This is a genomic window from Streptomyces sp. NPDC055103 (genome assembly GCF_053607625.1).
In genome coordinates, this window is sequence record NZ_JBSGTX010000030.1 from 1 (window position 1) to 55,067 (window position 55,067).

The following is a 55,067-nucleotide window of genomic DNA, read 5'->3' on the forward strand; positions in this document are numbered from 1 at the left end:
CCGTCCGCCATGCCGGCCGTGACTACCACCGGCCCCTACAGGCCCTCGGCCTCACCTGACGAACCCGGACAGATCTCGATCACGCAATGACCCTGTAGCCGTACGGTTCCACTCCGCCGATCCACACCCCCTTCGCCTTGCGCGCGGCCGACCCGGAGAGCGCGCGGGCGCGGATGGTGTCCAACTCGCCTTCGGCGAAGGCCGCGATGATCTGAGCGAACATCTTCCCCATGGCAGTGGACATGTCGATGCCCTCGGTCACGGACACGATGGTCTTGCCGTGCTTCTGGCACCACTCGAAGACCTCGGCGAAGTGCCCGGCCTTCCTGCTGAGGCGGTCCAGCTTCCACACCGCCAGCACGTCCCACTCGTCTGCACGCTCGTTGAACCAGGGGCCGAGACCGGGACGCTTGAAGGGGTGCATCGCTCCGGACACGTCCAGGTCTTCCGCCCAGCCCACCATCCGCCCGCCGACGGCGGGGCCAACCGTCCAGTGCTCCACGGCGTGACGCTGCTTCTCGGGGCTGGTCGTGTCGTCCTTCAGGATCGACAGTCGGACGGCGCCCAGGACCCTCGGGTTAGAGATCATGCGCCGGATCGTACGAGGGTCCATTTGAGATGAACAAGTCGATCGACTTCTTCCAGAACCCGGCGCCCGAGCCGACCTTCACGCACATCCCGGTGCGGGGCCCCGGCCTCGGCTGATCGGTCCCCTCCCCGGCGCCCCCGGCTCCGTACACGGTCACTTCGGTGCTCGTACGGACCGGGGGCGTTGTCGATCTCCGCTCAGAAACTCGCTACCGGCCGGTAGACCTCTCGTTACCTACCGGCCAGTATTGGCCGCGAGCATGTCAACCACTGAGCCGGTAGACCACTCGGGAGCCCCCCATGCCCTCCACCCCCCTCCGTCGCCGTGCCGCCGTCGGCACCACGGCCACGCTCGCCCTGACGGCCTTCCTCGTCGTCGGTCCCGCGCCCGCCGCCTCCGCGGCCGACCCTGACACCCACCTGATGTCGACGGCGGCCCTCGCGGACGTGGACTACGCGACCTGGCGCAAGGACGTGGCCGCCGTCGTCGCCGAGGCCCGCCCGTACATCGAGGAGCGCGCGAAGGACGCCGGCGACGAGAAGCAGGCCATCGTCCTCGACATCGACAACTCATCCCTGGAGACCGACTTCCACCCCTTCTGGGAGCTGCCGACCCCGGCCATCGCGGACGTCCGGGACCTGGTCCAGGACGCCCACGCCAAGGGAGTGGCGGTCTTCTTCGTCACCGCCCGGCCGGGGATCATCCACTCCCTGACCGACTGGAACCTGAAGCGCGTCGGATACCCGGTCGACGGCCTGTACGTGCGCTCGCTCCCCGACCTGTTCGCCGAGGTCAGCGCGTACAAGACGGAGAAGCGCGCGGAGATCGAGGCCAAGGGCTACACGATCGTCGCGAACATCGGCAACAACACCACCGACCTCGTCGGCGGCCACGCCGAGCGCACCTTCAAGCTGCCGGACTACGACGGCAAGCTGTCCTAACGCGTGAGGTGGAATTCCAGCCGCTCGTAGTCCCCGTCCGGGGTCGAGCGGATGTAGCCACGCACGTCCTTGAAGTCGCCGGTCCCGCCGGTGACGGCGATGTCGAACGCGGCGGGCTGTTCGTCCGCCGGGTCGAACGAGAGGAGCGTCTGGCCGGCGATCTGCCCGCCGGGGCCGCCGGTCAGGGCGAAGGTACCGACGCACTGGAGGTCTCCGGGGCTGCCGGTGCGCGCCACGGTGCAGCTCACGCCGTCCCGGCCGACCTTGTCGCCGCCCTTGGACCGGTACAGGTCGTCGGCGAAGGCGAAGGAGTCACCGACCTCGGGTGCCGGAGGACTCTCGTCGGCCTGCTCGCCGGGGACCTCTTTGGCGTAGAGGGTGAATTCGAGGTCGACGGCCTGGGTGCCGGCGGCGGAGACCGGGGCGGCGGCGCCGAAGGTGACCAGCGCGACCACGGCGGCACCGAGCGCACCGGTCCTCCTGAAGCTTCGGGACATGACCTGCCTCCTCGCGGGTGGTGGATCTCCCCCTGGGCTCGCTTCATTGTCCGTTGCCCGCCCGGGGCCCGCTCGTTCGCGGAGCTACTCTGGCGCGCATGGAACACCCGATACGGATCATGGTCCCGGTCGCCGCTCTCCTGGTCAGCGGCCTGTTGATGGCCGGTTGCGCCGCCCCTGAGGCGCTGCCCGAGGTCACCCAGGGCGCCCGGCCGACCACGGTACCGACCACTGCCGCGACGGCGCCCGCGACGGCCGCTTCGCACGTGACCCTCGGCGGGCCGGGGACGGCCTGCGCGCTGCCCGTCTCCTTCGCGCTGGCCGAGCGGTGGGAGCCGGAGGCGGTCGAGAATCCGGAGGACCCGGAGTTCGCGGCGCTCACGCGCCAGGGACCGGCGACCGTCCGCTGCGCGGTGGACGCCAAGCCGGCGGGGAACATCGGGTTCCTGCGGGTGTGGACGGTCGGGAAGGGGCCCGCCGCCCGGGTCTCCCTCGAGGCGTTCGTGAAGGCGGAGAAGGGCAGCTCGGCCGCCGTCTACCGCGAGACGAAGGCGGGCGCGCTGCCCGCCACCGAGGTGACGTACACCGTCCACAGCGAGCTGATGGAGGAGTCCAAGGAAGAGCGGGCCTTCGCCGTCGCGACCCCGAAGGGAGCGGTGATCGTCCACCTCGGGGGGCTGGACACGGAGGAGCACCGCGCGATGCTCCCGGCGTACGAGCTGGCCAGGACGACGCTGCGGCTCGGCTGAGTCGGACTCCGAACGAGGGCCAGCAGCCCTCACGGGCGCACGGCCGACGAGCCGGCCCGGAGCCTCATGGCTCAGGACCGGCTCGAATCCGGGCAGCCTCCCGGGCGTCCCGCAGCGGGGGCACGTCCCGGGGGGGCGTCCCCGGACTCCCGTGGCTACGCGAACTTCTGGTTCGCTGAGCCGTCGCAGTTCTGGAGTCGGATCGGCTCCTTCGCCGCGCCGTGCGTCAGGCACAGGCCGGTCGCGCCGGCCGGGCGGATCGTGGCGCCGTCACGGACGAAGTTCTGGTTGGCGCCGCCGTGGCAGTTCCAGATGACGAGCGCCCTGCCCGCCTGGAAGCTGGACGAGGGCACGTCCAGGCAGCGGTCCTGGGTGAGCTGGGTGTGGACGCTCTGGCGGGCGGAGTCGTACCACCAGCCCTGGTTGCGGCCGCCGTGACAGTCCCAGCCGACCACGCCGGTGTTGTTGGACGAGGAGGCGGCCCCGACGTCGACGCACTGACCGGTGGCCTGGTTCCTCAGCGGCGTGTACGCGTCGTCCCAGGCGACCGGGAAGAGCGTCGGCCGGCCCGAGGAGTCGACGTCCGCGCAGCCGGCCTCGCGGACACCCGCGGCGTAGAGCTGCGTGAGGCAGGAGGCGAAGGCGGCGTGGCCGCGGGCGTTCGGGTGGAACGACTGGCGGACCGAGTTCTCGTCCGGGGTGCCGGGCTTGGAGAGGTCGATGTAGAGCCCGCGGGCCCAGCTGTCCTCCATGCAGACCTCGTGGCCGTGGAAGAGCCGCGAGTTGTCGAGGTAGAAGGCTCCGGTCGAGGCGGCGACCTTGCGCATGCCGCGTTCGAAGGCGGGGACGGCGGTGTTGCGGCCCCAGACGGTGTCGGAGTCGTAGCCGAGTCCGCCGCAGCTCAGCTTGCCGGGGAAGGACGGGTTGTCGTGGAAGTCGGGGCCGATGGGGCTGGGGTAGCCCATGACGACGAGCTTGTAGTCGCCGTCGGCGTAACCGGCGTCGCGCATGACGGTCTTGAGGTCCCGCACGGTCTGCTCGACCTTGGGGACGAGGGCGTCGACGCGGGCCTGCCAGCCGGGGGCGTACTTGGGCTCGCAGGCGCCCTGGAGCAGCAGGTAGCGCTGGACGCAGTCGGTCATGACGGGGCCGAACTGCAGGTCGTCGTTGGCTCCGGCGACGAGCAGGACCATCTTGATGCGGGTGTTGCGGGCCTTCACGGCGAGGTTGTCGCTCTGGACGAGCTCGTCGGCGTACTGCTTCGAGCCGCCGATCCGGATGTTGCCGGTGTACGCGCCGGAGCAGGACACGTTGAAGGTGAGGTCCGCGGGGATGCCGGTGCGGTGGATGGCGGCGTCCGGCGAGCGGTGGCACCAGTTGGTCGGGCCGTTGGTGGGGGGTTCGTACGTGCCGACGCCCTCGCCGGAGATCTCGCTGTCGCCGAGGGAGATCAGGCCGGTCTTGCGCTGCGCGAGCGGACGCTCGGCCGGGTCGCCGTAGATCCTGGTCGCCTCGGCCGCGCGGATCGCCTCCAGCTCGGGCGGGAGCGGTACGGAAGCGGTGACCGCTGTCGTGAGGGTGCCGGCGGTCGCTCCGGCGGGGGCCGCCGCGGTCATCGTGCCGAGCGCGGCGGCTGCCGCGGCGACGGCCGCGATGGGCCAGCGGAGTCTGTACCTGGTGCGCGTCATTGCGCCTCCTGGAAGTGGGGTTACCCACGGTTTTTACTGGTCGGTACGCGGGTTGGGAATACATCGAACAAGACAAGTGCTCAGGTTTTTCGGGGGGTTCGGGGATCGCCCACCGCCGGGCACACCCAGGAGGTTGAGGAAGATGACGACGAACGGCGCAGCCGACGAGTACCGGATCGAGCACGACTCCATGGGCGAGGTGCGGGTCCCCGCGCACGCCAAATGGCGTGCGCAGACCCAGCGGGCCGTGGAGAACTTCCCCGTCTCGGGCCAGCGCCTGGAGCGCGCCCACATCGAGGCCCTCGCCCGGATCAAGGCCGCGGCGGCCACGGTCAACGCCGGGCTCGGGGTGATCGACGCGGACCGGGCCGCCGCGATCGTCTCGGCGGCGGAGGAGGTCGCCGAAGGGCGCTGGGACGAGCACTTCCCGGTGGACGTCTTCCAGACCGGCTCCGGCACCTCGTCCAACATGAACACCAACGAGGTGATCGCCACCCTCGCGACCGAGCGGCTCCCCGAGGGCCTGGACGTCCACCCCAACGACCACGTGAACGCCTCGCAGTCCTCCAACGACGTCTTCCCGTCCTCCATCCACGTCGCGGCGACCGGCGCCGTCATCCGTGACCTGATCCCCGCCCTCGACCATCTGGCCGCCGCCCTGGAGCGAAAATCGGCCGAATTCGCGACGGTGGTGAAGTCCGGCCGTACGCATCTGATGGACGCCACCCCGGTCACCCTCGGCCAGGAGTTCGGCGGCTACGCGGCCCAGGTCAGGTACGGCGTGGAGCGGCTCAGCGGCGCACTCCCCCGGCTCGCCGAACTCCCCCTCGGCGGTACGGCGGTGGGCACCGGCATCAACACCCCGGCCGGCTTCTCCGCGGCCGTCATCGCGGAGGTCGCGCGGGCGACGGGCCTGCCGCTGACGGAGGCCCGCGACCACTTCGAGGCGCAGGGCGCCCGGGACGCCCTCGTGGAGACGTCCGGGCAGCTCAGGACCATCGCCGTCTCCCTCACCAAGATCTCCAACGATCTGCGCTGGATGGCCAGCGGCCCGCGCACGGGGCTCGCGGAGATCAACCTCCCCGACCTCCAGCCGGGCTCGTCGATCATGCCGGGCAAGGTCAACCCGGTGGTCCCTGAGGCGGTCCTGATGGTCGCCGCGCAGGTGACCGGAAACGACACCACGGTCGCGGTGGCGGGCGCCGCCGGGAACTTCGAGCTCAACGTGATGCTGCCGGTGATGGCCAAGAACCTCCTGGAGTCGGTACGGCTCCTCGCCAACGCGTCCCGGCTGCTCGCCGACCGCACGGTCGACGGGATCACCGCCAACGTCGAGCGCGCCCGCGAGTACGCCGAGTCCTCGCCGTCCGTGGTCACCCCGCTGAACAAGTACATCGGCTACGAGGAGGCCGCCAAGGTCGCCAAGAAGTCCCTCGCCGAGCGGAGGACCATCCGCGAGGTGGTGCTCGCCTCCGGGTACGTCGAGCGGGGCGACCTCACGGTCGAGCAGCTGGACGAGGCACTGGACGTCCTGCGGATGACACGCCCTTAGGGCCTGTCCGACCCTGATCCGCCGGACAGGCCCTGGCCGACCGCGCGGACCCACGCGGTCGGCCGACCCGTCGGCGGCTCTCCACCGTGACCGACGGGTCGGCGGCTGACTCATCCGTGACCTGTACCGCAGCGCTCGTGGGAGCGCGGCGAGGCACCCCCTAAGATCTGCGCATGACAGAGTCGGGCGGACCTCAGCACTGGGCGCCGGGGGAGCAGATCCTCTGGCGCTACCGCGGCAACGGCACCGGCGCCGTGCACATCTGCCGGCCGGTGACCGTCGTCCAGGACACCCCCGAGCTGCTCGCGGTCTGGATGGCGCCCGGCACCGAATGCGTACGGCCCGTACTCACCGACGGCACGCCCGTGCACGAGGAGCCGCTCGCCACCCGGTACACCGCCCCGCGCACCACGGAGCGGTCCCGCTGGTTCGGCAGCGGGGTCCTCAAGCTGGCCCGGCCCGGGGACCCGTGGTCGGTGTGGCTGTTCTGGGAGCGCGGCTGGCGCTTCCGCAGCTGGTACGTGAACCTGGAGGAGCCGCGGACCCGTTGGGCCGGCGGCGTCGACTCCGAGGACCATTTCCTCGACATCTCCGTCTATCCCGACCGCAGTTGGCTGTGGCGGGACGAGGACGAGTTCGCGCAGGCCCAGCGGTCCGGTCTGATGGACCCGGAGCAGGCCGTGCGGGTGCGGGCCGCGGGCCGGCGGGCGGTGGATCTGATCCGGTCCTGGGGGACGCCGTTCGCGGACGGCTGGGAGGACTGGCGGCCCGATCCGGGGTGGCCCGTGCCGCAGCTCCCCGGCGACTGGGACCGCACTCCGGCCCATACGGCCCCGTGAGACCCTTGATGCGCCCCCGGGGTTCAAACGTAGGATCGTCCTCCGCACGGCAGATGCGGATCGAACACCACGTCAGACCGAGCGGACACCACGTCAACGACTGAGCACAGCACAGGACCTGACCACAAGTCATCCACGAGGGGGAGAGCAGTGCCGGACGTGCGCCCGGGTGTTCCGACCCCTGCCGTTGCCGCCGCTCGCGGAACGTCCACATCCGCTGCATACGAGGGGTTTATCCCTGCCGAAGGCGCGGCATCGGCGAGAAGAGCGAGTGCATCGCACCACCGGCCCGGACGGACGGAACCCCACGCGTGACGGAGCATCCCACCTCCCACGAAGGCCGGCAGCCCCTGGCTGCCCGGCCGCAGGAACGCGCGCGCCCTCGCCAGGAGGCGGCGGCCACCGGCCTGCCCTCCGACGTGCCCGCCCAGCCGGGCGGACCGGCGGACCGGCCGGCCCCCGCTACGGACGCGCCGGCACGGACCGGCGCGCCCGGCGAGACAGCCGGACCGAACGGCGGACCGGCAGGCGCCCCGGGCGGCGGACAGGCCGTCGGACAGACCGCCGCGCAGGCAGGCGGACCGGGCGGCGGGGGCGGTGCCCCCGGGGCCGTGGCCGTCGCCGTGACCGCGCAGAGCCCCGGCCCGGGCCGTGGCCCCGACGGCGCCGCGCGGCGCGAGGGCGAGCGGCTGCGGTTCGTCGGCGCCGCGACCCGCCGGATCGCGCGCGGGCTCGACCTCGACGAGATCGTGCTCGGCCTGTGCCGGGCGACCGTGCCCACCTTCTCCGACGAGATCCTGGTCTACCTCCGCGATCCGCTGCCGGTCGGCGACGAGCGCCCGGTGTCGCCGTTCGTCCTGCGGCTGCGCCGTACCGACCGGCTCCGGTTAGGCGAACTGGAGGGCGAGGAGCTCGTCCTCGTACCCGATCCGGATCCGACCCCCGCGGCCGAACTCTGCGAGGTGCGGTCCGGCGGGGCGCTCGCGGAGGTGCTGCGCGGGGTGCGTCCGGTCTTCGGCGACTCCGCGGCCGCCAAGACCGCGCTGGCCGAACTCCTCGGCCCCGAGCACCCGCTGCCCGGCGGGCTGCGGGCGATACTCGCCCCGCTGCGGGGCCGGCGCCGGGTCATCGGTGCCGCCGTCTTCCTGCGCCGCCCCGAGCGGGCCGGTTTCGAGCCGAACGACCTGCTCGTCGCGGCGCAGTTGGCGACGCACACCGCGCTCGGCATCGACAAGGCCGTCCTGTACGGCCGTGAGGCGTACATCGCGGACGAGCTCCAGCGGACGATGCTGCCGGACTCCCTCCCGCAGCCGACCGGTGTCCGGCTCGCCTCGCGCTACCTCCCGGCCGCCGAGACGGCCCGGGTCGGCGGCGACTGGTACGACGCGATCCCGCTGCCCGGCAGCAGGGTCGCCCTGGTCGTCGGCGACGTCATGGGCCACTCCATGACCTCGGCGGCGATCATGGGCCAGCTGCGTACCACCGCGCAGACCCTGGCCGGGCTCGACCTGCCGCCGCAGGAGGTCCTGCACCACCTGGACGAGCAGGCGCAGCGGCTCGGCGAGAACCGGATGGCCACCTGTATGTACGCGGTGTACGACCCGGTCTCGCACCGGATCACCGTGGCCAATGCCGGCCATCCGCCGCCGATACTGCTCCACCTCGGTGGGCGCGCCGAGGTACTGCGGGTGCCGCCCGGCGCCCCGATCGGGGTCGGTGGCGTCGACTTCGAGGCGGTCGAGCTGGACGCCCCGGCGGGCGCGACGCTGCTGCTGTACACGGACGGTCTGGTGGAGTCCCGGCTGCGGGACGTCTGGACCGGGATCGAGCAGCTGCGGGAGCGCCTCGCGGCGACCGCGCAGTTGACCGGCCCGGACCATTCGCCGCCGCTCGAGGCGCTCTGCGACGACGTCCTCGACATGCTGGGTCCGGGCGACCGGGACGACGACATCGCGCTGCTCGCGGCACGGTTCGAGGGGATCGCGCCGAGCGACGTGGCGTACTGGTTCCTGGAGCCGGAGGACGCGGCTCCGGGGCGGGCCCGGCGGCTCGCCCGGCGGGCGCTGGCCCGCTGGGACCTGGAGGAGCTGACGGACTCGGTCGAGCTGCTGATCAGCGAGGTCGTGACGAACGCCGTGCGGTACGCGGAGCGGCCGGTGACGCTGCGGCTGCTCAAGACGGACGTCCTGCGCTGCGAGGTCGGCGACGACTCGCCGCAGCTGCCCCGGCAGCGGCGGGCGCGGGACACGGACGAGGGCGGTCGCGGCCTGTTCCTGGTGAACCGGCTGGCCCGCCGGTGGGGGGCGACCCGTCTCTCGGGCGGCAAGGTGGTCTGGTTCGAACTGGCCACACCGGGCTGAGCGCGACAGCGCCGGCACGACCGCGCATGACGGTATGACGATGGCCGGGCCCCATGGGGCCCGGCCATCGTCATACCGGCGTCATACCGTCGGCATACCGGCGGTCATGCCGGCGGCACCGTCACTGACCGGGGCGCCCGGTGTCGGTCCCGTCGGTCTGGCCCGGGTCCGGGTCCGGCGGCTGGGCGGTCGTCGGGTCCGTCGTCGGCGGCTTGACCGTGGGCGGCGGGGTAGGCTCGTCGGTCGGCTCCGCCGGGTCCGTCGTCGACGTCGCCGGCGGCGTGGTGACGGGGTCGCGCGTCGGCTCCGTCGGCGTGGTGGCCGGCGAGGTCGGCGGGCGCGTCGGGTCCGGGGACCCGGTGGTCGGCTCGTCGGTCGGCTCGTCCGTCGCCTCGGTGGTCCCGGTGGGGTCCGGGTCCGGCTCGTACGAGGCCGTGCCGTCGGTCTCCAGGTCGAAGCGGGCGTCGGAGTCGCCGCCGAGCGCGCTGTTGGTGTAGTCGCCCCAGATCTGGGCGGGGGTGCGGCCACCGTTGGCGCGGCCCTCGTTGATCGTGTTGGTCAGCGTGACCTGGTTGCCCTTGGGGTCCTCGCCGAAGAGGCCGACCGCGGTGACGAGTTCGGGGGTGTAGCCCACGAACCAGGCGGAACGATTGTTCTCGGAGGTGCCGGTCTTGCCGGCGGCGTCGTAGTCACCGGCCGCACGGAAGCCGGAGCCGCTCTGCACGACGCCCTGCATGGCCTTGGTGGTGGTGTCGGCGGCCTCGCGGCTGATGACCTGGCTGCCGATCGCGTCCGCGGGCTCGACCTTGCGGTCCTTGTGCGAGGCGGCCTTCACCAGGGTCGGGGTGACCTTCTTGCCGTGGTTGTCGAGCGTGGCGTACACGCCGGCCATGTCCAGGGTCGAGGCGCCCATGGTGCCGAGGGACATGGCGGGGGTCTCGCCGAAGTCCGGGCCGTCCTTCATGCCGAGGGCGAGGGCGGTCTTCTTGGTCGCGGCCTCGCCGACGTCGACGATCATCTGGGCGTAGACCGAGTTGATGGACTTGTTGGTGGCCGTCTGGACGGTCACGGGACCGTGGCTGTAGTCGTCCTCGTTCTCCGGCGCGAAGGGGATGTCGCTGCCGACGACCTTCCGCTTGCTGGTGCCGTCGTAGACGGTGCCGAGGCCGATGTCCCAGCCGCCCTGGGTCTCCGCCTTGGTGTCGATGGCGGTGGCGAGGACGATCGGCTTGAAGGTCGAGGCGGGCTGGTAGTCGCGGCGGGTCGCGTTGGACGTCCAGTGCTCGGTGGCGCCGACGCCGCCGTACATCGCGACGACCGCGCCGGTCTTGGGGTCGACGGAGGTGGCGCCGGCCTGGACGGTGGCGTCCTTCGCGTCGCCCTTGCGGTCGAGCTTGGCCTCCAACTGCCGGTCGACGGCCTTGACGAGGTCCTTCTGCTTCTTCTCGTCGATGCTGAGGGTGATCGTCCAGCCGCCGGCCTTGATGTCCTCCTCGCTGACGCCCTGGCGCATCAGCTCCTGGTTGGCGGCCTCGACGATGTATCCGGTCTGGCCCTCCATGCCGGGGGCGGGCTTGGGCTTCTGCGGCACGGGGAACTTCAGGCCGGCGCGCTCGGCGGACGAGAGCCAGCCCTCGCCGACCATGTTGTCGAGGACGTAGTTCCAGCGCTCCTCGACGAGCTTGCGGCCGGTGGCGCTGGCGGAGTTCCAGTCGTACTGGTTGGGCGCCTGGAGCAGCGAGGCGAGGTAGGCGCCCTGGGCGGTGGTGAGCTGGGTGGCGTCGACGCCGTAGTACGAGCGGGCGGCGGCCTGGATGCCGTAGGCGCTGCGCCCGTAGTAGCTCGTGTTCATATACCCGGCGAGGATGTCGCTCTTGCTGGTCTCGCGGTCGACCTTGATCGCGATGACCATTTCCTTGAGCTTGCGCGTCGCGGTCTGGTCCTGGCTCAGGTAGTAGTTCTTGACGTACTGCTGGGTGATGGTCGAACCACCCTGCTTGCCCTGGCCGGTGAGGGTCGACCAGGCGGCGCGCGTGGTGCCCTTGATGTCGACGCCGTTGTCCCGGTAGAAGCTCTTGTTCTCGGCGGCGACGAAGGCCTTCTGGACCGGCTCGGGGATCTTCTCCAGGCCGACGATCTCGCGGTTGATCTCGCCGGTGCGGGCGAGGATCTTGCCGTTGGCGTACTTGTAGATGTTGCTCTGCATGGTCGCCTCGGCGTTGGCCGTCGGCACCGGGACCATGAGGTAGACGACGTACAGGGCACCCATGGCCAGCAGGCAGAACACGAAGAAGGTGCCCAGGAGCTTCTTCCAGGAGAAGAAGCGGCGTATGCCGCGTTTCTTCGCCTTGCTCTTGTCCGGTCGGCCCATGGGTCCTGTCGCTCCACTCGTCGTGTGTCTCGGCGCCTCGGCCGGCTGCGTCCACGCCGGATCAGCTCAGCAAGCTAACACCGGCAACGCAGACAAAGGGCAACCGATCACGCCTTTTCCGGACGTGAGAATCAGCACCCATGCCCAGAGGAACCGACGCTCCCGTGGGCCGGATGGTTGCCCACAGAAGGCGAGTTCATGATCGGAACGGACACTTCCGGCCGACCCCCGCGCTGCTATACATCCTGCGTATACACCGCGTGTACAGTGACCGGCATGTCCATCGGTCACACCCTCCTGGGGCTCCTGGAATCCGGCCCGCGCCACGGCTACGACCTCAAGCGCGCCTTCGACGAGCGGTTCGGCCACGACCGGCCCCTGCACTACGGCCAGGTCTACTCGACGATGTCCCGGCTCCTGAAGAACGGCCTGGTCGTCGTCGACGGCATCGAGGCGGGCGGCGGGCCCGAGCGGAAGCGGTACGCGATCACCGAGGCCGGCATCACCGATGTCGCCGCGTGGCTCGCCACCCCCGAGAAGCCGGAGCCGTACCTCCACTCCACGCTCTACACCAAGGTCGTCCTGGCGCTGCTCACCGGCCGCGGGGCCGCCGAGCTCCTCGACACCCAGCGCGCCGAGCACCTGCGGCTGATGCGCGAGCTCACCCGGCGCAAGAAGGACGGCGACCTCGCCGACCAGCTCATCTGCGACCACGCCCTCTTCCACCTGGAAGCGGATCTGCGCTGGCTGGAACTGACCGCCGCCCGCCTCGACCGGCTCGCCGAGGAGGTCCGCCGATGAACTCCGTCACCACCGATCGCGCCCCCCTCCTCCGCGCCACCGGCCTGGACAAGGCCTACGGCCCCACCCCGGCGCTCGCGGGCGCCGACTTCTCCCTCCGGGCCGGCGAGGTCGTCGCCGTCATGGGCCCCTCGGGCTCCGGCAAGTCCACGCTGCTGCACTGCCTGGCCGGAATCGTGCGCCCCGACGCGGGCACGATCACCTACGACGGGCGCGAGCTCACCGCGCTCTCCGACAGCGCGCGCAGCTCCCTGCGCCGTACCGACTTCGGCTTCGTCTTCCAGTTCGGCCAGCTCGTCCCCGAGCTGACCTGCGTCGAGAACGTCGCCCTGCCGCTCCGACTGAACGGCGAGCGCCGGAAGACCGCCGAGGCCAGGGCCGCCGAGTGGCTCGCCCGCCTGGAGGTCGACACCGTCGCGGGCAAGCGGCCCGGCGAGATATCCGGCGGCCAGGGCCAGCGCGTCGCCGTCGCCCGCGCCCTCGTCACCGCACCGCGGGTGATCTTCGCCGACGAGCCGACGGGCGCGCTCGACTCCCTCAACGGCGAGCGGGTCATGACCCTGCTCACCGACGCCTCCCGCGACACCGGCGCCGCCGTCGTCCTCGTCACCCACGAGGCCCGCGTCGCCGCGTACTCCGACCGGGAGATCGTCGTCCGGGACGGCTCGGTACGGGATGCGGAGTGGGCGGCATGAGCCTCGCCACCTGGGCCCGCGACCTGGCGCTCGGCGCCCGGTTCGCGGTGACCGGCGGCCGCCCCGGCCTCCTCCGTACGCTGCTGACCGCGACCGGCGTCGGCTTCGGCGTGGCGCTGCTGCTCGTCGCCACCTCGCTGCCCGGCATGATGTTCCAGCGGGAGGTACGGGAGTCCGAACGCGCCGTCGACGGCAGCGAACAGCTCGACTCCCCCGGCCCCGACTCCTTCCTCCACCTCGGCCGGACCACGGAGTACCGGGGGGACGTCGTCACCGGTCTGCTGGTGCGCCCGGAGAGCGACGCGCCCCCGGCACCACCGGGCACCGCGAAGCTCCCGGCCGTCGGCGAGATGGCCGTCTCCCCCGCCCTCCGCGACCTGCTCGACTCCCCCGAGGGCGCCCTGCTCAAGGAGCGGCTCCCCTACAAGGCCACCTCGACGATCGGCCAGGCCGGCCTCATCGGCCCGGCCGAACTCCGGTACGTCGCCCACGTCGACTTCCTCACCACCGAAAATTTCGACGGGCGCGGCACGCGCTACGGCTGGTCGGTGCCCGAGGAACCGATGAACGCGTTCCTGATCCTCCTCGTCATCGTCGCCTGTGTCGTCCTGCTGCTGCCGGTGCTCGTCTTCATCGCCACCGCCGTCCGCTTCGGCGGCGAGCAGCGCGACCGACGGCTCGCGGCGCTGCGGCTCGTCGGCGCGGACACGGCGACGACCCGCCGGATCGCGGCCGGCGAGTCCCTCGCGGGCGCGCTGCTCGGCCTTCTGGTGGGGGTCGGACTCTTCGCGGTGGCACGGCAGTTCGCCGGGGCCTTCACCATCTGGGACGTCAACGCCTACCCGTCCGACGTCGTGCCGATGCCCGCGCTCGCCGCGATCGTGCTCGGCGCGGTCCCGGTCTCCTCCGTCGTGGTGACCCTCTTCGCGCTGCGCGGCGTGGCGATCGAGCCGCTCGGCGTCGTCCGCGTCTCCACGCCCCGGCGTCGCCGGCTGTGGTGGCGGCTGCTGATCCTCGCGGCCGGTGTCGCCCTGCTCGTCCCGCTCGTGGGCGAGGTCCGGGCGACCGAGACCAGCGTCGACACCGCGCGCGTCGTGACCGGCACCACCCTCGCCCTGATCGGCCTCACGACCCTCCTTCCCTGGCTCGTCGAAGCCTGTGTGAGGCGGCTCCACGCGGGCCCCGTCGCCTGGCAACTGGCCGTCCGCAGGCTCCAGCTGAGCAGTGGCACGGCGGCCCGCGCGGTCAGCGGGATCGTCGTCGCGGCGACCGGGGCGATCGCCCTCCAGATGCTCTTCCAGGCCATGGAGAACGACTTCACGGATCTCACGGGCCAGGACACGTCCCGCGCCCAGATCACGCTCGGCGCCGACGCCCGTACCGCCGGCGAGGCCCGCGGGATCATCGACCGCCTGGAGCGGACCGAGGGCGTCACCGGGGTGGTCGGCACCGTCCAGTCGCACGTGTGGCGGCCCGGGCCCCTGCAGGACGGCGAGGAGTTCGCCCCGGTGACCTCGCTCCGGGTCGGCGACTGCGCCTCCCTCAGGGAGTACGCCACGCTGCCCTCCTGCACCGACGGCGACGTCTTCGTCTTCCTCGCGCACGGCGCGCAGGGCAGCCCGGACGACACCTGGGTCACCAGGACCGCGCGCCCCGGTGCGGCGGTCGCCCTGCGCGACCCGTATCCGCACCCGAGTGCGCCCCGGCGGGCCGAGGGCACCCCGCTGCCGCAGTGGCGCATCCCCGCCACCGCCCGGATCGTGGACTCCCGCCCCGACCCGACCGGGATGTACGAGTACGGCGTCCTGGCGACCCCGTCGGCGATCGACAGCGGCCTGCTCGACGCGCCCGACGCGCAGGCCATGGTCCGGCTCGACCCGGCCGTGCCGGACGCAGCCGAGTACGTACGGAACACGGCGGCGGCCGTCGACCCGACGTCCTGGGTCCGTACCCTGAAGGACACCGAGCGGGACGCGGCGTTCTCCAGCGTCCGCACCGGCATCCTGGTCGGCTCCACGCTGACGATGCTCCTGGTGGCGGCCTCGCTCCTGGTCGCGACCCTGGAACAGCTCAGGGACCGCAAGCGGCTGCTGTCCTCGCTCGTCGCGTTCGGCACCCGCCGCTCGACCCTGAGCTGGTCGGTGCTGTGGCAGACGGCGGTGCCGATCGCCCTCGGTCTCGTCCTCGCCGTGGCGGGCGGGCTCGGTCTCGGCGTGCTCCTGCTGAAGATGGGCGGGCAGCGGGTCCAGGACTGGTGGGTCTTCCTGCCGGTCGCCGGGATCGGGCTCGCGCTCATCGCGGCCGTGACGCTCCTGAGCATGCCGGTCCTGTGGCGGCTGACGCGGGCGGACGGGCTGCGCACGGAGTAACCCGTCGAGCGGATGTACGCCGAGGGGCGCGGGTTCCTGGAGCCGGAGGGCGTCAGGAACCCGCGCCCCTCACGCGTACGGACGCCGGGAACCGGTACAGGCGTCAGGAACCCGCGCCCACCACCCGTACCGGAAGCCCCTTCATCGCGCCGCGCAGCTCCTCCGCGAGTTCCTCGAACTCGGCGTGCCGGGCCGCGCCCGCCCGCATCGCGAGGGCGATCCGCCGCGAGGGCGCCGGTTCCGTGAAGAGCCCCGTCCACAGGGCGCTGTTGCGGGCGGTCTCGACGGTCACGGCGGTGCGCGGCAGCAGGGTCACCCCGAGGCCGCCGGCCACCAGCTGGACCAGGGTGGAGAGCCCGGCGGCGGTGGTGGTGACCTCGGCGCCGCCGCTGCGGCCGGCCTCGCGGCAGATGTCGAGGGCCTGGTCGCGCAGGCAGTGCCCCTCGTCGAGGAGCAGCAGCCGCAGCTCCTTGAGGGCCTCGCGCGGGATGTCGTCGCGCCCGGCCAGGGGGTGCCCCTGCGGGGTGACGAGCACGAAGTCCTCGTCGAAGAGCGGCAGTTCGGTGACGCCGGGCACACCGAGCGGGACGGCGAGCAGCAGCAGGTCGAGCCGCCCGGCCGCGAGTCCCTCCAGGAGGGAGGAGGTCTGCTCCTCGTGGACCTGGAGGTCGAGGTCCGGATAGCGCCGGTGGACGAGCCGCAGGACGGTGGGCAGCAGGTACGGGGCGACCGTCGGGATCACGCCGAGCCGCAGCACCCCGGTGAACGGCGCCTGGGCGGCCTCCGCCTCCTCCATGAGCTCGGCGACCGCGTCGAGGACGGCCCGCGCGCGCACCGCGAGCCGCTCCCCCGCGGGCGAGAGCAGCACCTTCCGCGTCGTACGCTCAAGGAGCTGGACACCGAGTGCCTCTTCGAGAGCCGAAACCGCGCCCGAGAGCGCGGGCTGGCTCATGCCGATGGCCGCCGCCGCATCGCGGAAGTGCAGATGCTCGGCGACTGCCGCGAACGCCCTGAGCTGGGAAAGGCTCGGCTGCTTGCCTCGGTGCGGGCCGTACGGGGGGCTGTAAGGGGATGCCACTGATAACCACCTTCGATCAACACGACCCACTCTAGCTATTTCACTGATCAATGCACTCCGTGCCATGCTGTGACCACGTCCAACCCCCACGGAAGACCCCAAAAGGGACCCTTCCCGTTTCACAAGGAGAGCGCGTGCTCACTGTCGGTGACAAGTTCCCCACCTACGACCTGACCGCCTGCGTGTCGCTGGAGAGCGGCAAGGAGTTCGAGCAGATCGACCACAAGGCCTACGAGGGCAAGTGGCGCGTGGTGTTCTTCTGGCCGAAGGACTTCACCTTCGTCTGCCCCACCGAGATCGCCGCGTTCGGCAAGCTGAACGACGAGTTCGCGGACCGCGACGCCCAGGTCCTCGGCGTCTCCGGCGACTCCGAGTTCGTGCACCACGCCTGGCGCAAGGACCACGCCGACCTGCGTGACCTGCCCTTCCCGATGCTCGCCGACTCGAAGCACGAGCTCATGCGCGACTGCGGCGTCCGCGGCGAGGACGGCTTCGCCCAGCGCGCCGTCTTCATCGTCGACCCGAACAACGAGATCCAGTTCACCATGGTGACCGCCGGCTCCGTCGGCCGTAACCCCAAGGAGGTCCTGCGGGTGCTCGACGCCCTGCAGACCGACGAGCTGTGCCCGTGCAACTGGAACAAGGGCGAGGGCACCCTCGACGCCGCCTCGCTGCTCGCGGGCGAGTGATCTGACATGGCTCTCGACGCACTCAAGGCAGCCATACCGGACTTCGCCAAGGACCTGAAGCTGAACCTCGGTTCGGTCATCGGGAACAGCGAGCTCCCGCAGCAGCAGCTCTGGGGCACGGTCCTCGCCTGCGCGATCGCCTCGCGCTCGCCGATCGTCCTCAAGGAGCTCGAGCCCGAGGCCCAGGCCAACCTGAAGCCCGAGGCGTACCAGGCGGCCAAGTCCGCCGCCGCGATCATGGCGATGAACAACGTCTTCTACCGGACCCGGCACCTGCTGTCGGACCCGGAGTACGGGACGATGCGCGCCGGTCTGCGGATGAACGTCATCGGCAAGCCGGGCGTCGAGAAGGTCGACTTCGAGCTGTGGTCGCTGGCCGTCTCGGCGATCAACGGCTGCGGCCAGTGCCTGGACTCGCACGAGCAGGTCCTGCGCGAGGCCGGTGTCGACCGCGAGACGATCCAGGAGGCCGTGAAGATCGCCGCGGTCATCCAGGCCGTCGGCGTCACGCTGGACGCGGAAGCGGTCCTCGCCGAGTAAGGCACGACCGTCGTACGAGAAGGGCCCCGGGGCTGCGCGCCCCGGGGCCCTTCCGTCATGTCCGGCCGGTCACTTCTTCAGCGCCGCCATGAGGGCGAGCATGTCCTGGGTCATCGGGACGTCGATGCCGGTGAGGTCGAGCGGAGGGGCGGACACGATCTTCCCGTCCACCTCGTAGTCGCCCTGGCGGAAGAGCTGGAACTCGATCTCCGCCTGGCCGTCGAGGACCCGGAGGGCCCCGCCCTGCCCGCCCTGCTCGTCGAAGTAGGCCTGCTCGCCCACTCCGTCGATCTTCTGGAGCTTGCCGTACCGCTGGGCGGTCGCCGCGAACTCGTGCTCGGGGTCGATCACCTTGTGCAGGGTGTAGGTGATGCTGACGTCCTGCCCGAACTGCCCGCCCCCGAAGTTGGCCGAGCACATGGACTCGCTGACCGACGGTTCGTTCATGACGGGACCGGCACCGTTGGTGCCCCGCTTGCCGAGGATCGCCCCGAGCGCCTTCATCTCGGCCAGCTCGCAGAGGTTCTCCACCGGCTTGTACCCGGCCAGGTCAGGGCCCGTTTCCTTCTTCTCCCCGTACGCGTAGAGCCCGCCGCCCCACACCGCCGAGGCCAGCACCGCGCCGCCGAGCGCCCACAACCAGGGGCGGCGGGCGCGGGGCGGGCCGGGCGGGCCGGGCGGCGGGGTGTCGGTGAGGACCTCGGAGGTGACGAAGACGTCGCCACCGTCCAGTTCCGGCTCGGAAATCACGTAATGCTCTCCCCCTTGACGGCCGTCGAACCCGGAGCCGGGGTCGGGGCCACTTCGAACGCGGTCGCTCCGCGCGGTTCCGGTGTGCTGCGCAGGGCCTGTTCGGTGCTGTACGCCCGCAGGTAGCCGACCACCGTGTTGGACACCGCCACCAGCGGGACGGCGACGACCGCGCCGCCGATGCCCGCGGTCAGACCGCCCGCCGCGACCGCGAGGACGACGGCCAGCGGGTGGACCCGTACCGCCCGGCCCAGGATGAAGGGCTGGAGCACATGGCCCTCGATCTGCTGCACGGCGAGGACGACGACGAGCACCATGAGTGCGGTGAACAGGCCGTTGGTGACGAGGGCGACGACGACCGCGAGGGCGCCGGAGATCACCGCGCCGACCAGCGGGATGAAGGCGAACAGGAAGATGAAGACGGCGAGCGGCACGGCCATCGGCACGTCGAGGAAGTAGAGACCGAGGCCGATGAAGACCGCGTCGATCAGGGCGACGAGCACCGTGCCGCGCACATAGGCGGTGAGGGTGCGCCAGGCGCGCGGCCCCGCGCCGGCGACGCCGGGCCGGGCCTGGGCCGGGACCAGCTTGAGCGTCCACTCCCACACCTTCTTCCCGTCGTGGAGCAGGAAGAGCGTCGAGAACATGGCGAGCAGGATGCCGGTCATCGCCTCGACGACGACCGTCACGCCCTGGAGGCCGACGGAGGTGATCTGCTCGGCGTTGGCGCCGATCGAGTCGCTGAGGTTCTTCGCGATCCCGTTGATCTGCTGCTCGGTCACATGGAAGGGGCTGTTGAGGAGCCCGCGCTTGAGCTCCTCGATGCCGTCCCTGACCCGGTCGGACAGATTGTCGATGTTGTCCATCACCTGCCAGACCACGAACCAGCCGACGAGACCCATCACGACGAAGCCGGAGACGGCGGTGACGGCGGTGGCGACACCGCGCGGCAGGCCCATCGTGCGGAGCCGGGCGACGGTGGGCTGGAGCAGGGCGGTGACGAGCAGCGCGGCGACGAAGGCCAGGACGACGAGCTGGACGGAGCTGATCACCTTCATCAGCACCCAGACCGTGCCCGCGAAGACGAGGAGCCGCCAACTCGCCTCCGCCGCGACGCGCATGCCCCAGGGGATCGCGGCGACGGGGTCGGGCCGGGCGGCGACGGCGGGGGCGTACGAGGGTGGCGCGGGGACGGAGCGGCCGGCTCCGTCCGGCGATTCCTCGGCCGGGGCAGCCGAGGCGTCGTCCGGGACGGACGGGGCGGACGGGGCGGACGTCGGGAGGGGCGGGGTGAGGTCGACGTCCGGCGCGGCGGGCCGCTCCGGGACGGGGGCGGTCACGTCCTCGTACGGGATGCCCGCGGGCTCTTCGCGTTCGGCCTCGGCCCTGCGCTCGTCCAGGCGTTCACCCATGCGGCTCAGGCTGTCGCCCAGCCGTCCCAGCCATCCCGGCAGTCTCGACATCGCTTTCCTCTTCCCCCCGCTCGTCCTTGGGCCCACGCGCTCCCCCGGAGGGCCCATGGGCCTTCGCAACCTACACGCAAGAGCCCCTCACCGTAGGACGGTGAGGGGCTCCGGAAGGTTGAGCACGCCGGTACTAGTACCAGCGGTTGGCCTGCCAGAACGACCAGGCACCACAGGGGCTGCCGTAGCGGCTGTCCATGTAGTTGAGGCCCCACTTGATCTGGGTGGCGGGGTTGGTCTGCCAGTCGGCGCCGGCCGAGGCCATCTTGCTGCCCGGCAGCGCCTGCACGAGGCCGTAGGCACCCGAACTCTGGTTGACCGCGAGGTAGTTCCAGGTCGACTCGTGGTTCACGATGTTGCTGAAGCACGTGAACTGCGAGGCCGGGACCATCTGGCGGGCGATCGCCTTGACCTCGGCGACGGAGTACGAGCTCTGCGCCGAGAAGCTGGAGGCGTCGCGCGCGGAGGACCGGCTGGCGCGCTCGGCCTCTTCCTTCTCGCGCTCCTTGCGCTCCTCCTCGGCCTTGGCCTCGGCGGCTGCCTTGTCGGCGGCCTCCTTCTTGGCCTCGGCGTCCTTGGCTGCGCGGAGCCGGGCGTTCTCCTCCGCGGTCCTCTTCAGGGAGGCGTCGGCGGCCGCGGCCTGGACGTCGGCCTGCTCCGAGAGCGAGGAGACCTGTACCTGGGCCTGCTCGCCCGCGGGGATGTCCGCGAGCAGCGTGGTGTCGGCCGCGGTGGCCTCGAAGTTGTCATCCGAAGCCTGCACGGCGTTGCCCGAGGCAACGCCGACGACGGCGCCGACGGTGGTGACCGCAGTGGCCGAAGCCACCGCGAATCCCCGGACCGAGATCCGGCTCACACGGTTTCCTTCCAGCATCGCCCGCACAGGTGACCACGCGGGCGAAATCGTGCCCCTGGCGCTGGTCTCCGACGTACTGGGTCACTGGAGACACGGGCCCGTGGTGCTGTGGGCGGCATACGGCTGACGACTGTGGAGTTGTACGTGGGGTGTGCGCCACTGAGGGTGCACGGGTGCCGTATGCGGGGCCTGACGGAAGCAAGACTTTGCCGGACGGCGACACCGCAAGGCAATTCTCCGCCGCGTGTGAAAGCTCACACCTCGGTGGACGCAGGGGTTTTGGGAGATACGGCGGACAGGGGGGCGCCGCCCGGCTAAGCTCCTTCGCTTTGCCGGGCGGCGCCAACTTCCGTACGCGTACAGACGCGTACCAATCGGGTCAGATCTGACCGTCCTCCAGCATCTCCGTCACGAGCGCGGCGATCTGGGAGCGCTCGGAGCGGGTGAGCGTGACATGCGCGAAGAGCGGATGCCCCTTCAGTTTCTCGATGACGGCGACGACTCCGTCGTACCGGCCGACGCGGAGGTTGTCGCGCTGGGCGACGTCATGGGTCAGCACGACCCGGGAATTCGCCCCGATCCGGGACAGAACGGTCAACAGGACGTTCCGTTCCAGGGACTGGGCCTCGTCCACGATGACGAAGGCGTCGTGGAGGGAGCGGCCCCGGATGTGGGTGAGCGGCAGGACCTCCAGCATTCCGCGCCCGAGCACCTCCTCGATGACCTCGCGGCTCGCGACCGAGGACAGCGTGTCGAAGACCGCCTGAGCCCAGGGGCTCATCTTCTCCGCCTCGCTGCCCGGCAGATAGCCGAGCTCCTGGCCGCCGACCGCGTACAGCGGGCGGAAGACCATCACCTTCTGGTGCTGCCGGCGCTCCAGCACCGCTTCCAGGCCCGCGCAGAGCGCGAGCGCGGACTTGCCCGTACCGGCCCGGCCGCCCATCGAGATGATGCCGACGTCCGGGTCGAGGAGCAGATCGAGCGCGATCCGCTGCTCGGCGCTGCGGCCGTGGAGCCCGAAGGCCTCCCGGTCGCCCCTGACGAGGCGGACGTTCCCGTCGGACGTGATCCGGCCGAGCGCCTTGCCGCGCTCGGACTGGAGCACCAGGCCCGTGTGGACCGGGAGGTCGGCGGCCTCCGGGACGTGCAGCGTGCTCTGCTCGAAGAGCAGGTCCACCTGCTCCCCGGAGAGCGCGAGCTCGGACATCCCGGTCCAGCCGTTGGCGTCCGTGATGGCCAGTTCGGCGCGGTACTCCTCCGCCAGGAGACCGACCGAGGAGGCCTTGATGCGCAGCGGCAGGTCCTTGGAGACGACCGTGACGTCGTACCCCTCCGCCTGGAGGTTGCGCGCGACCGCGAGGATCCGTGAGTCGTTGTCCCCCAACCTGTAGCCGGCGGGCAGGATGCCGGGGTCGGAATGGTTGAGTTCGACACGCAGGGTGCCGCCCAGCTCCCCGACGGGGAGAGGGGCGTCCAGGCGTCCGTACCTGACCCGGAAGTCGTCCAGGAGGCGCAGGGCCTGCCGGGCGAAGTAGCCGAGCTCTGGGTGGTGCCGCTTGGCCTCCAACTCCGTGACCACGACGATCGGGAGCACGACTTCGTGCTCGTCGAACCGTGACACGGCTTTGGGGTCGGCCAGCAGGACGCTGGTGTCGAGAACATAGGTGCGCCGGTCGTTAAGGCGGCGCTTCGTGCTGGTCACCACGGAAGGACAGACCCCCTCTGAAGACCCCTGTGAGGTCGGGGCGCGACGGAACCGGTGTCGCTACGGAATGGGACCGGGCTCAGGCCGCGATGCACGGGCCGAACCACGGCCCTCCGCTTCTCCCGTACGTGTCCCGCACGGTCGTCCTGGTGCAAGGGGCCTCCCGGGTGGCGGTCTCCGTGCCGCTCACTTCACCAGGGGTATGCCCTCGAACCACCGCTGCCATGCCATGGCATATGACGACGTGTTCGTGAACACGAGGTGATCGGTTCCGACGGGGCGTCTCAGGTGCCGTAGCGCCGGTGCCGGGCCGCGTAGTCGCGCAGCGCCCGCAGGAAGTCGACCTTCCGGAAGGCCGGCCAGTGGACCTCGCAGAAGTAGTACTCGGAATGGGCGCTCTGCCACAGCATGAACCCGGAGAGACGCTGCTCACCGCTGGTACGGATCACCAGGTCCGGGTCGGGCTGGCCGCGCGTGTAGAGGTGCTCCGAGATGTGCTCGACGTCGACGATCTCGGCGAGCTCCTCGAAGCTCGTCCCCCGCTCCGCGTGCTCCAGGAGCAGCGAGCGGACCGCGTCCGCGATCTCCTGCCGGCCGCCGTAGCCCACGGCCACGTTCACCAGTATTCCCGTGTTGGCGTGGGTGGCCTGCTCGGCCTCCTTCAGCACGGACTGGGTACGGGCGGGCAGCAGGTCCATCGTGCCGACGTGGTTGACCCGCCAGCGGCCGTCGGCGGCGAGCGCGCGCACGGCGTTCTCGATGATGCCGAGCAGCGGGATCAGCTGCTCCTCGGGCCGGTTCAGGTTGTCCGTGGACAGCATCCAGAGCGTGACGACCTCGACGTCGGTCTCGGCGCACCAGCCGAGCAGCTCCTGGATCTTGTCGGCGCCCGCCTTGTGGCCCTGCTCGGGGGTCCCGCCGGACGCCTTGGCCCAGCGCCGGTTCCCGTCGAGGATGACACCGATGTGCTTGGGCACCTGATCATGGTCGAGGCGGCCTTCCACCCGGCGTGCGTAGAGCCCGTACACCAGGTCGCGCAGGTTCACTGTTCTTTACCTCTCCATGCAGCGGCGGTCCACCCGGCAGCGGCGGTCCGCAAGCCGCCACACTACTGCGCACGGACGACAGGCTCCCAGCCCGGGACTGTCACAAGTCCGTGATAAGCAGAGATACGTGACTGATTCCCCCCTGTACCGCGCCTCCGCGGACCGCTACGACACCATGGAGTACCGCCGCACGGGCCGCAGCGGCCTCAAGCTCCCGGCGATCTCCCTCGGCCTCTGGCACAACTTCGGTGACGACCGCGCGCTCGACAACCAGCGCGCGATCCTGCGCCGCGCCTTCGACCTCGGTGTGACCCACTTCGACCTGGCGAACAACTACGGTCCGCCGCCCGGCTCCGCCGAGCTGAACTTCGGCAAGCTCTTCGCCCAGGACTTCGCGCCCTACCGCGACGAGCTGATCGTCTCGACCAAGGCCGGCTACGAGATGCACCCCGGCCCGTACGGCGAGTGGGGCTCCCGCAAGTACCTGCTGTCCTCGCTCGACGCCTCCCTGAAGCGGATGGGCCTCGACTACGTCGACATCTTCTACTCGCACCGCTTCGACCCGCACACCCCGCTGGAGGAGACGATGGGGGCCCTGGCCTCCGCCGTCCAGCAGGGCAAGGCGCTGTACGTCGGTGTCTCCTCGTACAACAGCGAGCAGACCGCCGAGGCGGCCCGGATCCTGCGCGAGATGGGCGTCCCGGCCCTGATCCACCAGCCCTCGTACTCGATGATCAACCGCTGGACCGAGGACGACGGCCTCCTCGACACGCTGGAGGACGCCGGCATGGGCTGCATCTCCTTCGTGCCGCTGGCGCAGGGGCTGCTCACCAACAAGTACCTGAAGGGCATCCCGGAGGGCTCGCGGGCCACCCAGGGCAAGTCCCTCGACCCGAACCTGCTCTCCGACGAGGTGCTGCGGCGCCTCCACGGCCTGGCGGGCATCGCGGAGCGGCGCGGGCAGTCGCTGGCGCAGCTGGCGCTGTCGTGGGTGCTGCGCGACGAGCGGATGACCTCGGCGCTGATCGGCGCGTCCAGCGTCGCCCAGCTGGAGGAGAACGTCGCCGCGCTCGCGGCCGCGCCGCTGACGGCCGGGGACCTCAAGGAGATCGACTCGTTCGCGGTCGACACCGAGGGAACGAACATCTGGGCCGGCCGGGGCTGACCCCTGCCACCCTCCCGTTCCTCCCGCCCGAGGGGGCGGGAAAGAAAAAACGGGCCGGTCCGTGGGGGGGGATACGGACCGGCCCGAGGGGGGGTTTCCACCATAACCCTTCGTTAGTCGTGTTGCGCGCCACGTGCGCGGAACTGACCGCCCGGGATTCGTCGGATCCCAGTCGGGACAAGGGTTGTGGTGCCGTGTGGCGGGTTTGCGCCCCGGCGTGGCGGCGGGGTTCCGTCGCGGCGCGGCGTTGACGCCCGCCCGCTTCAGGGGAGCGCGGTGAAGGCCCCGAGGAGCAGCCCGAGCAGGCCGCCCACCAGCATGAACGGGCCGAAGGGGATCGCCGAGGAGCGGTCGGCGCGGCGCAGCAGGACGAGGCCGAGGCCGTACACCGCGCCGAGGAGGAAGCCCGCGAAGGCTCCGGCGAACAGGACGCCCCAGCCGTACCAGCCGAGGGCGGCGCCCAGCGGCAGCGCCAGTTTGACGTCACCGAAGCCGAGTCCCGACGGATTGATCACGAAGAGCACCAGGTAGGACCCGCCGAGGGCGAGGGCGCCGAGGAGGGCGTGGAGCCAGGAGCCCGCGTCGTACGGCAGGAGTTCCGCGCCACCGAGGAGCAGCGGGACCGTCGCGGCGAGCGGCAGGGTGAGCCCGTCGGGGAGCCGGTGGACGCGGGCGTCGACGCAGGCGAGGAGGACGGCGAAGGGCGCGCCGAGCAGCCAGACCGCCAGCTCGGGCCGGGGCCCGCCGGTGGCGGCGGCGAGCGCGGCGCAGGCGAGGGCGGTGAGGAGCGGCGCGGCGAGCGGGGTGGCGCTGGTCGCGCAGTCCTGCCGCCCGGGCCGGCCGAGCCACCCGCGCGCGGGGCCCGCGAGCGGGTGCCCGACGGGGCAGCGGTCGCGCCAGGGCTCGTCGGCCGGCACGGAGAGCCGGTACGCGGCGCGCGGGACGAGGAGCCCGACGGCGGCCCCCCACAGGGCGGCGACGGCGATCAGCGTGACGTACACGGAGCTGACCCTATGGGCGTGGGCCGCTACGGTCTGGCGCATGGGGAAATGGCGGGACGGGGTGGGAACGCTGACGGTGGACGCGCTGGCGCTTCCCCTGGAGGTGGCGGCGTCGTACCGGGCGCGGCGGCGGGGGCTGCTCGGCCGGGACGGGATCGCGGGGGCGCTGCTGATCACGCGGACGAACAGCGTGCACACCTTCGGCATGCGCTTCGCGATCGACGTGGCCTACCTGGACCGCGAGCTCAGGGTCCTGTCGGTCGTGACGATGCGGCCGGGACGCCTCGGGATGGTCAGGCCGCGCGGCCGGCACGTCCTGGAGGCGGAGGCGGGCGCCATGGCCGCGTGGGGGCTGCGGCCGGGTACGCGGGTCTCCCCTCGGATCACGGAGGGCCCGAGCCGAGCAGGGTGAACGCCCCGTAGGCGGCGGAGGCGAGCGCGAGCCCGGCGAGGACGGGCACGGCGGCGCGGGTGCGCAGGCGCGCGAGGGCCACGGCGGGCGGGAGGAGCAGCCCGAACGCGGGCATCATCAGGCGCGGCCGGGAGCCGAAGTAGGCGGCTCCGACGAGGGAGACGAGGACGACGCCGATCGTGTAGACGAGCAGGGGCAGCGGCTGCTTCTGCCGCACGCAGAGGGCGACGAGCCAGCCGAGGAGCGCGAGCGCCGCGCACAGGCCGAGGGCGGCGGGCCAGGGCAGGCCGGCGATGAAGCGGGCGAGGGCGACACCGCCGTCGATGGAGTTGCCCCAGGCGGCCTGGACCTCGAAGTAGGCGGTCGCGCTGCCCTCGCGGACACCGACGTACACGACGTACGCGAGCCATCCCAGCGGGGCGAGCAGGACCCCGACCACCGTCCGGAGGGGCAGCCTCCGATCCCGTACGAGGGTGACGAGGGCGGTGATCCCGAGGGCGGCGATCAGTGCGGCGGCCGTCGGCCGGGTGAGCCCTGCGGCGGTGCACAGGAGGCCGGCGAGGATCCACTTGCCGCGCAGGACGGCGTACAGCGACCAGGCGGCGAGGGCGGTGAACAGGGTCTCCGTGTAGGCCATCGACTGTACGAACGCGGTCGGGTACACGCCCCAGAGGACGGCGAGCAGCACCCCGGCGCGCTCCCCCGCGACGTGGGCGCCGCACCGGTGGATGCCCCAGGCGGCGGCGAGCGCGGCGGTCCAGGAGACGAGCAGCCCGGCGGTCGCCGCGTCGACGGGGAGGACGGCGGACAGGCCCCGCTCCAGGGCGGGGAGGAGCGGGAAGAAGGCCAGGTCGGAGTGGACGTCGCCGTTCGGCAGGGTGACCTCGTACCCGTATCCGTGCTCGGCGACGCGGACGTACCAGACGGAGTCCCAGCGACCCTTGAGCCGGTGCAGCCCGTCCTTGCCGGTCGCGGCGGCGGCGATGGCGAGGACGGCCAGACCGACGAGCCGGGTGGCGGCGTAGCCGCCGAGGGCGGTGAGGGTGGAGCGGGAGAGGCTGAGGGGACGGTGGGGCTGGGACATGCGCCCGATTATCCCGGGGCCGCCCTACGCCTCACCCAAGGGGCCTTATCCGGACGAACTTCGCGGAGAGGGCGGGCCCGAGCTGCTGGACGATGCCGTGCCCCGGCTCCTGCGGGGAGGGCAGGTCGCCGAGGAACGAGGTGACGATGACCTCGTCGATGCCGAGAACACCCCGACAGCACTGCTCCTCCAGGAAGTCGAGGGTACGGCGCCAGTCGGCGGCGGTCGGGTCCTCGCCGAGGAAGGAGCGGACGGTGCCCTGGACGACGTCCCAGAAGAAGACGTGCGGCAGGACGTCGCCCTGGGTGAAGACATGGGTCTCGTACGCTCCCCGGAACTCGGGAATCCGGGTGACGAGGTCACTGACCAGTTGGACACTCGGCGTCGACGTCATCGGCAGCCCACTTCGGAACGGTCCCTGTGGTGTCGGGTACTCAGCTCCAGAATGCTCCTCCGCCGCCCCTACGTCCCGTCACTTTTGCGCTTTCCTGACGACGGCTTTCACCGGGTTTTCCACAGGGGGTGCGAAGTGTCCCTCCTCCGTGGATCGTTGGGCGTATGTACGAGTTGGCGATCCTCGCGAGGGGCGGGGCACTCCTGACCGAGTGGGCGTACGCGGCGGGCTGGTCGCGAGGGCGACTGCGGGGACGGCTCCGGAGAGAAGGCTGGCAGCCGATCTGCCGGGGGGGCGTGGGCGGCCCCGGGAAAGGACGTGGGCCATCGGGAGAGAGCGACCGTGGTCCAACTTCTCCGTCCCGACCTGGTGTGCAGCCACACCACGGCGGCGAGGCTGCACCGAGCCGAGCTCCTGGACGTGAACGGTGGACGGCGCCGTGACGGGCAAGACCCCTCGGAACCAATGGAGTTCACCACCCACCGGCCGGGATCGAGCGGCATCACCGGCCGCACCGACGTACGCGTCCACTCGGCCCACTCCCTCACCCAGGCGGACTGGTCGGTACGGGCCGGCCTGCGGGTGACGACTCCCGTGCGGACAATCGGCGACCTGATACGACGCGGCCCCCGCGAGGAAGCCGTGGTCGTGGCGGACTCGGCGCTGTCCCGGCGTACGGTCTCGGGCGTCAGACGCGAGGCGCTCGTCCACCATGACGCCCTGGTGGCCGAACTCTCCTCTCCCCGCCCGGGCGCGGCCCTGGCGCGCGAATGGCTGAGGCTGACCGACCCGGAGGCCGGCTCCCCCGCGGAGACGATCGCCCGCCTCCGGATGCATGACGCGGGCCTCCGACCGGAGTCCCAGCCCGTCCTCCGGACTGCGGACGGGCGGGCCCTCCGCCCTGACTTCCTCTTCCGCGCGGCGGGCCTCGTCGTCGAGATCGAGGGCTTCGCCTTCCACGGCGACCGCCGGGCGCACGAACGGGACATCGCCCGCTTCAACGCCCTCCAGACCTGCCCGGAGGTCCGCCGCGTCCTGCGCTTCACGGCCCGGGACGTCTTCGACCGTCCGGATCGGGTGATCGCGACGATCCGGACGGCCTTGGCCCTGCTGGCGCCGACGCCGACGCCGACCCCAACCCCGCCGTACTCCCGCTAGCACGCGGAACGTCATCCACCCCGGAGGGTAAATCGCCTACCCGAGACGCGCCGCGGCGGGGCTGGGGTTCCCCTCGGGCAGGCGGACGGGGGACGGGCGGGCGGGGGCGGGAGCGACGGGACGGGCGGGCGTCGCGTCAGCGTTCGCGGCGCAACGAGATCCGCACGTTCTCGTCGTCGTCGCGCGTGACGAAAAGGCCCGAGCCGCTCACGTCGGTGTAGTACGGGGTCTCGACGCCCAGGCCGAGGACCTTCGCCGCGCCGTCGGCGACAGCGAGGTCGAGCTGGGCTACGACCGGTTCACCCCCGGGCGAATCCTCCTGCACCTGGCCGTAGGCGGTGCCGTCGTCGCGGAGCGAAGCGAGGACGATGGCCTTGCGGTCGCCGTCGCCCTCCAGGCAGATCCCCTTCTTCCGTTCCAGGTCGAAGGCGACGGGGCCCGCTGCCAGGTAGCGACCCGAAGGCGAGGTGATCACCCGGTAGTCGCGCTTCGCGGCCGAGCGCCCCACTCCGCTGTACTCGTCGTATCCGCACTCCATCCGGGCCTGGACCCGGCCCGTACGCACGTCATGCACCGACCAGACCGGAACGGCATCGCCGGCCGCGTCCCAATGGGCGAGGACCTGACCGGCCCCGACGCCGTACGCCTTGCCGTTCCAGGAGTCGAGGATGCCGGCCCTCGCGGCGACGCCGTCGGGACGGACGTCGCCGCTGAACCAGCGACCGGGCACACCGAAGCCACCACGCCCCACCGCCACCAGTGGACCGTCGGCGGAGGCCGCCACCACGCGGCTGTCGTAACAGCCGTCCGGCTCCTGGTCGCACCACCGCCCCAGAAGTCGGTCGGGTTCCTTGTACGGGGTGAGCGCGCCGGTCACCACATCCACGGCGTGGGACCACCGCGGGAACGTGCCCTCCTCGCCCCAGGCGACCAGCAGCCGCCCGCCGTCCGCCCGCACCGACACCTCACCCGGGTCGGCCGACACCGGTACGTCGATCTCCCGCAGCGGCTTCACGGAGGAGCCGGACGCGTCCGCCGCGTACACCGCCAGCCGGACCACCTCGGTGCCCTCGTGCAGCGCGTCCTTGCCCCGCATGCCGTGCGCGTACGCGACGACGTAGCTCCGGCCGTCCTGTTCGACGCCTGTCACGTCCGGGATCTCGGCCGCCTCGCCGGACTCGGGGTCGCCCTCCGCGCCCTCCACGGGCGTCGGCGGCTTCCACGGAACGGAGGTCCAGCGCGTCTCACCGCTGTCCGCGGCCCTGACCCGCAGCGTGTACCCGTCGGACGACGCGTGCATGAGCGCGACCGCCCCCTGGCCCGGCACGACGGCGAGGGGCAACGTCCACACGGCCCCGGGCACCCAGGCGAGGCTCTCATCCCACCCCTTGGCCGCGTCGTAGGCAGTGGCCGGAACTCAACCACGGTGCCCCACCTGGGAGATGGGGAAGATGGTCGATGACAAGCCCGCCTTCCCCCGCCCACCCGTCCAGGAATGACCGAAACCGGGCAGCGACCTCGACCGCCCACGTCAGGGGCAGACACAGGTACGCGACCCCCGCCCCCGCCAGGGACGGTCGGCCCCCGCCCTCCGCCCCAGTCGTCCACGGCGGCGGCCAGGAGCCGCAACGACCGCCGGCGACGTTCCGCGCAGAGGCTCTCGTCGTCGGGGGCACGGTGGTGGGGGTGCTGGTCCCAGAGGACAAGTCGCAGCGCGTCGGCCCGTAACGCCCGACCGGGGCCGGGGCCGGGGGCGTCCGCCGTCGGCTCGACGCTTGGCGTTCACATCCGACCACGCATTTGCTACCCCATTTGCTACTATCGTCTCATGGACACTCCCCAGGAGTACGGCCCGGACGAGGGCCCCGCCCAGAAGGTCAGCGTCTCCATGCCGGCCGGGCGGATCGCGGCCGTGAAGGCGCGTGTCGGAGCGCGAGGCTTCTCGGCGTACATCAGCGCGGCCGTCGAGCGGCAGATACAGCGCGACCTGCTGGACGAGCTGTTGGAGGCGAGCGAGCAGGAGACCGGTCCGATTCCTCAGGCCATGCAGGATCGCGCCACCGAGGCCATCCTGGCGGCCGAAGCACTCGCCGCGTCGGAGACCGGCGCTGAGATCAACCGGGAGGACGGGGCGTGGCCCGACCGAGCGGTCAGCTGAGCCACGGAATTCTGCTGCTCGACAGCGAGGGCCTGTCGAAGGCCGTGAATGCCGACCCCCAGGTCACCGCCTTCATCAAGGCGGCCCAGGCCAAGGACCTGCTCGTGGCGGTAAGTGACCTGACGCTCATCGAGGCATGGCACATGAGAGTCCAGATGGCCCGCTTCCGCTGGTACGTGTCACGGCTTGAAGTACTGCCCGTCACCGAGGCGCTGACCTGGAGCGCGATCGACTTGTTGCGCGACGCGAACCTGCACGGCCACAAGTACGCCATCGATGCGGTGGTTGCCGCGACGGCCTTGAGTCACCACGGCCCCCGGATCATCCTCACGTCGGACGTCGACGACATGGTCAAGCTCTGCGGAGCCAGGGCGCACGTCGAGGGCGTCTGAGGCAGGACGCCGACCGGGCGGGGCCGGACCGCAGGAGAGTCGCGACCCGGGCCCGGTGCTCGTGCCCCGTCAATTCGTGGTGCGGGGGAAGGAGACCTCGACGCGCCGGTTCTTCTTGCGGCCCTCCTCGGTCGCGTTGTCCGCGATCGGGTAGTCCTCGCTGTAGCCCCGGATGTCGAAGGTCGTCCCGGGGTCGAGACTCCGGGCGAGGACCTGCTGCACGGCGACGGCACGCTGCTTCGACAGCTTGAGCCCGTGCTCGTACGTCCCGAGGTTGTCGGTGAACCCGAAGACCCGGACGCGGCTGGAGCCGAGCTTGTTGACCTCGGCGGCGATCGCGGCGATGCGGGATGTGGCGGAAGGGCTCAGCTTGGCGCTGTTCTTCGGGAACAGCACCTCGGCCTGGAGCGCGAAGGTCACGTCCACGTTGGTGTCCTGCCGGCGCTCCGCACCGCCCTCCTCCTCGACGATCTGCTTGATGTCGAGCACCTTGGCGGGAGCGAGGGTGGCACCGTCGGGAAGCATCAGCCCTGGGGCGTCGGCGTTGATGGCGGGCGGCGCGGCGGCGACGCCGGCGGAGCCGGGGGGATCGTCGGCGTGCGCGGTGGGTGTCGCCAGCGGCCAGAGAGCCACGGAGGTGAGGGCCAGCGCGGCCAGGCGGCGGTTCGTCGTCGTCATGGCGTCGCCTCAGGAGAGTTTGAGGGTGGCGGGTTCGAAGGTGGGGAGCTGGAAGGAGACGTCGGTGGTGGAGGCGGGGGGTGCGGGGAATTGCATGAAGACGGGGACCGAGTCGCCTGCGGATACGACACCGAGCCCCGCTGTGGTCAACGGCCTCCCATCCGTGTCCCGCAACACGTAGTACCTCTTCTTGCCCACAGAATCGACGAGCGTTGCCCCACCCAGGGAAGTGCCATGCTTCAGCACCTCCGTCTCGTCACCACTAACCTGCGCGGGGACGGCAGCGCCAGAGTCCCCGCTATTGCGCAGTTGGCCCTTGACTGTGAGGAATCCGCCAGCGTCTCGTTCAATCGAGTTGATGGCGAGTTCCAGACTCTTGCGCCCCTTGAGGACAGCCAGCGTCTCCGCTGGCTCTTCGACTGGCTGAGAGGCCTTTGTGGTCTCACCCTGCTGTGGGGTAGTGCCCGCCACAGAGGGCTTATGGTCCTTCGGCTTCTCCTCAGCTCCACAGCCGACCGCGAGGAAAGCTACCGACGCGACTGCGAGGGAAGCCAATCCCCGGCGTGCGTATCGAACGTTCATGAAGCGCGCTTCCTTTACTCGTCGTCGCAGGTCATTCGGACAGTCGGACCGTGAAGAGATCGACGGCTCCTGGCAGGGTCGGATTCTCCGGATCGATCTCCCAGGCAACCCCGTCACAAGTGAGCCCCTCGATCGGACCCTCTTCCTCCTCCTCACCCTCGTCGGGTGGCGGCGGCGTGGAGGGAGGCGGCTTCGAGGGGGGCTCCGGCTCCTCGAACTCGCAGCGCGGTTCGATCACTGCTGAAGCAGATGCCGTTGCAGGATGCGACTCCGAGCTATTCGTACGCACCGTCACACGGAAGCCGCCTGGAGCGAGGGGCCTACAGGAGTCTCCGGACAGTTCGGCGCCGTTCCGAGCCGCGAACTCCGCCGCCTGACCGCACGCGGCATCGCTGTCGTATTCCAGTCCGGAAAGAAACCGGCCCCACTGCCCCGGGTCGAGGAGCACCTCGACCCAGCCCTCCCGCAGCTGCGCCCGAGCATCCTGGGCAGCCGCTAGGGCTGCTGCGTCGGCCGCAGTCTGGGCGCTGTTCCGGGTGAATGCGGCCTGTCCCACCGCGAAGTAGGCGAACGCCAAAAACAAGAGACCTGCCACAACAGCAATGTAGACAGGGAACGCCTGCCCGGAGTCGCGTCGGGTTCTGCGAACTACCCGCCAGTCAGCTCGGCGATCTTCTCCGTAATGGCGGTCTTGATCGACTGGCCGATGTCCGTGCCGGTGATCGCCACCACGATCGCCACCACCACCACAATGATCCCCAGGTACTCCACCGCCGTCTGCCCGCGGTCCCTCGTGGACCTTGTCGTCCAGCTCCATGCCCGCACCTTGGCCTTGGTCGCGGCCTTCAGCATCGCGTCGTACATCGTGGTCCCCTCCGCGTTCGGACGCCAGTGGTCGTGTCGGCGCACAGGGCCCGTGGGCCCCTCTGTGGGTGCCGGTCATCGGGTCGGCCTGGTGCCCAGCCAAAAGGCTAGGGCCTCGGCGTGCGTGGCGGTGTGGAGTTCAGCGAAGGTGATGGAGCAAGTCTCGGCGATCAGCCGGTCGTTCAGGCCTGTGGCAATCAAGTCCCGTCACCCCCACCTCTCTCACACTCGGTCCGCACTCTGTCACATGCCGTTGCGTGCGCGAAGGAGGATCGTCAAGCTGCGGTGAGATTGAGACAGTTGCCGTCGACGTCGTGACCGTGGGTCAGGCGTCGGGACCGCCACCCTCGGGCGGCTGCTCAGCGACGAAGCTGCCTCGCTGCGGGATGGTCATCACCCATCCCTCCGAGCGCAGGAGGGCGACGGCCTGCCGTGCCGTGTCCCTCGCCACGCCATAGTCCGCCACCAGCTTCGACTCGGACGGAATCGGGTCCCTCGGCTGAAGCTCGCCGGACTTGATCCGCTCACGGATCACTCGGGCCACCTGCTTATAGATGGGCGTCGGGTCAAAACGGTCGATAACCATGTCCAGGACGTTAGCTACGTGCTATACGCCGCGCATATGGGCAACGTCCTAGACGAGGTAGACAAGGCCTACAAGTACGGCTAGCGTTCAAAACGGAAGACCCCGGCGAGTGCGCGAACACTCCCGGGGCGTGGCCAACCTGTGGAAAGCAGGTCAACATGACAGACCTTATCCGTGCCCTCGTTCTGTGGGCGAGGCTGGTGTTCGGGTCGCGGGGAAGCGGCCGGCATCGCGTACGTACCGCGCTGTGGACAGACAACCGGCCCCCGTGCCGGGTCCCGGCGGTGAGTTCGGGGGCGGTGCGACTTCCCGCCCCACGCTCCCCCTACGGGCTCGACCGGCCGCTGAACGGGAACGAGACCGCGCTCGTCCGCCCCTACCTGCTCGCGTACGACCAGCGGCAGGAACGGGCGCGGCAGCGGCAGCGGCGGCTCGCGCTCGTCCTCGCGGCGGACTTCGGGATCGATCTGGACAGCCGGGATCTGCACGGGCTGGGGGTGGCGTGATGACGACCTCGACCGCCGTCCCCGCCCCCGAACTCTGCGGGGCTCGGTGGCCCGGTGAGGACCGTCCCGGCCGTCACCGCCCGCCGTGCTCGCTTCCCGCCGGGCACGAGGGTGCGCACCGCAACGCGGAGGAGGCGGCCACGCGGGCGGCAGCTCGGCAGCCCGTACGGATGTGCGTGCGGTGCTGCGCGATCACGACGGACCCGGTCGTCGTCTGCGAGGTGCACCAGAGCTCCGGGCCCGGATTCAACGTCTACGCCTGCCCGGAGTGCGCGCCGCACTACCCGCCCGCGCCGGACGTGCTCGACCTGTTCCACGACCGGGACCGAGGGGAGGGTGGCGGCTCCCCGCGCTAGCGCTCGGACGGGTGGCGCGAGGTGCGCCGCCCGTCCACGGCGGGCGCCCGGGGCGCGGGCGGCTTCACCGGGGCCCGCTCACTCGCCCGTCACCGAGCCGAAGTCCGTGCCCGTGCCCAGGAACAGGCCCGCGCCGAGGAGGATCATCGTCGCCGGGACCATCAGGGTGGTGATGACCATCGTCGCCTTCGGGACCGCCTTCGCCGCCTTGCGGCGGGCGTTCTGCGCGTCCGTGCGCCGCATGTCGTTGGCGATCTGTATGAGGGTGTCGACGATCGGGGCGCCCAGCTCCTCGCCCTGCTGGAGCGCCGTGACGAACTGCGCCACCTGCTCCGAGTCGTTGCGGCGGCGCAGTTCGTCGAAGGCCTGGCGGCGGCTGACGCCCATGTCCATCTGGCGCAGGGTGATGCGGAGTTCGTCGGACCAGGGGCCCGCGTACTGTTCCGCGACCCGTTCCAGGGCCTGGCGGAAGCCGAGGCCGGCCGAGACGACCACGGCGAGGACGTCAAGGAAGTCCGGGAGGGTGCGTTCGATCTGGTCCTTGCGGATGCGGACGGCCGACCAGATGCCGACCTCCGTCCAGAACGCGCCGAACGCGAAGAGGAGCAGCGCGACCAGGACCGAGCCCTTGGACAGCATGAGCAGGCCGCCTAGCACGCCGAGGAAGCCGTACACGGCACGCCTCGCCCCGTACCGGTCGATCGTCAGGCCGCCGGGGTTGCCCGCGAGGTCGATGCGGCGGCGTACGGCGTTGACCCGTTTGGGGCCCATCAGGCGGAGGACCGCGGGTGACCAGCGCATGCCGAGGCGGTCCACCGCGGAATCGACCGCGCCTGTCCGGGTCGCGCCGACCTCCAGGGCGAGCTTGAGGTCGTCGGGGAGGCGGGCGTCGGCGCGGTAGAGGCGCAGGCCGTAGCAGAAGCCCGTGACGGCGAGGCCGGCGAGGAGGGCGAGGAGGAGGTCCATGGCGCGCGCCCGTCCTATACGTCGATCTTCGAGAAGCGGCGGATGGCGGCGAAGCCGACCACGTACAGGGCGCAGGCGACGACCACCGCGAACTGTCCGACGGTCGAGCCGGTCATGCGGTCGAGGGCGCCGGGCTGCATGTTGTCGATGAGCAGGAGGGAGCCGACGCCGATGACGGGGACGGCGTACGCGGTCATGCTCACCTGGGAGAGCTGGGTGCGGACCTCGCGCCGGGTCTCCTTGCGTTCCTCCAGGGTCTCGGTGAGGTTCCGGAGGGAGGAGACGACGGTGCCGCCCGCGCGGTTGGCGAGGACGAGGGTGGTGACGAGGACGACCAGTTCGCGGGAGGGGAGGCGTTCCGCTAGTTCACCCAAGGCGTCGTCCAGGGACGTGCCGACCGCCAACTGTTGTGCCACCTTCTCCAGTTCGTCTCCGGCCGGGGACTCCAGCTCGTCGGCGGCGAGGCTCAGCGCCATGCGCAGGGCCAGTCCGGCCTGGGTGGCGTTGGCCAGGATGCGGGAGAGCTCGGGGAGTTGGTTGATGAACTTCTCGATGCGCTTCTGGCGCTGCCAGTTGAGGAAGCCCCAGGCCACCCATACGCCCAGAAGACCGCAGATCGGGCCGAAGAACGGCGAGAGCGCCGACTGTCCGACGACCCAGAGGACGGCCACGGTCGCCGCCAGGCCTACGGTGAACTCGCCGGGTGTCACGTCCAGTCCCGTCGCCGAGATCCGCAGTTCCAGCTTCCGGCCGAGGGACGTCCGGCGTACGCGCCGGTCGATGCCCCGGAAGCGGCGCCTGCGGCGGCCGGTCGCCTCCGGCTCGTGCGTCTCGTCGAGCCGGGCGACGAGCGCCGCGTGGCGGCGGGCGCCGTTCGCGTACACCTGGACGCCCGTCACGCCGAGGACGCCGCAGAGCAGCGCCACGCCGATCGTCAGCCACACGGGATCGATCACGGTCATGGACCTCTGCTCCTAGTTCGCTTCTCGGGTGGCCAGTCCGGCGTCCGTCGCGGCCACGCCGAAGGCCTGCGGGACGGGCTGACCTGCCATGTAGAGCCGCTCGGCGACCCGCCGGGGCAGCGGGTGGTACGTGAACTGTCCGTACACCCGGCCGTCGGCGGCGACCGGCTGCGCCTGGAAGCGGCAGATCGTGGCGAGCAGGAAGCGCTCGCGCCCGTGGGAGGCGAGGACGGCGATCTCGGTGATCCTGCGGGTGCCGTCCGGGTGCCGGGTCAGCTGGACGAGGACGTCGACCGCGCTGTTGATCTGGTCGCGCAGCGCCTCGAACGGCACCTTCACCTCGGACATCGAGGCGAGTGTCTGGAGCCGCATCAGGGCGTCCTCGGCGGAGTTGGCGTGGACGGTGGCGAGCGAGCCGTCGTGGCCGGTGGACATCGCCTGGAGCATGTCGAGGGTCTCGCCGCCTCGGACTTCACCCACGATGATGCGGTCGGGGCGCATGCGGAGCGAGTTACGGACCAGGTCGCGGATGGAGATGGCTCCGCGTCCCTCGATGTTGGGTGGGCGGGCCTCCAGGCGGATGACGTGGGCCTGCTGGAGCTGGAGCTCCGCCGAGTCCTCGATGGTGATGATCCGCTCGCCCTCCGGGACGAGCCCGGAGAGGGCGTTGAGGAGGGTCGTCTTGCCGGTGCCGGTGGCGCCGGAGACGATCACGTTGAACTTGGCCTGCACGAGCCCGGACAGCAGGAGCAGCATCTGCTCGTCGAGCGAGCCGAGGCCGATCATCTCGTGGAGCGTGTACGCGCGGGGGAAGCGGCGGATGGTGAGCGTCGCTCCGGTGAGGGAGAGCGGCGGGATGATGACGTTGACGCGCTCGCCGGACGGGAGCCGGGCGTCGACCATCGGGTTCGACTCGTCGACGCGGCGGTTGACGGTGGAGACGATCCGCTCGATGGTCTGCATCAGCTGGTCGTGGGAGGCGAAGCGGAGCGGGAGGAGTTCGACGCGGCCGTTGCGCTCGATGAAGATCTGGTCGGGGCCGTTCACCATGATCTCGGTGATCGAGGCGTCCTCGAGGAGGGGTTCGAGGACGCCGAGGCCGAGGGCCTCGTCGACGACGCGGCGGATCAGCTGGGCGCGCTCGGCCGTGGAGAGGACCGGTCCCTCGCGGCTGATGATGTGGCCGAGGACGCGCTCCAGGCGGGCGCGCCGCTCGGCGGCCGCGAGCGCGGACATCTCCGTGAGGTCGATCTCCTCCAGGAGCTTGGCGCGGAAGGCGGCGACGAGATGGCCGTCCTCCCGGCCGGCTCCGGCGCCCTTGTCCTCGGGGGCGTTGATCCGGGCGCGCAGACTCATGACGTGTCGTCCCTTCTCATTCGTCGTCCTCGGTGGGCGGCGGCTCGGGCATGGTGGCGGTCTTGACGATGGGGTCGAAGTCCCAGAAGGGCAGGACACGGGGGATCTCGACGGTGACGGTGGCGACCCCGCCGCCGACGTCGATGTCGGAGCGGCTCGCGATCCAGCCGCTCATGGCCGCGAGGCCGGCCGCCTCGGGCTCGGGCGCGTCCTCTTCGTCGGTGGTGTCGGCGCGGGCGGCGGCGCGGGCCGCCGTGCCCGCCTGCTGGGCCGCGTACGCGACGACACCGAGCTGGAGGCCCGCGAGCCCGACGATGAGCAGGAGGGGGAGGAAGCCGAGGTACTCGATGGCTGCCTGGCCCCGGTCGCGGGTCCTCGTGCGGAGGTGTTCCCTCATGGCCTCAGGCCCTCCTCGGAGATCGCGCCCGCCGTGGCGTCCACGCGGAAGAGGCCGCCCACCCCCGGGAAGAGGACGGGGACCTCGACGCTCACGACGGCCGTCGCCATGCCGCCCGCCGTGGAGCAGCTCGGCTGGGCGCTGCCGGCCCAGGCGCCGTCCAGGTGCCGGGTCGCGGCGCCCGCGCAGTCACCGCCGACGGCCTCCGCCCGCGCCCCCTCGTCCGCCGCGTTGGCGGCGAGCGTGTACGTGTAGCCGACGAGGACGACCTGCCAGAGCAGGGCCAGCGTGAGCAGGATGAGCGGCACCATCCCGAGGAACTCGATCGCCACCTGTCCCCTGTCGTCGTCCCGGTACGCCGCCCGCATGGCTCAGCGGCCTCCGGTGCGGCGGCGCAGGCCCAGCGAGCCCCGGTCGCCCGCCCGGGCGAGCTCCTTGCCGGGCCTGCCGGGCTTCCCTGATGCGGGGGCCGTCGCCTGGACCAGGCCCAGTTCGCCCGCGAGGGACCACAGGGCCTGCTTGACCGTCGAGCGGGCGTCGAGGTCGTGCAGCCGGCCCGCGTCGACGACGGCCTGGAGTTCCTTGAAGTTGGCGGGGACGGAGACGCCCGCCGTCCGGGTGCCGGTGATCTTCTGGACGAGGGGCGCCTGGATCTCGGTGGACCGGTGGTGGCGGTTGACCAGGGTGGTGGTCTCCTCGGCCTTCCGTACCTGGAGGCGCTCCCACATCCGTACGGTCCGCTTGGCGGCCCGCACCGCGACCACGTCCGGTGTGGTGACCAGGAGCGCGGTGTCGGCCATCTCGATGGCGGCGGCGTTGGCGCTGGTGAGCTGGGAGCCGCAGTCGACGACGACGACCTCGTGCCGGGCGCGCAGGGCGCTGACGATCTGGCGGGCGGCGCGGTCGGTGACCTCCTCGCCGCGTTCCCCCTCCGCCGGGGCGAGGAGCAGCGCGAGGCCGGTCTCGTGGACGTACACGGCGTCCTGGAGGACGCGCGGCGAGATGTCGGCGATCGCCGCGAGGTCGGCGGCCGACCGCCGGAACTGGACGTCCAGGTACGAGGCGATGTCGCCGCCCTGGAGGTCGAGGTCGACGAGGGCGACGCTGCGCCCGGAGGCGCGGGCGGCGAGGGCGAGGTGGACGGCGGTGACGGTGGTGCCGACGCCGCCCTTGGCGCCGCTGACGGTGACGACGGTGCCGCCGGGTCCGGTGGCGACGTCGGCCCCGCCGCCGAGGTGGCGGCGGACCCCGGCGGACCACTGGGCGGCGGCCTGGACGCGGCTGGCGAGTTCCTCGTATCCGAGGGGGAGGGTGACGAGGCCGCGGGCGCCGGAGTCCATGGCGGCGGAGAAGAGGACGGGGCTGGCGTCGGCGGTGATGAGGACGACGCCGACGGCCGGGAAGCGGAGGGCGACCTCGCGGATGACGTCGAGCGCGGGGACGGGTCCGATCCGCTCATGGACGAGGACGACCTCGGGGAGCTCGTCGAGGGACTCGGCGGCGAGCCGGGCGAGGGTGTCGACCAGCTGGGTGGAGTCGGTGACGGGCCCGGCGGGTTCGGCGTCGGGGAGCTGGCTGAGCAGGGTGACGACGGACCGGGCCGCGTCGGGGTCCCCGACGGCCGGAAGAATCCTGGTGGTCATGCCGGGCCGCCTTACTTTTCTTCGTCGAGCGTGTAGGTGCGGTCGCGCTGGTCGGCCGGGGCGCCGCCGGTGGTGGGGGCGACGAGGGCGAGGCGTACGTGCTCGGCGAAGGACTCGGCGTACGCGACGCGCTGGGTGTCGAGGGTGGAGAGGGCGAAGCTGATGGGGACGGCATCGGTGGCGGCGCGGCCGGAGCGGTCGTTGCGGTTGTCGATGGGGGTGAGCTTGCCGACGGAGAGGACGCGGGCGTTGGCGACGATCATCCGCGACTGGGCGGGGTCGTCCTTCTTCTCGCCGGCGAAGGTGGCGTAGATGTTGACGGTGGCGCCGGCGTTGATCTTTCCCGCGACGCCGGTCGCCGCGTCGATCATGATGGCGATCTCCTGCTCACCCGGCTTGAGTTCGGGCCGCTCGACGCTCATGTCACTCTGGAGGAGGGAGCCCTTCTTGAGCTCGGTGACGGCGATCCTGCCCTCGATCTGGCGGAGATCGGTGACGGCGGTGGCGGAGAGCCAGCGCTTGGGCATGGTGATCTTCTCGAACTGGTCCGCTCTCAGGGCCTCGTAGGGCCGCACGTTCACGCTGAGCCGGTACGCGGTGACTTCCGGCCCGACCTTCGCGTTCACGTCGCTGATGACCGTGAGGACGCCGGCGAAGGCGCCGAGGGCGCACAGGACGGAGAGCAGCAGCAGGATCACGCCGCGGCGCTGGCGGGAGTTCATGGCCGGACTTCCTCGATCGGAGACGTGGGTCTGGACGGGCGGGGACGGCCGGGGTGGCCGGAGTGGTGCGTGGGGTCGTGCGTGGGGTGGTGCATGGGGTGGTTCGCGCCGTGGTGCGTGGGGTGGTTCGCGCCGTGGTGCGTGGGGTGGTTCGCGCCGTGGTGCATGGGGTGGTTCGCGCCGTGGTGCGCGGAGTGGTTCGTGGGGTGGTTCGCGGGGTGGCTCGCGGCGGCGGTCACGGGACGGTTCGGGGGTCGATCGCGGGTGCGGCGCCGAGGGCGCGTGGGGCGCCTAGGGGTCGCGTGGTGCCCCGGGCCGGGACCGGGTCGAGGGCCGGGGCCGTACCGGCGGCCGAGGGCGGGCCCGCGCCGAGGGCCTGGGCCGGACCGAGGCCCGCGCCGAGCGCCTGGGTCGCTCCCCGGGCCACCGCGGCCTGCGGAGGGACGGCGGGTACGGCGGGTACGGTCAGCGGGGCCGCGCAGAAGCCGCAGCGGTCGCCGATGAGCTCCATCCCGCACCAGTGGCAGGCCTCGCGCCGTACGGACGAGACGAGCTGGTAGAGGACGGGCAGGTCGGGCAGGTACGCGACGAACTCCACGAGCTTGCCCGTGCCCCACCAGCCGGGCGAGGTCTCGGGCAGCGCGGTCTCCAGGACGGCGTTCCCGATCCGCCAGGCGGGGACGAGGGCGGTGGTGGGCCAGTCGGTCTGGAGCTGGCCGCGCGCGACGAGGAGCTGTGTGGCGAACTCCGGCCCCGCGAGGCGCTGGTCCCCCGTGCCGCCCAGCCGGACGATCTGCGGTACGGGCCCGGCGAGGACGGCGAAGTGGGCCCCAGGCAGCCAGCCCTTGAGGTGGGAGGACAAGCTGACGGGTACGCGGTCGAGGCGGGACACCGAGCCGAGGACGGCCCCCGCGTAGATGTAGTGGGCGAGCAGCCTGGCGGCGGAGGCGAGCACCCCGGGGCTGAAGTCGCAGGCCGCCAACTGCCGCAGCTGCCGGACGAGTACGGCCGCCCCGAGGGGCGGCAGGTCGGTCCTGACCAGCGCGATCCGGTCGCTCTCGAGGAGGCCGCGGACGGCGTGCAGGCGCCGCTCGACGGCGGCGGGGGCGGAGGTCGGGCAGACGACGACCACGCTTCCGTACCGCACGAGGAGTTGCTGCATGTCGGCGACGGAGGCGTCGAGGGACCGTGTCTCGGGGGCCGGGAGGACGGCGGCGTCGGGTGTCTGCGGGTCGCTCGGCGGCAGCACCAGGTCGGCGCTGGTGACCGCGATCGCTGTCGGCACGTCAGACCCCCGTCCCCTCCGGCCTCCGGATTCCCGGGGGCCGCAGATCACCTACCGCGTTCGCGGCGTCACCGCAGGGCGCCGCCGCCTCTGCACCTTATCCACGCCACCCGGGGTGGTGAACACACAATCCGCCAAGCTGCTCCCACTTTCTTCGGGCCCGCCGACGGGCCCATCAGCCCTTTTCGCCACGACTTCACCCCGGCCGAACGCCGCCCGCCGCCAGAGGTCTTGACAACGCGATTGGTCTGGACCAGCTTGTTGCGACAACGGTGGCCACCGCCCGCACCCCCGCATCAGCCTCGTACCCCCGTACGAGCCCTCCGTACGACGACGTACGGCACCTCCACATCCCCAACTCCCCCACCGGAGGATGCACGTGGACCGCACCACCACCCGACCGCACGGACGCCGTTGGCTCGGCGGAGCCCTCGCGCTCGCCGTCGGCTCCGGGCTCGTCCTCGTCGGCGGAGCCGGCACCGCTCAGGCGGCCGACGTCAACGTCGCCAAGAACGCCGGGTTCGAGAACGGCCTCACCAACTGGACCTGTTCCGCCGGAAGCGGCGCCGCCGTCTCCTCGCCGGTGCGCACCGGGACCGGCGCCCTGAAGGCCACCCCCGCCGGCCTCGACAACGCCAAGTGCGTGCAGACCGTGACCGTCAAGCCCAACTCCACGTACACGCTGAGCGCCTGGGTCCAGGGCGGGTACGCCTACCTCGGCGCGAGCGGCACCGGCACCACCGACGTCTCCACCTGGACGCCCGACAGCGCCGCCTGGAAGCAGCTCACGACGAGCTTCACCACCGGGTCGGGCACGACCTCCGTCCAGATCTACACCCACGGCTGGTACGGCACCTCCCCCTACGTCGTCGACGACGTGAGCGTCTTCGGCCCCGACGGGGGCGGCGGCCAGGACCCCGACCCGGTGATCCCGGCCACGCCCGCGGGCCTCGCCGCCGGCACGGCCACGTCGAGCTCCGTCACCCTCAGCTGGGGAGCGGTCTCCGGCGCGACGGGCTACAAGGTGTACCGCGACGGCGCCAACCCGCGGGCCGTGAACGGCACTTCCGCCACCGTCTCCGGCCTCACCGCCGACACCGCCTACCAGTTCCAGGTCTCCGCGACGAACTCCGCGGGCGAGTCCGCCAAGTCCGCGGCCGTCTCGGCCCGCACCGCCAAGGTCACCGACCCGGGTCCCGGGCCGGCCGTCCCCAAGCACGCGCTGACCGGGTACTGGCAGAACTTCGACAACGGCGCGACGGTCCAGAAGCTGCGGGACGTCCAGTCGCAGTACGACATCATCGCCGTCTCCTTCGCCGACTCGACCACCACGCCCGGCCAGATCGTCTTCAACCTCGACCCGGCCGTCGGCTACACCTCGGTCGCCGACTTCAAGGCCGACATCGCGGCCAAGAAGGCGGCCGGCAAGTCCGTGATCATCTCGGTCGGCGGCGAGAAGGGGAACGTCACGATCAACAGTGACGCCTCCGCCACCACCTTCGCGAACAGCGCGTACGCGCTGATGCAGGAGTACAGCTTCAGCGGGGTCGACATCGACCTGGAGCACGGCATCAACTCCACGTACCTGACCAAGGCGCTGCGCCAGCTGTCCGCCAAGGCGGGGTCGTCGCTGGTCCTGACGATGGCCCCGCAGACCATCGACATGCAGAACACCGGCACCGAGTACTTCAAGACGGCGCTCGCCGTGAAGGACATCCTCACGGTCGTCAACATGCAGTACTACAACAGCGGTTCGATGCTGGGCTGCGACGGCAAGGTGTACAGCCAGGGCTCGGTGGACTTCCTCACCGCGCTCGCCTGCATCCAGATCCAGGGCGGTCTCGACCCGTCCCAGGTCGGCCTGGGCGTCCCCGCCTCCACGCGGGGCGCGGGCAGCGGCTACGTCGACCCGCAGATCGTGAAGGACGCGCTCGACTGCCTCACCAGGCTCACCGGCTGCGGCACGTACAAGCCGGCCCAGGCCTGGCCGACGCTGCGCGGCGCGATGACCTGGTCGACCAACTGGGACGCGACGGCGGGCAACGCCTGGTCGAACGCCGTCGGTCCGCACGTGCACAACCTCCCCTAGGGCGGAGGATTCTCGCCACGCAGCGCCGCCGCTCCCCCGGCGGCGCTGCGTCATGCCTCCAGGCGTCTCCAAGTTCTCCGGGCGCCTCCGGGTTCTCCGGGCGCCTCCGGATGCCTCCAGGTGTTTCCGGGTGCCTCCGGGTGTCTCCACGGAGCAGGGGCGAGTTCCGGCCGCGCCGGTCGACGGCGGGGCCGGGGCCCCGACCGCGACGGCTGCGGCGCGCGCGACGCGCGAAAGGGCCAGGTGGGAGGCGACCGCGCCCCTTTCGCCTAGCTTGTGCTCGATGACGCATCCGCCCATGAGGATCCCCCGCGGGACCGTATGGCCGAACTCCTCACCTTGACCGGTCCATGACACACCCTCACCATGTGGCCGGACACCCGCACGAGTTTGTCGCACTCCCCCACACTCCCCACCCAGGAGACACCATGCGACGTCCCATCCGCGGCCGAAGGTCCGCCACCCTCGCGGCCCTCGTGGCGCTCGCCCTCGCGGCGCCCCTCTCCGCCCTCTCCTCACCCGCCGGGGCCGACCCGGCACCGACCGCCGCCCGCATCGCCTCCGGCGCCGAGGAGGTGATCCGGCAGTACGAGATCGCCGGACCGTCCACCCCGGCCGCCCGCACCGCGCTCACCGCCACCGGCGTCTCGATCGACGAGGTCGACGCCCGCTCGGTCGTCGTCAGCGCCAACACCGAGCAGCTCGCGACCCTCAAGGCGCTCGGTTACCAGCCGGTCGCCCTCCCCGGACCGCCGAACCGCAACACCGCCGACGGTCACGGCCACTCCCACGACCCGGACGAGGGGCTGGCCGCCGGCCCGCTCGACTTCCCCTCCGCCGACGCGAAGTACCACAACTACGCGGAGATGACCGCCGAGATCGACCAGCGGCTCGCCGCCTACCCGTCGATCATGCGCAAGCAGGTCATCGGGAAGTCCTACCAGGGCCGGGACATCGTCGCGATCAAGATCAGCGACAACGTCGCCACCGACGAGAGCGAGCCCGAGGTCCTCTTCACCCACCACCAGCACGCCCGCGAACACCTCACGGTCGAGATGGCGCTCTACCTGCTCCGCGAGCTCGGCGCGGGATACGGCTCCGACTCCCGGGTCACCAACGCCGTGAACGGCCGCGAGATCTGGATCGTCCCGGACCTCAACCCGGACGGCGGCGAGTACGACATCGCCTCCGGCTCGTACCGGAGCTGGCGCAAGAACCGCCAGCCCAACTCCGGCTCCTCTTACATCGGTACGGACATGAACCGGAACTGGGACTACAAGTGGGGCTGCTGCGGCGGCTCCTCCGGCTCCAAGAGCTCGGAGACGTACCGCGGCGCGGCCCCCGAGTCGGCCCCCGAGGTGAAGGTCGTCGCCGACTTCGTCCGCTCGCGCACGGTCGGCGGCAAGCAGCAGATCTCCGCGGCCATCGACTTCCACACGTACAGCCAGCTGGTTCTCTGGCCCTTCGGCTGGACCACCGCGAACACCGCCCCCGGCATGACCCAGGACGACCGCGACGCCTTCGCGACCGTCGGCGGGAAGATGGCCGCGAGCAACGGCTACACGCCCGAGCAGTCCAGCGACCTCTACATCACGGACGGCTCGATCGACGACTACCTGTGGGGTACGCACCGGATCTTCGGGTACACGTTCGAGATGTACCCGTCCTCGTCCAGCGGCGGCGGCTTCTACCCGCCCGACGAGGTCATCGAGCGCGAGACGAGCCGCAACCGCGACGCCGTACTCCAGCTCCTGGAGAACGCCGACTGCATGTACCGCTCGATCGGCAAGCAGGCGCAGTACTGCGCGGCCTGAGCCTCTTGGGAAGCCTGAGCGGATGAGGGAAACAGGGGTCGACGGGGAGTCCCGTCGACCCCGGCGCCGCATCGCGCTCGAAGGCGGTCGACCCACCCCAAGAGCGCGTCCCCGCAGTCCCGTTGAAACCGAATCGGCGTCCGCCGCGGTCCTGTAGGTTCTGGCCATGGCCAAGAGCAAGGTGATGGAGAACCCGGAGTCGCGCTTCTCCGCAGTACTGGCGAGCGCGGCGAACCTTCCGGGCGTGCGCATCAACAGGGAGGCGTACCTCCGGAAGGCGCTGGCTCGCTATTGCTCGGACGACGACATCCGCCGGGCGATCGAGGAGACCCCTGCGGCGGCCGGTATCCCCGTCGAGGTTCTCGACAAGGCGGCCAACGACTCCATCGGCTACGAGACCGCCAAGGCGAGTGCCTTCTCCGCGGCTGCCGGAATACCCGGCTTCATGGCCCTCCCGGCCACCGTGCCCGCAGACATGGCCCAGTACTTCGGCCACATGCTGCGTATCGCGCAGAAGCTCGCCTATCTCTACAGCTGGCCCGATCTGTTCTCCGGGGACAGCGACGGCGTCGACGACGCGACCAAGAGCGTCCTCACCCTCTTCTTCGGCGTGATGTTCGGAACCCAGTCGGCGAACGCCGCTGTGGGGCAGATCGCGGGGATGATGTCGAAGGAGGTCGCCAAGAAGCTGCCCCAGAAGGCACTCACCCAGGGCGTCGTCTATCCGATCGTGAAGAAGGTCGCCGGATACCTCGGCGTTCAGATGACGAAGCAGACTTTCGCGAAGACCGTCTCGAAGGCCATTCCCGTCGTCGGGGCCGTGGTGTCCGGCGGACTCACGTTCGCGACCTACCGCCCGATGGCGAAGAGACTGAAGAACCACCTCGCCGGCCTGGAGCTGACCAAGCCCAAGCACCGAGCGGCGGAAGCGGATTTCGTGGACGGGGAAGTCGTGGACGAGTATTTCGTGTCCACGGAATACTCGTCCGCTGACACCGTGGACACGGAGACCGTGGACACGGAGACCGTGGACACGGAGACCGTGGACACGGAGACCGTGGACACGGAGACCGTGGACACGGAAATCGTCGAGGTGCGCGGCTCCACCCCGGACCGGACAGCGCCCGCCTCGGCCTGACGGGCGCGGCGCCGGCCGTGCCCGGCCACCCGGCGAACCGCCTCAGCCCAGGACGGCGAGCGCGTCGATCTCGATGAGGAGGCCGGCCGGGAGGCCGACGTACACGGTCGTCCGGGCGGAGGCCGGGGCCTTGAGGTTCTGCTCCTCGAAGTACTGGTTGTAGATCTCGTTCATCTCCGCGAAGTGGTCCACGTCCGTGAGGTAGACGCGCATCATCATGACGTCGTCCCAGCTCGCGCCGCCCTCCTCCAGGATCGCCTTGACGTTGGCGAAGGTCTGGAGGGTCTGCTCGCGCAGCGTCGGGCCCGCGACCGTCGGGGCCTGGCCCTCGACGGCGGGGAGGAAGCCGACCTGACCTGCGACCTGGAGGATGTTGCCCTTCCGCACGCCGTGCGAGAACTTCGCGGGCGGGGCGGTGTGGGTGGCGGTGGTGAGGGCGGTCTTCTCGATGCTCATCCGTTGTCCTTGGTAGGTGTCTCGCCGGAGTACTCCCGGCTGATGTCGTCCGCGGTGCGGCGCACCAGCGGGAGGAGGCCGAGGAGTTCCTCGGCCGTGACGACCACGTTGGGCGCCGAGACCGACATGGCGGCGACGACCCGGCCGTCGGCGCCACGGATCGGGGCGCCGACGCAGTTGATGGACTCCTCGTGGCCGCCGAGGTCGGTGGCCCAGCCCTGTTCGCGTACGGTCGCCAGCTCCTTGAGGAAGGCGGCGGCGTTCGGGGTCGAACGGGGCGTGTACGGCGGGTAGTCGAGCTTCGCGGCGACGGCGCGGCGCTCGGGCTCGGGCAGGTCGGCGAGGAGCAGCTTGGCGACGGCGGCGACGGTGATCGCGACCGGCTTGCCGATGCGCGAGTACATGCGGACCGGGTAGCGGCTCTCGACCTTGTCGATGTAGAGGACCTCGCCCTCCTCGTACACGGCGAGGTGGATCGTGTGCCCGATCCGCTCGTTGAGCGCGGTGAGGTAGGGGTGGGCGATCTCGCGGACGTCGAGGTTCTCGACGGCCTCCTGGGCGAGGGCGAAGAGGCGGGCGCCGAGGCGGTAGCGCTGGTCCTGCTGGCGGTGCACGAGGCCGTGTTCGTGGAGGGTCCGCAGCAGGCGCAGCGCGGTCGACTTGTGGACGCCGAGCCGCTCGGCGACCTGCCCGAGGTCGGCGGGGCCCTGCGCGAGCAGCGGCAGGATGCTGAGCGCCCGGTCGACGGTCTGGCTCATGGCGTACGTACCTCCTGGTCGTCCCCCGTCCAGCCGGGGCCGAGGTGAAGTGTCCCCCAGGCGCTCGCGTCGAGGGCGGCGAGCCGGTCGGCGTGGGCGCGGCGGGGAGGGACGGCGACGTCCCCGGGGAGGGTGAGGGCGGCGGCGGCCATGAGGTGGCCGTGCCGGAGCCGCGCGGTCGTCGCGAGCCTGCGGAGGGTGGCGGAGAGGAACCCGGCGGCGAAGGCGTCGCCGGCGCCGACGGGTGCGACGACGTCGACGCGGGGGGCGGGGACGGAGGTGACGGTGTCGACGCGGGGGGCGGGGACGGACGTGTCGGTGACGGTGTCGGCGCCGGGACCGGGCGGGGTGGGGACGGACGTGACGGTGTCGGGAACGGGCGGGGTGGGGACGGACGTGACGGTGTCGGGAACGGGCGGGGTGGGGACGGACGTGACGGCGCCGGGAACGGGCGGGGCGGGGCGAGGAACCACGCGACGCTCGAACGCGACCGCCCCCTCCCCGCCCCGCTTCACCACCAGGACCGCCGGTTCCGGCAGGGCGCCGCGGATCGCGGCCGGGTCGCGGAGGCCCCACAGCGCCTCCGCCTCGTCCGCGCCGACGAAGACGAGGTCGGCGCGGCGCGCGAGTGCGAGGAGCACCTCGGGGGCGGTGCCGTCGCGCCACAGCCCCGGCCGGTGGTTGACGTCGAAGGAGACGAGCGGGCGGCCGGGACGGGGAGCGGTGAGCTCCCGCATCAGGGCGAGGCAGTCCGGGGACAGCGCGGCCGTGATGCCGGTGAGGTGGAGGATCCGCGCGTCGGCGACGGAGCCGTACGGCACGGTCTCCGGAGACATCGCCGAGGCGGCCGATCCCGCCCGGTAGTAGACGACCTCGTGGGCGTCGCCGGCCCGGTCGTCGTCGGTGCGGAAGTAGACGCCGGTCGGCCGGTGCGGGTCGTGGCGGACGGCCGAGACGTCCACGCCGTACGCCCCGATCGTCTCCACGAGATGCCGGCCGAAGCCGTCGCGGCCGACGCGGCCGACCCATCTCACCCGGTGCCCCGCGGCGGCGAGGGCGCAGGCGACGTTGGACTCGGCGCCGCCGATCGCGCGCGCGAAGGAGGGGACGTCGGCGAGGCGGCCGGGCCGGGAGGGAAGGAAGGTGACCATGGACTCGCCGAGGCAGACGACGTCCGGGGCGGTGCCCGCGGACGGGGTTCCGGTCACTCTGGTGCTCCCCGCGCTCCTACGGGTCCATTGACCCGGCCTTGGCCCGGATGTTAGACAGCCATGAGCAAGATGCGCAATGACCGTTGCATTCAGTGCAACGCTGGACGAGGAGGCCCCGTGCCCGACCTGGCGAACGAGCGAGTCGACCACCGGTTCAAGGGGCTGCCCCCGGACGCCGAGGGCCTGACCGTCGGCGAGCTCGCGGCCCAGCGCCGCTCCCTCTTCACCGGCGGCTTCACCACCCCCGTCCTCGCGCTCTCCGCCGAGTCCGTCGAGCACAACCTCCGCCTCCTGGAGGCCTACGCCGAGCGCCACGGCCTCGCCTTCGCCCCGCACGGCAAGACCTCGATGGCCCCCCAGCTCTTCGACCGCCAGCTGGAGCACGGCGCCTGGGGCATCACCGCCGCGATGCCCCACCAGGCCCGCGTCTACCGCGCCCACGGCGTCGACCGGATCTTCCTCGCCAACGAGGTCGTCGACCCGGCCGCCCTCCGCTGGATCGCCGCCGAGCTCGACGCCGACCCGGACTTCCGGCTCGTCTGCTACGTCGACTCCGTGCGCGGCGTCGAGCTGATGGACGAGGCGCTGCGCGCGGCCGACGCGAACCGCCCGGCGGCGGACGCCCGCCCCCTGGACGTCGTCGTCGAGCTGGCCGCCGGCGCGACCGGGCGGACGGGCGTACGGACCGAGGCGGAGTGCGCGGCCGTCGCCGACGCGGTCGCGGCCGCCCCCACGCTGCGGCTCGTCGGCGTCGCCGGATACGAGGGCACCATGCCCGGGGCCGACGGCGAGCGGGTCAGGGAGTGGCTGCACCGACTGGTCGGGCTCGCGGCCGACTTCGACAAGGCCGGCCGCTTCGACCCCGCCATCGGCGAGATCGTGGTGAGCGCGGGCGGGAGCGAGTGGTTCGACGCGGTCGCGGACGTCTTCGCGGAGATCCCCGGGCTCTCCCTCCCCGTCCTGAAGCTGCTGCGCTCCGGCGCGTACGTCTCGCACGACGACGGGCAGTACCGCGAGAGGACCCCCTTCAACCGGGTCCCCGAGGAGGGCGCGCTCCAGCCCGCGTTCCGTCTCTGGTCGCAGGTCGTCTCCCGCCCCACCCCCGAGCAGGCCTTCACCAACGCGGGCAAGCGCGACGCCGCCCACGACCTGCACCTCCCCGAGGCGCAGGTCGTCCGCGACGCCCGCACCGGCGAGGTCCGCCCGGCCGAGGGCGTCACCGTCACCGGTCTCTCCGACCAGCACACCTGGCTCGGTACGACCCCCGAGGCCGACGTGGAGGTCGGCGACTGGGTCGGCATGGGCCTGTCCCACCCGTGCACGTCCTTCGACAAGTGGCAGCTGATCCCCCTGGTCGAGGCGGACGGCACGGTCGTCGACTACATCCGCACGTACTTCTAGACCGACCGCATCAGCACGCACGTCCAGGGCGACCGCATCAGCACGCACGTCCAGGCCGACCGCATCAGCACGCACGTCCAAAACGACCGCATCAGCACGCACGTCCAGGCCGACCACATCAACACGCACGTCCAGGCCGACCACATCGGCACGCACCCCTCCAGTACACCCGCACGTACGCGTACCTCCCGAAGGAGTCGGCATGGACCTCGTCTTCCGCGACGCGGAGGTCGTCGACGGCAGCGGCGGTCCCTCCTACCGGGCCGACGTGGCGATCGACGGCGGCCGGATCGCGTCGATCGTCAAGGAGGGCGCGGCCGCCGGCTGCCAGCGCCCCACCGCCCGCCGTGTCGTGGACGCCGAGGGCCTGGCGCTCTCCCCCGGCTTCGTCGACATGCACGCCCACAGCGACCTCGCGCTGCTCCGCGACCCGGACCACAGCGCGAAGGCCGCGCAGGGCGTGACGCTCGAGGTCCTGGGCCAGGACGGCCTGTCGTACGCGCCCGTCGACGACCGCACGCTCGCGGAGGTCCGGCGGACGATCGCCGGCTGGAACGGCGGTGGGCCCGGGGACACGACTGTCGACCTCGACTGGCGCACGGTCGGCGAGTACCTGGACCGCCTCGACCGCGCGCACGGCGGCCGGGGCATCGCGGTCAACGCCGCGTACCTCGTCCCCCAGGGGACGGTGCGGATGTACGCGGTCGGCTGGGAGGACCGCCCCGCCACCGCGTCCGAGCTGAACCGGATGCGGCGGCTCGTCGCCGAGGGCCTGGAGCAGGGCGCGGTCGGCATGTCCTCCGGGCTCACGTACACCCCCGGCATGTACGCGCCGGACTCCGAGCTCACCGCACTCTGCCGGGTCGTGGCGGAGTACGGCGGCTACTACTGCCCGCACCACCGCTCGTACGGCGCGGGCGCACTCCGGGCGTACGAGGAGATGATCGCCCTCACCCGCGAGGCCGGCTGCGCCCTCCACCTGGCCCACGCCACCATGAACTTCGGCGTCAACGAGGGCCGGGCGCCCGAGCTCCTGGCCCTCCTGGACGAGGCCCTCGCCGGCGGCGCGGACATCAGCCTCGACACGTATCCGTACACCCCCGGCAGCACGACCCTCGTGGCCGTCCTGCCGAGCTGGGCGAGCGAGGGCGGTCCGGAGGCGGTGCTGGCGCGCCTTCGGGACGAGGAGACGGCGGACCGGATCCGCCACCACCTCGAAGTCGTCGGTTCGGACGGCTGCCACGGCGTGCCGGTCGACTGGGCCACGATCGAGATCGCGGGCGTGACCGAGCCAGGCCTCACGGAACTCGTGGGACGCCGTCTGGACGGCTGGCCGAGGGCCCGCCGGCTCCTGCTCGACGACCGGCTCGGCACGACGATCCTCCAGCACGTGGGCCACGAGGAGAACGTCCGGACGATCATGCGGCACCGGGTGCACACGGGCGGCTCGGACGGCATCCTCCAGGGCCTCAAGCCGCACCCGCGCGCCTACGGCACGTTCCCTCACTACCTCGGCCGGTACGTGCGCGAGCTCGGCGTCCTCTCCCTCGAGGAGTGCGTCGCCCACCTGACCTCCCGCCCGGCGGCCCGCCTCCGCCTCCCGGACCGGGGTCTGGTCCGCGAGGGTCACGTGGCGGACCTGGTCCTCTTCGACCCGGCGACGGTCGCGGCGGGAGCGACGTACGACTCCCCGCGCACCCTCCCGGTGGGCATCCCGCACGTCCTGATCGACGGCGAATTCGTCATCGAGGACGGCAGGCGCACGGACACCTTGGCGGGGCGCGCCGTCCGCAGGACTCCTACGGGCGGATCGACGACCTGACCGCCGCACCGTCCGCAGGACCCCTACGGACGGCTCGACGACCTGACAGCCGGGCCGTCCGCAGGACCCCTACGGACGGCTCGACGACCTGACCGCCGCGCCGTCCGCAGGGCTGCCCGCCGGGCCGCCCGGGCCGACTGCCGCCGGCCACCGCTCCCGCCGCATCCACCACAGCCCCGCCACCACCACGACACCCGCCACCACGAACCCGTACCAGGGGGTACGCCCGGACGGCGCCGTCTCGTACACGAGCGCGGCCGACAGCACGACCAGCACCTGCCCCACCCGGCTCCGCCAGGCGGCCGCCGCGACGACGGCCGTCCCCCACAGCAGGTACCACGGCTGCACCATCGGGGAGAGCGCGACGAGCGCCACCAGCGAGAGCCCGAGGCCCAGGACCGGGTCCAGGGCCCCCTTCCACGACCGCCACGCGAGCGCGAGGATCAGCCCGACGGCGACGACGAGCCCCAGGTTCTGGACGACGCCCTTCACGGGATCGGGGTCGTCTGCGACGAGCAGCCCGAGCGCGAGCCCGAGGTCGCTGGTGACGGACAGGGCCGTGTGGATGGCCCCGGCGACGCTCTGCGTCCGCAGCCATCCGAACCCGGTCCCGGCGGCGAGCGTCGCGCCCACGGCGACGGCGCCCGCGACGAGCCCCGGCAGCGCGAGTCCCTTCACCACACCCCGTACGCCGCCGCCGTCCCGGCGCGCGATCATGACGCCGATGAACAGCAGGGCCACCGCCGCCGGCGACTTCACCATCATCGCGAGGCCGACGAGGACGCAGCCGAGCACCCACCGCCCGCGCACCGCGAGCAGCACGCCGCTCAGCATGAGGCCGATCATCAGCCCGTCGTTGTGCATGCCGCCGACGACATGGATCAGCAGCAGGGGGTTGAGCGCGGCCAGCCACAGAGCGCCGTCCCGATCAGCCGCACCGGACCGCCCGCCCTCGCCGGACCGCCCGCCCGTGCCACCGCCCTCACCCCCGCTCCGGTTCCCGCCGAGCCCCCGGACAGCCCAGACGATCAGTGCGAGCGCACCCAGGGCGATCAGGCGCATCCCGATCACGGCGGGCACGATCGCCCCGCCGGTCGCCTTCACGACCGCCTCGGCGAGGAGCAGGAAGACCGGCCCGTACGGCGCGGGGGTGTCGGTCCAGTGGCCGCCGACGCTCGCCGCCGCGTCCGCCCCGAGGTCGCCGGGCCCGAGGACGGAGGGCCCGCCGCCGTAGACGTCGTGGCCTTCGAGGACCATCGCGCCCTGGGCGATGTAGCTGTAGACGTCGGCGCTGTAGAGCGGAGGAGCGAGCACCAGCGGAACGGTCCACAGGGCCAGGGTCGCGAGCACCCCGTCCCGTGCGCCCCGGGCGAGCAGGACCCCGTACCGCCACCAGGCGGCGACGAGGAGGGTCAGACCGAGGTACGCCAGGACCGCGCCGGCCACGGCGAGCGCGGAGCCGCGCGGCTCCCACAGTCCCCAGCCGCCGCGTACGGGCAGCGTCCCGGCGGCCCACCCGCCCACGGCGACGGCGAGCGATCCGGCAGCACCCAGCCACCGGCATCCGGAGGCACTGAAAACCCACATGACGTGCCAACCTATCCCGGCCGGCCGATGTCCCGGCCCCGCGGCCGGGGAGCCCGCCTCGGGCGCCCGCTACCGAGGTCGCCGCGAGGGCCCCCGCCCCTTGCCCGGTCTCGTCGACTGATCCCCGGTGGGGGTCGTCTCCGTCCCCGTGCCCGCGTCCGGAGCGGCCGTCCCCGACCCGGACGGAGCAGCCGTCGGTTCCTCGTCGCCGGCCGGAGTGGAGGGGCTCGCGCTCTCCCCGGGAGAGCCGGACGGGGCGCCCTCCCCGGCTCCGCCGCTGCCCGCGTCGGACGGGCCGGAGGAGCGGCCCTGGCCGTCGCCGGAGGCGGACGGGTCGGCGGGGTCCGGCTGGATCAGCGCGGGCGGCCCGTCGGAGCCGCCGTCGGGAGAGCCCGTGCCGCCCTTCGTGCCGGAGCCGCCCGAGAGCAGCGCGACGGCGGCACCGAGGACCGTGACCCCGCCGACAGCGATCAGCCACACCGGACCGCGCCCCCGGCGTGCGGGGGCGTGGCGGCGGCGGTCGCGCCGGGGTCCGGCGGCTCCGGA

Annotated in this window: 53 protein-coding genes and 1 pseudogene (1 of these 54 running past the window's edge); 22 read left to right on the top strand and 32 right to left on the bottom strand. The window is 71.8% G+C overall.

The window, feature by feature from the left end; genetic code table 11:
* Positions 1-79 precede the first annotated feature (79 nt).
* Positions 80-589 carry a recombinase family protein gene (locus ACWFR1_RS19965; RefSeq protein WP_453552899.1) on the bottom strand — a complete coding sequence of 170 codons (510 nt, stop codon included), beginning with the start codon at positions 587-589 and terminating at the stop codon, positions 80-82.
* Between the two features lie 299 nt (positions 590-888).
* On the opposite strand from ACWFR1_RS19965, the gene ACWFR1_RS19970 reads away from it, so the two are divergent.
* Entirely contained in the window at positions 889-1,530 is a 642-nt protein-coding gene (locus ACWFR1_RS19970) for an HAD family acid phosphatase (protein WP_453552901.1), read from the top strand.
* Here the strand turns inward: ACWFR1_RS19970 and ACWFR1_RS19975 are convergent.
* Entirely contained in the window at positions 1,527-2,027 is a 501-nt protein-coding gene (locus ACWFR1_RS19975) for a hypothetical protein (RefSeq protein ID WP_453552903.1), read from the bottom strand. The genes ACWFR1_RS19970 and ACWFR1_RS19975 overlap by 4 nt on opposite strands.
* A gap of 98 nt (positions 2,028-2,125) precedes the next feature.
* Between ACWFR1_RS19975 and ACWFR1_RS19980 the strand changes: the two genes are divergently transcribed.
* Entirely contained in the window at positions 2,126-2,776 is a 651-nt protein-coding gene (locus ACWFR1_RS19980; RefSeq protein WP_453552905.1) for a lipoprotein, read from the top strand.
* A 155-nt stretch (positions 2,777-2,931) separates the two neighbouring features.
* Here the strand turns inward: ACWFR1_RS19980 and ACWFR1_RS19985 are convergent, their stop codons facing one another.
* Positions 2,932-4,464 (bottom strand): ricin-type beta-trefoil lectin domain protein, encoded by a 1,533-nt coding sequence (locus ACWFR1_RS19985; RefSeq protein ID WP_453552907.1) that lies wholly within the window; start codon positions 4,462-4,464, stop codon positions 2,932-2,934.
* A 142-nt stretch (positions 4,465-4,606) separates the two neighbouring features.
* On the opposite strand from ACWFR1_RS19985, the gene ACWFR1_RS19990 reads away from it, so the two are divergent.
* The 3 genes from ACWFR1_RS19990 (at position 4,607) to ACWFR1_RS20000 (ending at position 9,215) form a co-directional block, all read left to right on the top strand.
* The gene (locus ACWFR1_RS19990) at positions 4,607-6,016 is read left to right on the top strand and encodes a class II fumarate hydratase (RefSeq protein ID WP_453552909.1); all 1,410 of its coding nucleotides are present in this window, start codon (positions 4,607-4,609) and stop codon (positions 6,014-6,016) included.
* A gap of 173 nt (positions 6,017-6,189) precedes the next feature.
* Positions 6,190-6,855 (top strand): cytidylyl-2-hydroxypropylphosphonate hydrolase, encoded by a 666-nt coding sequence (gene fomD, locus ACWFR1_RS19995; protein WP_453552911.1) that lies wholly within the window; start codon positions 6,190-6,192, stop codon positions 6,853-6,855.
* Positions 6,856-7,166: 311 nt separating this feature from the next.
* Positions 7,167-9,215, top strand: a complete 2,049-nt coding sequence (locus ACWFR1_RS20000) for a SpoIIE family protein phosphatase (RefSeq protein WP_453552913.1) — start codon at positions 7,167-7,169, stop codon at positions 9,213-9,215.
* A gap of 121 nt (positions 9,216-9,336) precedes the next feature.
* On the opposite strand, the gene ACWFR1_RS20005 is transcribed toward ACWFR1_RS20000, so the two are convergent.
* The gene (locus ACWFR1_RS20005; protein ID WP_453552915.1) at positions 9,337-11,586 is read right to left on the bottom strand and encodes a transglycosylase domain-containing protein; all 2,250 of its coding nucleotides are present in this window, start codon (positions 11,584-11,586) and stop codon (positions 9,337-9,339) included.
* A 276-nt stretch (positions 11,587-11,862) separates the two neighbouring features.
* Between ACWFR1_RS20005 and ACWFR1_RS20010 the strand changes: the two genes are divergently transcribed.
* From ACWFR1_RS20010 to ACWFR1_RS20020, 3 genes are read left to right on the top strand one after another with little or no spacing between them, the layout of a single operon-like run.
* The gene (locus tag ACWFR1_RS20010) at positions 11,863-12,387 is read left to right on the top strand and encodes a PadR family transcriptional regulator (protein WP_453552917.1); all 525 of its coding nucleotides are present in this window, start codon (positions 11,863-11,865) and stop codon (positions 12,385-12,387) included.
* Positions 12,384-13,082, top strand: a complete 699-nt coding sequence (locus ACWFR1_RS20015; protein WP_453552919.1) for an ABC transporter ATP-binding protein — start codon at positions 12,384-12,386, stop codon at positions 13,080-13,082. The genes ACWFR1_RS20010 and ACWFR1_RS20015 overlap by 4 nt, the downstream gene beginning before the upstream one ends.
* Positions 13,079-15,451: an FtsX-like permease family protein gene (locus tag ACWFR1_RS20020; protein ID WP_453552921.1), complete on the top strand. Its 2,373-nt coding sequence runs from the start codon at positions 13,079-13,081 to the stop codon at positions 15,449-15,451. Before ACWFR1_RS20015 ends, ACWFR1_RS20020 begins: the two co-directional genes overlap by 4 nt.
* A gap of 103 nt (positions 15,452-15,554) precedes the next feature.
* On the opposite strand, the gene ACWFR1_RS20025 is transcribed toward ACWFR1_RS20020, so the two are convergent.
* Complete coding sequence (locus ACWFR1_RS20025) at positions 15,555-16,529, bottom strand: hydrogen peroxide-inducible genes activator (RefSeq protein ID WP_453552923.1); 975 nt, start codon at positions 16,527-16,529, stop codon at positions 15,555-15,557.
* Positions 16,530-16,663: 134 nt separating this feature from the next.
* On the opposite strand from ACWFR1_RS20025, the gene ACWFR1_RS20030 reads away from it, so the two are divergent.
* The gene (locus tag ACWFR1_RS20030; protein ID WP_453552925.1) at positions 16,664-17,218 is read left to right on the top strand and encodes a peroxiredoxin; all 555 of its coding nucleotides are present in this window, start codon (positions 16,664-16,666) and stop codon (positions 17,216-17,218) included.
* A gap of 6 nt (positions 17,219-17,224) precedes the next feature.
* Entirely contained in the window at positions 17,225-17,758 is a 534-nt protein-coding gene (locus ACWFR1_RS20035; protein ID WP_453552927.1) for an alkyl hydroperoxide reductase, read from the top strand.
* Positions 17,759-17,827: 69 nt separating this feature from the next.
* On the opposite strand, the gene ACWFR1_RS20040 is transcribed toward ACWFR1_RS20035, so the two are convergent.
* From ACWFR1_RS20040 to ACWFR1_RS20060, 5 genes are all read right to left on the bottom strand, one after another.
* On the bottom strand, positions 17,828-18,508 hold the full coding sequence (locus ACWFR1_RS20040) for a hypothetical protein (protein WP_453552929.1): 681 nt from the start codon (positions 18,506-18,508) through the stop codon (positions 17,828-17,830).
* On the bottom strand, positions 18,505-19,971 hold the full coding sequence (locus ACWFR1_RS20045) for an AI-2E family transporter (RefSeq protein ID WP_453552931.1): 1,467 nt from the start codon (positions 19,969-19,971) through the stop codon (positions 18,505-18,507). The genes ACWFR1_RS20040 and ACWFR1_RS20045 overlap by 4 nt, the downstream gene beginning before the upstream one ends.
* 133 nt (positions 19,972-20,104) lie before the next feature.
* A complete protein-coding gene (locus tag ACWFR1_RS20050; RefSeq protein WP_453552933.1) occupies positions 20,105-20,827 on the bottom strand; it encodes an aggregation-promoting factor C-terminal-like domain-containing protein in 723 nt (240 codons plus the stop codon).
* Between the two features lie 379 nt (positions 20,828-21,206).
* On the bottom strand, positions 21,207-22,532 hold the full coding sequence (locus ACWFR1_RS20055) for a PhoH family protein (protein ID WP_453552935.1): 1,326 nt from the start codon (positions 22,530-22,532) through the stop codon (positions 21,207-21,209).
* A 284-nt stretch (positions 22,533-22,816) separates the two neighbouring features.
* Positions 22,817-23,578, bottom strand: a complete 762-nt coding sequence (locus ACWFR1_RS20060) for an isoprenyl transferase (RefSeq protein ID WP_024758664.1) — start codon at positions 23,576-23,578, stop codon at positions 22,817-22,819.
* A 127-nt stretch (positions 23,579-23,705) separates the two neighbouring features.
* Between ACWFR1_RS20060 and mgrA the strand changes: the two genes are divergently transcribed.
* Positions 23,706-24,743, top strand: coding sequence for an L-glyceraldehyde 3-phosphate reductase (gene mgrA / locus ACWFR1_RS20065; protein WP_453552937.1), 1,038 nt, complete (start codon positions 23,706-23,708; stop codon positions 24,741-24,743).
* A gap of 263 nt (positions 24,744-25,006) precedes the next feature.
* On the opposite strand, the gene ACWFR1_RS20070 is transcribed toward mgrA, so the two are convergent.
* Positions 25,007-25,744 (bottom strand): prepilin peptidase, encoded by a 738-nt coding sequence (locus tag ACWFR1_RS20070; RefSeq protein ID WP_453553064.1) that lies wholly within the window; start codon positions 25,742-25,744, stop codon positions 25,007-25,009.
* A 40-nt stretch (positions 25,745-25,784) separates the two neighbouring features.
* Here ACWFR1_RS20070 and ACWFR1_RS20075 point away from each other — a divergent pair, with 40 nt between their 5' ends.
* Positions 25,785-26,156, top strand: coding sequence for a DUF192 domain-containing protein (locus ACWFR1_RS20075; protein ID WP_453552939.1), 372 nt, complete (start codon positions 25,785-25,787; stop codon positions 26,154-26,156).
* Here the strand turns inward: ACWFR1_RS20075 and ACWFR1_RS20080 are convergent.
* Both ACWFR1_RS20080 and ACWFR1_RS20085 read right to left on the bottom strand, forming a co-directional pair.
* Positions 26,128-27,240, bottom strand: coding sequence for a mannosyltransferase family protein (locus ACWFR1_RS20080; RefSeq protein ID WP_453552941.1), 1,113 nt, complete (start codon positions 27,238-27,240; stop codon positions 26,128-26,130). The two genes, ACWFR1_RS20075 and ACWFR1_RS20080, sit on opposite strands and share 29 nt — an antisense overlap.
* A gap of 31 nt (positions 27,241-27,271) precedes the next feature.
* Positions 27,272-27,634: a hypothetical protein gene (locus tag ACWFR1_RS20085; protein WP_453552943.1), complete on the bottom strand. Its 363-nt coding sequence runs from the start codon at positions 27,632-27,634 to the stop codon at positions 27,272-27,274.
* Positions 27,635-27,976: 342 nt separating this feature from the next.
* Between ACWFR1_RS20085 and ACWFR1_RS20090 the strand changes: the two genes are divergently transcribed.
* Positions 27,977-28,792 (top strand): endonuclease domain-containing protein, encoded by an 816-nt coding sequence (locus ACWFR1_RS20090; protein ID WP_453552945.1) that lies wholly within the window; start codon positions 27,977-27,979, stop codon positions 28,790-28,792.
* Between the two features lie 136 nt (positions 28,793-28,928).
* Here the strand turns inward: ACWFR1_RS20090 and ACWFR1_RS20095 are convergent, their stop codons facing one another.
* The gene (locus ACWFR1_RS20095) at positions 28,929-30,143 is read right to left on the bottom strand and encodes a hypothetical protein (protein ID WP_453552947.1); all 1,215 of its coding nucleotides are present in this window, start codon (positions 30,141-30,143) and stop codon (positions 28,929-28,931) included.
* Between the two features lie 477 nt (positions 30,144-30,620).
* On the opposite strand from ACWFR1_RS20095, the gene ACWFR1_RS20100 reads away from it, so the two are divergent.
* Positions 30,621-30,950 carry a hypothetical protein gene (locus tag ACWFR1_RS20100; protein ID WP_453552949.1) on the top strand — a complete coding sequence of 110 codons (330 nt, stop codon included), beginning with the start codon at positions 30,621-30,623 and terminating at the stop codon, positions 30,948-30,950.
* Positions 30,926-31,342: a type II toxin-antitoxin system VapC family toxin gene (locus ACWFR1_RS20105; protein ID WP_453552951.1), complete on the top strand. Its 417-nt coding sequence runs from the start codon at positions 30,926-30,928 to the stop codon at positions 31,340-31,342. Before ACWFR1_RS20100 ends, ACWFR1_RS20105 begins: the two co-directional genes overlap by 25 nt.
* Before the next feature lie 69 nt (positions 31,343-31,411).
* Here ACWFR1_RS20105 and ACWFR1_RS20110 read toward each other — a convergent pair whose 3' ends face one another.
* The 5 genes and pseudogenes from ACWFR1_RS20110 to ACWFR1_RS20130 all read right to left on the bottom strand — a co-directional run bounded on the left by ACWFR1_RS20110 (position 31,412) and on the right by ACWFR1_RS20130 (position 34,052).
* The gene (locus tag ACWFR1_RS20110; RefSeq protein WP_453552953.1) at positions 31,412-32,020 is read right to left on the bottom strand and encodes an OmpA family protein; all 609 of its coding nucleotides are present in this window, start codon (positions 32,018-32,020) and stop codon (positions 31,412-31,414) included.
* A 9-nt stretch (positions 32,021-32,029) separates the two neighbouring features.
* A complete protein-coding gene (locus ACWFR1_RS20115; protein ID WP_453552955.1) occupies positions 32,030-32,602 on the bottom strand; it encodes a hypothetical protein in 573 nt (190 codons plus the stop codon).
* A 31-nt stretch (positions 32,603-32,633) separates the two neighbouring features.
* Positions 32,634-33,215, bottom strand: a pseudogene (locus tag ACWFR1_RS20120) (pilus assembly protein TadG-related protein); the annotation flags it as partial.
* A 35-nt stretch (positions 33,216-33,250) separates the two neighbouring features.
* Entirely contained in the window at positions 33,251-33,466 is a 216-nt protein-coding gene (locus ACWFR1_RS20125; RefSeq protein ID WP_453553066.1) for a Flp family type IVb pilin, read from the bottom strand.
* 325 nt (positions 33,467-33,791) lie between these two features.
* On the bottom strand, positions 33,792-34,052 hold the full coding sequence (locus ACWFR1_RS20130) for a GntR family transcriptional regulator (RefSeq protein WP_453552957.1): 261 nt from the start codon (positions 34,050-34,052) through the stop codon (positions 33,792-33,794).
* Between the two features lie 299 nt (positions 34,053-34,351).
* On the opposite strand from ACWFR1_RS20130, the gene ACWFR1_RS20135 reads away from it, so the two are divergent.
* Positions 34,352-34,558 (top strand): hypothetical protein, encoded by a 207-nt coding sequence (locus ACWFR1_RS20135; RefSeq protein ID WP_453552959.1) that lies wholly within the window; start codon positions 34,352-34,354, stop codon positions 34,556-34,558.
* Entirely contained in the window at positions 34,558-34,914 is a 357-nt protein-coding gene (locus ACWFR1_RS20140) for a hypothetical protein (RefSeq protein ID WP_453552961.1), read from the top strand. The genes ACWFR1_RS20135 and ACWFR1_RS20140 overlap by 1 nt, the downstream gene beginning before the upstream one ends.
* Positions 34,915-34,992: 78 nt before the next feature.
* Here ACWFR1_RS20140 and ACWFR1_RS20145 read toward each other — a convergent pair whose 3' ends face one another.
* From ACWFR1_RS20145 to ACWFR1_RS20180, 8 genes are all read right to left on the bottom strand, one after another.
* Entirely contained in the window at positions 34,993-35,880 is an 888-nt protein-coding gene (locus ACWFR1_RS20145; protein WP_453552963.1) for a DUF5936 domain-containing protein, read from the bottom strand.
* A 14-nt stretch (positions 35,881-35,894) separates the two neighbouring features.
* Positions 35,895-36,842, bottom strand: a complete 948-nt coding sequence (locus ACWFR1_RS20150; RefSeq protein ID WP_453552965.1) for a type II secretion system F family protein — start codon at positions 36,840-36,842, stop codon at positions 35,895-35,897.
* A 12-nt stretch (positions 36,843-36,854) separates the two neighbouring features.
* Positions 36,855-38,198 carry a CpaF family protein gene (locus ACWFR1_RS20155; RefSeq protein WP_453552967.1) on the bottom strand — a complete coding sequence of 448 codons (1,344 nt, stop codon included), beginning with the start codon at positions 38,196-38,198 and terminating at the stop codon, positions 36,855-36,857.
* A gap of 16 nt (positions 38,199-38,214) precedes the next feature.
* Positions 38,215-38,595: a TadE/TadG family type IV pilus assembly protein gene (locus ACWFR1_RS20160; protein ID WP_453552969.1), complete on the bottom strand. Its 381-nt coding sequence runs from the start codon at positions 38,593-38,595 to the stop codon at positions 38,215-38,217.
* Positions 38,592-38,963 carry a TadE/TadG family type IV pilus assembly protein gene (locus ACWFR1_RS20165; protein ID WP_453552971.1) on the bottom strand — a complete coding sequence of 124 codons (372 nt, stop codon included), beginning with the start codon at positions 38,961-38,963 and terminating at the stop codon, positions 38,592-38,594. The genes ACWFR1_RS20160 and ACWFR1_RS20165 overlap by 4 nt, the downstream gene beginning before the upstream one ends.
* A 3-nt stretch (positions 38,964-38,966) precedes the next feature.
* Entirely contained in the window at positions 38,967-40,238 is a 1,272-nt protein-coding gene (locus ACWFR1_RS20170; RefSeq protein ID WP_453552973.1) for an AAA family ATPase, read from the bottom strand.
* An 11-nt stretch (positions 40,239-40,249) separates the two neighbouring features.
* Entirely contained in the window at positions 40,250-40,960 is a 711-nt protein-coding gene (cpaB, locus tag ACWFR1_RS20175; RefSeq protein ID WP_453552975.1) for a Flp pilus assembly protein CpaB, read from the bottom strand.
* Positions 40,961-41,195: 235 nt separating this feature from the next.
* Entirely contained in the window at positions 41,196-42,245 is a 1,050-nt protein-coding gene (locus tag ACWFR1_RS20180) for a hypothetical protein (protein ID WP_453552977.1), read from the bottom strand.
* Between the two features lie 373 nt (positions 42,246-42,618).
* On the opposite strand from ACWFR1_RS20180, the gene ACWFR1_RS20185 reads away from it, so the two are divergent.
* From ACWFR1_RS20185 to ACWFR1_RS20195, 3 genes are all read left to right on the top strand, one after another.
* Positions 42,619-44,334: a chitinase gene (locus tag ACWFR1_RS20185; protein WP_453552979.1), complete on the top strand. Its 1,716-nt coding sequence runs from the start codon at positions 42,619-42,621 to the stop codon at positions 44,332-44,334.
* A 428-nt stretch (positions 44,335-44,762) separates the two neighbouring features.
* On the top strand, positions 44,763-46,148 hold the full coding sequence (locus ACWFR1_RS20190; protein WP_453552981.1) for a M14 family metallopeptidase: 1,386 nt from the start codon (positions 44,763-44,765) through the stop codon (positions 46,146-46,148).
* A gap of 166 nt (positions 46,149-46,314) precedes the next feature.
* The gene (locus ACWFR1_RS20195; RefSeq protein ID WP_453552983.1) at positions 46,315-47,286 is read left to right on the top strand and encodes a hypothetical protein; all 972 of its coding nucleotides are present in this window, start codon (positions 46,315-46,317) and stop codon (positions 47,284-47,286) included.
* Positions 47,287-47,328: 42 nt separating this feature from the next.
* On the opposite strand, the gene ACWFR1_RS20200 is transcribed toward ACWFR1_RS20195, so the two are convergent.
* The 3 genes from ACWFR1_RS20200 to ACWFR1_RS20210 are packed head-to-tail and all read right to left on the bottom strand — an operon-like array spanning position 47,329 to position 49,651.
* The gene (locus tag ACWFR1_RS20200; protein WP_453552985.1) at positions 47,329-47,742 is read right to left on the bottom strand and encodes a RidA family protein; all 414 of its coding nucleotides are present in this window, start codon (positions 47,740-47,742) and stop codon (positions 47,329-47,331) included.
* A complete protein-coding gene (locus ACWFR1_RS20205) occupies positions 47,739-48,500 on the bottom strand; it encodes an IclR family transcriptional regulator (RefSeq protein WP_453552987.1) in 762 nt (253 codons plus the stop codon). The genes ACWFR1_RS20200 and ACWFR1_RS20205 overlap by 4 nt, the downstream gene beginning before the upstream one ends.
* Entirely contained in the window at positions 48,497-49,651 is a 1,155-nt protein-coding gene (locus ACWFR1_RS20210) for a PfkB family carbohydrate kinase (protein ID WP_453553068.1), read from the bottom strand. The genes ACWFR1_RS20205 and ACWFR1_RS20210 overlap by 4 nt, the downstream gene beginning before the upstream one ends.
* A 129-nt stretch (positions 49,652-49,780) precedes the next feature.
* On the opposite strand from ACWFR1_RS20210, the gene ACWFR1_RS20215 reads away from it, so the two are divergent.
* Both ACWFR1_RS20215 and ACWFR1_RS20220 read left to right on the top strand, forming a co-directional pair.
* On the top strand, positions 49,781-51,112 hold the full coding sequence (locus ACWFR1_RS20215) for an alanine racemase (RefSeq protein ID WP_453552989.1): 1,332 nt from the start codon (positions 49,781-49,783) through the stop codon (positions 51,110-51,112).
* 202 nt (positions 51,113-51,314) lie between these two features.
* On the top strand, positions 51,315-52,934 hold the full coding sequence (locus ACWFR1_RS20220) for an N-acyl-D-amino-acid deacylase family protein (protein WP_453552991.1): 1,620 nt from the start codon (positions 51,315-51,317) through the stop codon (positions 52,932-52,934).
* A gap of 69 nt (positions 52,935-53,003) precedes the next feature.
* On the opposite strand, the gene mptB is transcribed toward ACWFR1_RS20220, so the two are convergent.
* Positions 53,004-54,521: a polyprenol phosphomannose-dependent alpha 1,6 mannosyltransferase MptB gene (gene mptB / locus ACWFR1_RS20225; RefSeq protein WP_453552993.1), complete on the bottom strand. Its 1,518-nt coding sequence runs from the start codon at positions 54,519-54,521 to the stop codon at positions 53,004-53,006.
* Positions 54,522-54,590: 69 nt separating this feature from the next.
* Positions 54,591-55,067, bottom strand: the 3' portion of a protein-coding gene (locus ACWFR1_RS20230; RefSeq protein WP_453552995.1) for a hypothetical protein. 15 nt of this gene lie beyond the right edge of the window; 477 of the gene's 492 nt are visible here — the last part of the coding sequence; its start codon lies beyond the right edge, outside the window — the gene reads right to left on this strand; the stop codon is at positions 54,591-54,593.

Excerpts from the sequence above, each read along its gene's own strand:
- ACWFR1_RS19965 (WP_453552899.1), bottom strand. The coding sequence starts at position 589 with ATGATCTCTAACCCGAGGGTCCTGGGCGCCGTCCGACTGTCGATCCTG.
- ACWFR1_RS19970 (WP_453552901.1), top strand. The coding sequence starts at position 889 with ATGCCCTCCACCCCCCTCCGTCGCCGTGCCGCCGTCGGCACCACGGCC.
- ACWFR1_RS19975 (WP_453552903.1), bottom strand. The coding sequence starts at position 2,027 with ATGTCCCGAAGCTTCAGGAGGACCGGTGCGCTCGGTGCCGCCGTGGTC.
- ACWFR1_RS19980 (WP_453552905.1), top strand. The coding sequence starts at position 2,126 with ATGGAACACCCGATACGGATCATGGTCCCGGTCGCCGCTCTCCTGGTC.
- ACWFR1_RS19985 (WP_453552907.1), bottom strand. The coding sequence starts at position 4,464 with ATGACGCGCACCAGGTACAGACTCCGCTGGCCCATCGCGGCCGTCGCC.
- ACWFR1_RS19990 (WP_453552909.1), top strand. The coding sequence starts at position 4,607 with ATGACGACGAACGGCGCAGCCGACGAGTACCGGATCGAGCACGACTCC.
- fomD (WP_453552911.1), top strand. The coding sequence starts at position 6,190 with ATGACAGAGTCGGGCGGACCTCAGCACTGGGCGCCGGGGGAGCAGATC.
- ACWFR1_RS20005 (WP_453552915.1), bottom strand. The coding sequence starts at position 11,586 with ATGGGCCGACCGGACAAGAGCAAGGCGAAGAAACGCGGCATACGCCGC.
- ACWFR1_RS20010 (WP_453552917.1), top strand. The coding sequence starts at position 11,863 with ATGTCCATCGGTCACACCCTCCTGGGGCTCCTGGAATCCGGCCCGCGC.
- ACWFR1_RS20015 (WP_453552919.1), top strand. The coding sequence starts at position 12,384 with ATGAACTCCGTCACCACCGATCGCGCCCCCCTCCTCCGCGCCACCGGC.
- ACWFR1_RS20020 (WP_453552921.1), top strand. The coding sequence starts at position 13,079 with ATGAGCCTCGCCACCTGGGCCCGCGACCTGGCGCTCGGCGCCCGGTTC.
- ACWFR1_RS20035 (WP_453552927.1), top strand. The coding sequence starts at position 17,225 with ATGGCTCTCGACGCACTCAAGGCAGCCATACCGGACTTCGCCAAGGAC.
- ACWFR1_RS20045 (WP_453552931.1), bottom strand. The coding sequence starts at position 19,971 with ATGTCGAGACTGCCGGGATGGCTGGGACGGCTGGGCGACAGCCTGAGC.
- ACWFR1_RS20075 (WP_453552939.1), top strand. The coding sequence starts at position 25,785 with ATGGGGAAATGGCGGGACGGGGTGGGAACGCTGACGGTGGACGCGCTG.
- ACWFR1_RS20080 (WP_453552941.1), bottom strand. The coding sequence starts at position 27,240 with ATGTCCCAGCCCCACCGTCCCCTCAGCCTCTCCCGCTCCACCCTCACC.
- ACWFR1_RS20085 (WP_453552943.1), bottom strand. The coding sequence starts at position 27,634 with ATGACGTCGACGCCGAGTGTCCAACTGGTCAGTGACCTCGTCACCCGG.
- ACWFR1_RS20100 (WP_453552949.1), top strand. The coding sequence starts at position 30,621 with ATGGACACTCCCCAGGAGTACGGCCCGGACGAGGGCCCCGCCCAGAAG.
- ACWFR1_RS20110 (WP_453552953.1), bottom strand. The coding sequence starts at position 32,020 with ATGACGACGACGAACCGCCGCCTGGCCGCGCTGGCCCTCACCTCCGTG.
- ACWFR1_RS20115 (WP_453552955.1), bottom strand. The coding sequence starts at position 32,602 with ATGAACGTTCGATACGCACGCCGGGGATTGGCTTCCCTCGCAGTCGCG.
- ACWFR1_RS20125 (WP_453553066.1), bottom strand. The coding sequence starts at position 33,466 with ATGTACGACGCGATGCTGAAGGCCGCGACCAAGGCCAAGGTGCGGGCA.
- ACWFR1_RS20130 (WP_453552957.1), bottom strand. The coding sequence starts at position 34,052 with ATGGTTATCGACCGTTTTGACCCGACGCCCATCTATAAGCAGGTGGCC.
- ACWFR1_RS20140 (WP_453552961.1), top strand. The coding sequence starts at position 34,558 with ATGACGACCTCGACCGCCGTCCCCGCCCCCGAACTCTGCGGGGCTCGG.
- ACWFR1_RS20145 (WP_453552963.1), bottom strand. The coding sequence starts at position 35,880 with ATGGACCTCCTCCTCGCCCTCCTCGCCGGCCTCGCCGTCACGGGCTTC.
- ACWFR1_RS20150 (WP_453552965.1), bottom strand. The coding sequence starts at position 36,842 with ATGACCGTGATCGATCCCGTGTGGCTGACGATCGGCGTGGCGCTGCTC.
- ACWFR1_RS20155 (WP_453552967.1), bottom strand. The coding sequence starts at position 38,198 with ATGAGTCTGCGCGCCCGGATCAACGCCCCCGAGGACAAGGGCGCCGGA.
- ACWFR1_RS20160 (WP_453552969.1), bottom strand. The coding sequence starts at position 38,595 with ATGAGGGAACACCTCCGCACGAGGACCCGCGACCGGGGCCAGGCAGCC.
- ACWFR1_RS20165 (WP_453552971.1), bottom strand. The coding sequence starts at position 38,963 with ATGCGGGCGGCGTACCGGGACGACGACAGGGGACAGGTGGCGATCGAG.
- ACWFR1_RS20170 (WP_453552973.1), bottom strand. The coding sequence starts at position 40,238 with ATGACCACCAGGATTCTTCCGGCCGTCGGGGACCCCGACGCGGCCCGG.
- cpaB (WP_453552975.1), bottom strand. The coding sequence starts at position 40,960 with ATGAACTCCCGCCAGCGCCGCGGCGTGATCCTGCTGCTGCTCTCCGTC.
- ACWFR1_RS20185 (WP_453552979.1), top strand. The coding sequence starts at position 42,619 with ATGCACGTGGACCGCACCACCACCCGACCGCACGGACGCCGTTGGCTC.
- ACWFR1_RS20190 (WP_453552981.1), top strand. The coding sequence starts at position 44,763 with ATGCGACGTCCCATCCGCGGCCGAAGGTCCGCCACCCTCGCGGCCCTC.
- ACWFR1_RS20195 (WP_453552983.1), top strand. The coding sequence starts at position 46,315 with ATGGCCAAGAGCAAGGTGATGGAGAACCCGGAGTCGCGCTTCTCCGCA.
- ACWFR1_RS20200 (WP_453552985.1), bottom strand. The coding sequence starts at position 47,742 with ATGAGCATCGAGAAGACCGCCCTCACCACCGCCACCCACACCGCCCCG.
- ACWFR1_RS20205 (WP_453552987.1), bottom strand. The coding sequence starts at position 48,500 with ATGAGCCAGACCGTCGACCGGGCGCTCAGCATCCTGCCGCTGCTCGCG.
- ACWFR1_RS20210 (WP_453553068.1), bottom strand. The coding sequence starts at position 49,651 with ATGGTCACCTTCCTTCCCTCCCGGCCCGGCCGCCTCGCCGACGTCCCC.
- ACWFR1_RS20215 (WP_453552989.1), top strand. The coding sequence starts at position 49,781 with ATGCGCAATGACCGTTGCATTCAGTGCAACGCTGGACGAGGAGGCCCC.
- ACWFR1_RS20220 (WP_453552991.1), top strand. The coding sequence starts at position 51,315 with ATGGACCTCGTCTTCCGCGACGCGGAGGTCGTCGACGGCAGCGGCGGT.
- mptB (WP_453552993.1), bottom strand. The coding sequence starts at position 54,521 with ATGTGGGTTTTCAGTGCCTCCGGATGCCGGTGGCTGGGTGCTGCCGGA.